General features: G+C 55.4%; 68 protein-coding genes, 2 tRNA genes, 1 pseudogene and 1 riboswitch (2 of these 72 only partly in view). Of the genes and pseudogenes, 44 read left to right on the top strand and 27 right to left on the bottom strand.

Annotated elements, in window-relative coordinates; translation table 11 throughout:
• From M2418_RS09515 to M2418_RS09525, 3 genes are all read right to left on the bottom strand, one after another.
• Nucleotides 1-175, bottom strand: the 5' portion of a protein-coding gene (locus tag M2418_RS09515) for a SurA N-terminal domain-containing protein (RefSeq protein WP_259146154.1). Its footprint begins 1,718 nt before the window's first position; the window shows 175 of its 1,893 coding nt (coding positions 1-175); its start codon is at nt 173-175; its stop codon lies beyond the left edge, outside the window.
• 318 nt (nt 176-493) lie between these two features.
• Nucleotides 494-628, bottom strand: coding sequence for a hypothetical protein (locus M2418_RS09520; protein ID WP_256435727.1), 135 nt, complete (start codon nt 626-628; stop codon nt 494-496).
• Between the two features lie 43 nt (nt 629-671).
• Entirely contained in the window at nt 672-851 is a 180-nt protein-coding gene (locus tag M2418_RS09525) for a hypothetical protein (RefSeq protein ID WP_192490993.1), read from the bottom strand.
• A 365-nt stretch (nt 852-1,216) separates the two neighbouring features.
• Between M2418_RS09525 and M2418_RS09530 the strand changes: the two genes are divergently transcribed.
• The 6 genes from M2418_RS09530 to tgt all read left to right on the top strand — a co-directional run bounded on the left by M2418_RS09530 (nt 1,217) and on the right by tgt (nt 5,888).
• Entirely contained in the window at nt 1,217-1,672 is a 456-nt protein-coding gene (locus M2418_RS09530) for a hypothetical protein (RefSeq protein WP_259146156.1), read from the top strand.
• A 256-nt stretch (nt 1,673-1,928) separates the two neighbouring features.
• Entirely contained in the window at nt 1,929-2,429 is a 501-nt protein-coding gene (gene coaD / locus M2418_RS09535) for a pantetheine-phosphate adenylyltransferase (RefSeq protein WP_259146158.1), read from the top strand.
• A 33-nt stretch (nt 2,430-2,462) separates the two neighbouring features.
• Nucleotides 2,463-3,032, top strand: coding sequence for a peptidylprolyl isomerase (locus tag M2418_RS09540; protein ID WP_259146160.1), 570 nt, complete (start codon nt 2,463-2,465; stop codon nt 3,030-3,032).
• 35 nt (nt 3,033-3,067) lie between these two features.
• Nucleotides 3,068-3,577, top strand: a complete 510-nt coding sequence (locus tag M2418_RS09545; protein WP_192490997.1) for a peptidylprolyl isomerase — start codon at nt 3,068-3,070, stop codon at nt 3,575-3,577.
• A gap of 74 nt (nt 3,578-3,651) precedes the next feature.
• Nucleotides 3,652-4,758 carry a tRNA preQ1(34) S-adenosylmethionine ribosyltransferase-isomerase QueA gene (gene queA, locus M2418_RS09550; protein ID WP_259146162.1) on the top strand — a complete coding sequence of 369 codons (1,107 nt, stop codon included), beginning with the start codon at nt 3,652-3,654 and terminating at the stop codon, nt 4,756-4,758.
• Nucleotides 4,758-5,888: a tRNA guanosine(34) transglycosylase Tgt gene (gene tgt / locus M2418_RS09555; protein WP_192490999.1), complete on the top strand. Its 1,131-nt coding sequence runs from the start codon at nt 4,758-4,760 to the stop codon at nt 5,886-5,888. The genes queA and tgt overlap by 1 nt, the downstream gene beginning before the upstream one ends.
• A 124-nt stretch (nt 5,889-6,012) precedes the next feature.
• On the opposite strand, the gene M2418_RS09560 is transcribed toward tgt, so the two are convergent.
• Nucleotides 6,013-6,213, bottom strand: a complete 201-nt coding sequence (locus M2418_RS09560) for a hypothetical protein (RefSeq protein ID WP_259146692.1) — start codon at nt 6,211-6,213, stop codon at nt 6,013-6,015.
• 88 nt (nt 6,214-6,301) lie between these two features.
• On the opposite strand from M2418_RS09560, the gene M2418_RS09565 reads away from it, so the two are divergent.
• From M2418_RS09565 to M2418_RS09615, 11 genes are all read left to right on the top strand, one after another.
• Nucleotides 6,302-7,147, top strand: a complete 846-nt coding sequence (locus M2418_RS09565) for a septal ring lytic transglycosylase RlpA family protein (protein WP_405049400.1) — start codon at nt 6,302-6,304, stop codon at nt 7,145-7,147.
• A 98-nt stretch (nt 7,148-7,245) separates the two neighbouring features.
• Nucleotides 7,246-8,418, top strand: coding sequence for a D-alanyl-D-alanine carboxypeptidase family protein (locus tag M2418_RS09570; protein ID WP_259146165.1), 1,173 nt, complete (start codon nt 7,246-7,248; stop codon nt 8,416-8,418).
• 91 nt (nt 8,419-8,509) lie between these two features.
• Nucleotides 8,510-9,181 (top strand): dTMP kinase, encoded by a 672-nt coding sequence (gene tmk / locus M2418_RS09575; protein WP_405049401.1) that lies wholly within the window; start codon nt 8,510-8,512, stop codon nt 9,179-9,181.
• Nucleotides 9,178-10,200 carry a DNA polymerase III subunit delta' gene (locus tag M2418_RS09580; protein WP_259146169.1) on the top strand — a complete coding sequence of 341 codons (1,023 nt, stop codon included), beginning with the start codon at nt 9,178-9,180 and terminating at the stop codon, nt 10,198-10,200. Before tmk ends, M2418_RS09580 begins: the two co-directional genes overlap by 4 nt.
• Nucleotides 10,201-10,330: 130 nt before the next feature.
• Nucleotides 10,331-11,881 (top strand): methionine--tRNA ligase, encoded by a 1,551-nt coding sequence (gene metG, locus M2418_RS09585; RefSeq protein WP_192491004.1) that lies wholly within the window; start codon nt 10,331-10,333, stop codon nt 11,879-11,881.
• A 10-nt stretch (nt 11,882-11,891) separates the two neighbouring features.
• Entirely contained in the window at nt 11,892-12,677 is a 786-nt protein-coding gene (locus tag M2418_RS09590) for a TatD family hydrolase (protein WP_259146171.1), read from the top strand.
• The gene (locus M2418_RS09595) at nt 12,674-13,498 is read left to right on the top strand and encodes an MBL fold metallo-hydrolase (RefSeq protein ID WP_259146172.1); all 825 of its coding nucleotides are present in this window, start codon (nt 12,674-12,676) and stop codon (nt 13,496-13,498) included. The genes M2418_RS09590 and M2418_RS09595 overlap by 4 nt, the downstream gene beginning before the upstream one ends.
• 21 nt (nt 13,499-13,519) lie before the next feature.
• Nucleotides 13,520-15,301: a chloride channel protein gene (locus M2418_RS09600; protein WP_405049402.1), complete on the top strand. Its 1,782-nt coding sequence runs from the start codon at nt 13,520-13,522 to the stop codon at nt 15,299-15,301.
• 123 nt (nt 15,302-15,424) lie between these two features.
• Nucleotides 15,425-15,862, top strand: a complete 438-nt coding sequence (locus tag M2418_RS09605; RefSeq protein ID WP_259146173.1) for a YqaA family protein — start codon at nt 15,425-15,427, stop codon at nt 15,860-15,862.
• A gap of 98 nt (nt 15,863-15,960) precedes the next feature.
• On the top strand, nt 15,961-16,284 hold the full coding sequence (locus M2418_RS09610; protein ID WP_250985510.1) for a low molecular weight protein tyrosine phosphatase family protein: 324 nt from the start codon (nt 15,961-15,963) through the stop codon (nt 16,282-16,284).
• A 66-nt stretch (nt 16,285-16,350) separates the two neighbouring features.
• Nucleotides 16,351-16,869, top strand: coding sequence for a GNAT family N-acetyltransferase (locus M2418_RS09615; RefSeq protein ID WP_259146175.1), 519 nt, complete (start codon nt 16,351-16,353; stop codon nt 16,867-16,869).
• Here the strand turns inward: M2418_RS09615 and M2418_RS09620 are convergent.
• Nucleotides 16,866-17,681 carry an AraC family transcriptional regulator gene (locus M2418_RS09620; RefSeq protein WP_259146176.1) on the bottom strand — a complete coding sequence of 272 codons (816 nt, stop codon included), beginning with the start codon at nt 17,679-17,681 and terminating at the stop codon, nt 16,866-16,868. The genes M2418_RS09615 and M2418_RS09620 overlap by 4 nt on opposite strands.
• A gap of 76 nt (nt 17,682-17,757) precedes the next feature.
• Here M2418_RS09620 and M2418_RS09625 point away from each other — a divergent pair, with 76 nt between their 5' ends.
• The gene (locus tag M2418_RS09625; RefSeq protein ID WP_259146178.1) at nt 17,758-18,480 is read left to right on the top strand and encodes a class I SAM-dependent methyltransferase; all 723 of its coding nucleotides are present in this window, start codon (nt 17,758-17,760) and stop codon (nt 18,478-18,480) included.
• Between the two features lie 12 nt (nt 18,481-18,492).
• Here the strand turns inward: M2418_RS09625 and M2418_RS09630 are convergent, their stop codons facing one another.
• Nucleotides 18,493-18,732 (bottom strand): hypothetical protein, encoded by a 240-nt coding sequence (locus tag M2418_RS09630; RefSeq protein WP_259146179.1) that lies wholly within the window; start codon nt 18,730-18,732, stop codon nt 18,493-18,495.
• 50 nt (nt 18,733-18,782) lie between these two features.
• Nucleotides 18,783-19,559, bottom strand: a complete 777-nt coding sequence (locus tag M2418_RS09635) for a phosphatase PAP2 family protein (RefSeq protein WP_259146181.1) — start codon at nt 19,557-19,559, stop codon at nt 18,783-18,785.
• 303 nt (nt 19,560-19,862) lie between these two features.
• On the opposite strand from M2418_RS09635, the gene M2418_RS09640 reads away from it, so the two are divergent.
• The 4 genes from M2418_RS09640 to M2418_RS09655 all read left to right on the top strand — a co-directional run bounded on the left by M2418_RS09640 (nt 19,863) and on the right by M2418_RS09655 (nt 23,701).
• Nucleotides 19,863-20,555 carry a response regulator gene (locus M2418_RS09640; protein WP_250985472.1) on the top strand — a complete coding sequence of 231 codons (693 nt, stop codon included), beginning with the start codon at nt 19,863-19,865 and terminating at the stop codon, nt 20,553-20,555.
• Entirely contained in the window at nt 20,552-21,718 is a 1,167-nt protein-coding gene (locus M2418_RS09645; RefSeq protein WP_259146183.1) for an ATP-binding protein, read from the top strand. The genes M2418_RS09640 and M2418_RS09645 overlap by 4 nt, the downstream gene beginning before the upstream one ends.
• Before the next feature lie 229 nt (nt 21,719-21,947).
• Nucleotides 21,948-22,874 carry an alpha/beta hydrolase gene (locus M2418_RS09650; protein ID WP_259146184.1) on the top strand — a complete coding sequence of 309 codons (927 nt, stop codon included), beginning with the start codon at nt 21,948-21,950 and terminating at the stop codon, nt 22,872-22,874.
• 86 nt (nt 22,875-22,960) lie between these two features.
• Nucleotides 22,961-23,701 (top strand): metallophosphoesterase, encoded by a 741-nt coding sequence (locus M2418_RS09655; RefSeq protein ID WP_259146185.1) that lies wholly within the window; start codon nt 22,961-22,963, stop codon nt 23,699-23,701.
• Between the two features lie 107 nt (nt 23,702-23,808).
• Here M2418_RS09655 and M2418_RS09660 read toward each other — a convergent pair whose 3' ends face one another.
• On the bottom strand, nt 23,809-24,906 hold the full coding sequence (locus M2418_RS09660; protein WP_259146187.1) for an acyltransferase: 1,098 nt from the start codon (nt 24,904-24,906) through the stop codon (nt 23,809-23,811).
• A 223-nt stretch (nt 24,907-25,129) separates the two neighbouring features.
• Here M2418_RS09660 and M2418_RS09665 point away from each other — a divergent pair, with 223 nt between their 5' ends.
• Complete coding sequence (locus tag M2418_RS09665; RefSeq protein ID WP_259146189.1) at nt 25,130-25,543, top strand: MbcA/ParS/Xre antitoxin family protein; 414 nt, start codon at nt 25,130-25,132, stop codon at nt 25,541-25,543.
• The gene (locus M2418_RS09670; protein ID WP_259146190.1) at nt 25,537-26,232 is read left to right on the top strand and encodes an RES family NAD+ phosphorylase; all 696 of its coding nucleotides are present in this window, start codon (nt 25,537-25,539) and stop codon (nt 26,230-26,232) included. Before M2418_RS09665 ends, M2418_RS09670 begins: the two co-directional genes overlap by 7 nt.
• A gap of 72 nt (nt 26,233-26,304) precedes the next feature.
• On the opposite strand, the gene M2418_RS09675 is transcribed toward M2418_RS09670, so the two are convergent.
• The 3 genes from M2418_RS09675 to M2418_RS09685 all read right to left on the bottom strand — a co-directional run bounded on the left by M2418_RS09675 (nt 26,305) and on the right by M2418_RS09685 (nt 27,715).
• Nucleotides 26,305-26,805 carry a hypothetical protein gene (locus tag M2418_RS09675; protein WP_259146191.1) on the bottom strand — a complete coding sequence of 167 codons (501 nt, stop codon included), beginning with the start codon at nt 26,803-26,805 and terminating at the stop codon, nt 26,305-26,307.
• A 113-nt stretch (nt 26,806-26,918) separates the two neighbouring features.
• Entirely contained in the window at nt 26,919-27,281 is a 363-nt protein-coding gene (locus M2418_RS09680) for a hypothetical protein (protein ID WP_259146192.1), read from the bottom strand.
• A 23-nt stretch (nt 27,282-27,304) separates the two neighbouring features.
• A complete protein-coding gene (locus M2418_RS09685) occupies nt 27,305-27,715 on the bottom strand; it encodes a hypothetical protein (protein WP_259146194.1) in 411 nt (136 codons plus the stop codon).
• 454 nt (nt 27,716-28,169) lie between these two features.
• Here M2418_RS09685 and M2418_RS09690 point away from each other — a divergent pair, with 454 nt between their 5' ends.
• The 4 genes and pseudogenes from M2418_RS09690 (at nt 28,170) to M2418_RS09705 (ending at nt 30,065) form a co-directional block, all read left to right on the top strand.
• On the top strand, nt 28,170-28,544 hold the full coding sequence (locus tag M2418_RS09690) for a hypothetical protein (RefSeq protein WP_259146196.1): 375 nt from the start codon (nt 28,170-28,172) through the stop codon (nt 28,542-28,544).
• A 32-nt stretch (nt 28,545-28,576) separates the two neighbouring features.
• Nucleotides 28,577-29,077, top strand: coding sequence for a hypothetical protein (locus tag M2418_RS09695; protein WP_259146198.1), 501 nt, complete (start codon nt 28,577-28,579; stop codon nt 29,075-29,077).
• A 311-nt stretch (nt 29,078-29,388) separates the two neighbouring features.
• The gene (locus tag M2418_RS09700; RefSeq protein ID WP_250985459.1) at nt 29,389-29,673 is read left to right on the top strand and encodes a hypothetical protein; all 285 of its coding nucleotides are present in this window, start codon (nt 29,389-29,391) and stop codon (nt 29,671-29,673) included.
• 53 nt (nt 29,674-29,726) lie between these two features.
• Nucleotides 29,727-30,065 (top strand): annotated as a pseudogene (locus M2418_RS09705) (ribonuclease E inhibitor RraB).
• Nucleotides 30,066-30,368: 303 nt separating this feature from the next.
• Here the strand turns inward: M2418_RS09705 and M2418_RS09710 are convergent.
• Nucleotides 30,369-30,623 (bottom strand): hypothetical protein, encoded by a 255-nt coding sequence (locus tag M2418_RS09710; RefSeq protein ID WP_259146199.1) that lies wholly within the window; start codon nt 30,621-30,623, stop codon nt 30,369-30,371.
• Between the two features lie 643 nt (nt 30,624-31,266).
• Between M2418_RS09710 and M2418_RS09715 the strand changes: the two genes are divergently transcribed.
• Nucleotides 31,267-31,764: an SMI1/KNR4 family protein gene (locus M2418_RS09715; RefSeq protein WP_259146200.1), complete on the top strand. Its 498-nt coding sequence runs from the start codon at nt 31,267-31,269 to the stop codon at nt 31,762-31,764.
• 228 nt (nt 31,765-31,992) lie between these two features.
• On the opposite strand, the gene M2418_RS09720 is transcribed toward M2418_RS09715, so the two are convergent.
• Both M2418_RS09720 and M2418_RS09725 read right to left on the bottom strand, forming a co-directional pair.
• Complete coding sequence (locus M2418_RS09720; protein WP_259146201.1) at nt 31,993-33,234, bottom strand: glycosyltransferase family 4 protein; 1,242 nt, start codon at nt 33,232-33,234, stop codon at nt 31,993-31,995.
• A 228-nt stretch (nt 33,235-33,462) separates the two neighbouring features.
• Entirely contained in the window at nt 33,463-33,897 is a 435-nt protein-coding gene (locus tag M2418_RS09725) for a DUF6678 family protein (RefSeq protein WP_259146203.1), read from the bottom strand.
• 198 nt (nt 33,898-34,095) lie between these two features.
• Here M2418_RS09725 and M2418_RS09730 point away from each other — a divergent pair, with 198 nt between their 5' ends.
• On the top strand, nt 34,096-34,464 hold the full coding sequence (locus M2418_RS09730; protein ID WP_259146205.1) for a hypothetical protein: 369 nt from the start codon (nt 34,096-34,098) through the stop codon (nt 34,462-34,464).
• 39 nt (nt 34,465-34,503) lie between these two features.
• Here the strand turns inward: M2418_RS09730 and M2418_RS09735 are convergent, their stop codons facing one another.
• The gene (locus M2418_RS09735; RefSeq protein WP_259146206.1) at nt 34,504-35,070 is read right to left on the bottom strand and encodes a manganese efflux pump MntP family protein; all 567 of its coding nucleotides are present in this window, start codon (nt 35,068-35,070) and stop codon (nt 34,504-34,506) included.
• Between the two features lie 76 nt (nt 35,071-35,146).
• Nucleotides 35,147-35,245: riboswitch (yybP-ykoY riboswitch) on the bottom strand.
• 658 nt (nt 35,246-35,903) lie between these two features.
• Here M2418_RS09735 and M2418_RS09740 point away from each other — a divergent pair.
• Nucleotides 35,904-36,653: a hypothetical protein gene (locus M2418_RS09740; protein WP_259146207.1), complete on the top strand. Its 750-nt coding sequence runs from the start codon at nt 35,904-35,906 to the stop codon at nt 36,651-36,653.
• Here the strand turns inward: M2418_RS09740 and M2418_RS09745 are convergent, their stop codons facing one another.
• Complete coding sequence (locus tag M2418_RS09745) at nt 36,654-37,277, bottom strand: LysE family translocator (RefSeq protein WP_250985452.1); 624 nt, start codon at nt 37,275-37,277, stop codon at nt 36,654-36,656.
• 103 nt (nt 37,278-37,380) lie between these two features.
• Here M2418_RS09745 and M2418_RS09750 point away from each other — a divergent pair, with 103 nt between their 5' ends.
• Nucleotides 37,381-37,833 (top strand): Lrp/AsnC family transcriptional regulator, encoded by a 453-nt coding sequence (locus tag M2418_RS09750; RefSeq protein ID WP_259146209.1) that lies wholly within the window; start codon nt 37,381-37,383, stop codon nt 37,831-37,833.
• A 246-nt stretch (nt 37,834-38,079) separates the two neighbouring features.
• Here M2418_RS09750 and M2418_RS09755 read toward each other — a convergent pair whose 3' ends face one another.
• On the bottom strand, nt 38,080-38,526 hold the full coding sequence (locus tag M2418_RS09755; protein WP_259146210.1) for a MarR family winged helix-turn-helix transcriptional regulator: 447 nt from the start codon (nt 38,524-38,526) through the stop codon (nt 38,080-38,082).
• A gap of 73 nt (nt 38,527-38,599) precedes the next feature.
• Here M2418_RS09755 and M2418_RS09760 point away from each other — a divergent pair, with 73 nt between their 5' ends.
• A complete protein-coding gene (locus tag M2418_RS09760; RefSeq protein WP_250985450.1) occupies nt 38,600-38,971 on the top strand; it encodes a VOC family protein in 372 nt (123 codons plus the stop codon).
• Between the two features lie 58 nt (nt 38,972-39,029).
• Here M2418_RS09760 and M2418_RS09765 read toward each other — a convergent pair whose 3' ends face one another.
• Nucleotides 39,030-39,656 carry an NAD(P)H-dependent oxidoreductase gene (locus tag M2418_RS09765; protein WP_259146211.1) on the bottom strand — a complete coding sequence of 209 codons (627 nt, stop codon included), beginning with the start codon at nt 39,654-39,656 and terminating at the stop codon, nt 39,030-39,032.
• 86 nt (nt 39,657-39,742) lie between these two features.
• Here M2418_RS09765 and M2418_RS09770 point away from each other — a divergent pair, with 86 nt between their 5' ends.
• Nucleotides 39,743-40,342, top strand: coding sequence for a TetR/AcrR family transcriptional regulator (locus M2418_RS09770; RefSeq protein WP_259146212.1), 600 nt, complete (start codon nt 39,743-39,745; stop codon nt 40,340-40,342).
• A 140-nt stretch (nt 40,343-40,482) separates the two neighbouring features.
• On the top strand, nt 40,483-40,881 hold the full coding sequence (locus tag M2418_RS09775) for a DUF6180 family protein (protein ID WP_259146213.1): 399 nt from the start codon (nt 40,483-40,485) through the stop codon (nt 40,879-40,881).
• A 303-nt stretch (nt 40,882-41,184) separates the two neighbouring features.
• Here M2418_RS09775 and M2418_RS09780 read toward each other — a convergent pair whose 3' ends face one another.
• The 3 genes from M2418_RS09780 to gloA all read right to left on the bottom strand — a co-directional run bounded on the left by M2418_RS09780 (nt 41,185) and on the right by gloA (nt 43,587).
• Nucleotides 41,185-41,577, bottom strand: a complete 393-nt coding sequence (locus tag M2418_RS09780; protein ID WP_250985446.1) for a hypothetical protein — start codon at nt 41,575-41,577, stop codon at nt 41,185-41,187.
• A gap of 14 nt (nt 41,578-41,591) precedes the next feature.
• Nucleotides 41,592-42,923 carry a YcbK family protein gene (locus tag M2418_RS09785; RefSeq protein WP_259146215.1) on the bottom strand — a complete coding sequence of 444 codons (1,332 nt, stop codon included), beginning with the start codon at nt 42,921-42,923 and terminating at the stop codon, nt 41,592-41,594.
• 223 nt (nt 42,924-43,146) lie between these two features.
• Nucleotides 43,147-43,587 carry a lactoylglutathione lyase gene (gene gloA / locus M2418_RS09790; RefSeq protein ID WP_192491033.1) on the bottom strand — a complete coding sequence of 147 codons (441 nt, stop codon included), beginning with the start codon at nt 43,585-43,587 and terminating at the stop codon, nt 43,147-43,149.
• A 191-nt stretch (nt 43,588-43,778) separates the two neighbouring features.
• On the opposite strand from gloA, the gene M2418_RS09795 reads away from it, so the two are divergent.
• The 5 genes from M2418_RS09795 to M2418_RS09815 all read left to right on the top strand — a co-directional run bounded on the left by M2418_RS09795 (nt 43,779) and on the right by M2418_RS09815 (nt 45,572).
• A complete protein-coding gene (locus tag M2418_RS09795) occupies nt 43,779-44,357 on the top strand; it encodes a cold-shock protein (RefSeq protein WP_192491034.1) in 579 nt (192 codons plus the stop codon).
• 4 nt (nt 44,358-44,361) lie between these two features.
• The gene (locus M2418_RS09800) at nt 44,362-44,850 is read left to right on the top strand and encodes a DUF192 domain-containing protein (protein WP_259146651.1); all 489 of its coding nucleotides are present in this window, start codon (nt 44,362-44,364) and stop codon (nt 44,848-44,850) included.
• A 147-nt stretch (nt 44,851-44,997) separates the two neighbouring features.
• Nucleotides 44,998-45,074, top strand: a tRNA-Pro gene (locus tag M2418_RS09805).
• Nucleotides 45,075-45,162: 88 nt separating this feature from the next.
• Nucleotides 45,163-45,468 (top strand): ETC complex I subunit, encoded by a 306-nt coding sequence (locus M2418_RS09810; protein WP_192491035.1) that lies wholly within the window; start codon nt 45,163-45,165, stop codon nt 45,466-45,468.
• Nucleotides 45,469-45,495: 27 nt separating this feature from the next.
• Nucleotides 45,496-45,572 (top strand) — tRNA-Arg (locus M2418_RS09815).
• Between the two features lie 195 nt (nt 45,573-45,767).
• On the opposite strand, the gene M2418_RS09820 is transcribed toward M2418_RS09815, so the two are convergent.
• The 3 genes from M2418_RS09820 to M2418_RS09830 form a co-directional block, all read right to left on the bottom strand.
• Nucleotides 45,768-46,277 (bottom strand): toprim domain-containing protein, encoded by a 510-nt coding sequence (locus M2418_RS09820; RefSeq protein WP_259146216.1) that lies wholly within the window; start codon nt 46,275-46,277, stop codon nt 45,768-45,770.
• Complete coding sequence (locus tag M2418_RS09825; protein WP_259146217.1) at nt 46,274-46,771, bottom strand: HD domain-containing protein; 498 nt, start codon at nt 46,769-46,771, stop codon at nt 46,274-46,276. The genes M2418_RS09820 and M2418_RS09825 overlap by 4 nt, the downstream gene beginning before the upstream one ends.
• 161 nt (nt 46,772-46,932) lie before the next feature.
• Entirely contained in the window at nt 46,933-47,217 is a 285-nt protein-coding gene (locus M2418_RS09830; protein WP_259146218.1) for a hypothetical protein, read from the bottom strand.
• Nucleotides 47,218-47,422: 205 nt separating this feature from the next.
• Between M2418_RS09830 and M2418_RS09835 the strand changes: the two genes are divergently transcribed.
• Together M2418_RS09835 and M2418_RS09840 are read left to right on the top strand one after the other, a co-directional pair.
• Nucleotides 47,423-47,704: a hypothetical protein gene (locus M2418_RS09835; RefSeq protein ID WP_259146219.1), complete on the top strand. Its 282-nt coding sequence runs from the start codon at nt 47,423-47,425 to the stop codon at nt 47,702-47,704.
• 103 nt (nt 47,705-47,807) lie between these two features.
• Nucleotides 47,808-48,449: a hypothetical protein gene (locus tag M2418_RS09840; protein WP_259146220.1), complete on the top strand. Its 642-nt coding sequence runs from the start codon at nt 47,808-47,810 to the stop codon at nt 48,447-48,449.
• Nucleotides 48,450-48,525: 76 nt separating this feature from the next.
• On the opposite strand, the gene M2418_RS09845 is transcribed toward M2418_RS09840, so the two are convergent.
• From M2418_RS09845 to M2418_RS09855, 3 genes are all read right to left on the bottom strand, one after another.
• The gene (locus tag M2418_RS09845) at nt 48,526-49,158 is read right to left on the bottom strand and encodes a LysE family translocator (RefSeq protein WP_259146222.1); all 633 of its coding nucleotides are present in this window, start codon (nt 49,156-49,158) and stop codon (nt 48,526-48,528) included.
• Between the two features lie 123 nt (nt 49,159-49,281).
• The gene (locus M2418_RS09850) at nt 49,282-50,025 is read right to left on the bottom strand and encodes a prephenate dehydrogenase (RefSeq protein ID WP_259146223.1); all 744 of its coding nucleotides are present in this window, start codon (nt 50,023-50,025) and stop codon (nt 49,282-49,284) included.
• 235 nt (nt 50,026-50,260) lie between these two features.
• Nucleotides 50,261-50,905 carry a dual specificity protein phosphatase family protein gene (locus M2418_RS09855; RefSeq protein ID WP_259146653.1) on the bottom strand — a complete coding sequence of 215 codons (645 nt, stop codon included), beginning with the start codon at nt 50,903-50,905 and terminating at the stop codon, nt 50,261-50,263.
• Nucleotides 50,906-51,449: 544 nt separating this feature from the next.
• Here M2418_RS09855 and M2418_RS09860 point away from each other — a divergent pair.
• Nucleotides 51,450-52,601: an efflux RND transporter periplasmic adaptor subunit gene (locus M2418_RS09860; protein ID WP_259146224.1), complete on the top strand. Its 1,152-nt coding sequence runs from the start codon at nt 51,450-51,452 to the stop codon at nt 52,599-52,601.
• A gap of 4 nt (nt 52,602-52,605) precedes the next feature.
• Nucleotides 52,606-53,430 carry the start of an efflux RND transporter permease subunit gene (locus M2418_RS09865; RefSeq protein ID WP_259146225.1) on the top strand. The gene runs 2,301 nt beyond the window's last position, so 825 of the gene's 3,126 nt are visible here — the first part of the coding sequence; the start codon lies at nt 52,606-52,608; its stop codon lies off the right edge, out of view.

Consider the following 53,430-nt stretch of genomic DNA (forward strand, 5'->3'; position numbering starts at 1 on the left):
AGGCAAGGCGGAAATCATTCGGCGAAACCGTCTGATCGCCAACCGTCACCACCGAGTTCGAGGCTGATGTAACCAGCGAGGCCGAAACACCCCACACACCGAAGGAAACCACAAGAAGCAAAAGCAGCAGTTTTGCGGCCATCGTTTTGGAAGCATTTCGCAGGGAATCGAGCATCGTCAGGCAAACCTCGTCTTTTCACTCTGGCATAGCCACGAGTTGATTGTTGCGGGTTCCTTAGAACAATCCTTGAGGAATTTGAAGGCTAAATGCGCGAGAGAATAATGTGAATGAATTCACAATGATCTTATCTTGCTGCTCAGCGGTGATTTCGCATGTGTCAAAGCGGCTTTGGCCATGCTGGCAAGCGCTATTCACCGGGCAATGAAATGCCGCCCATCGCGGTTGGGCGAGGGCGGCGAAAACTTTGCCGTGAGGCCAATGACATCAGCCGATGTTTCATCGTTAAAGCGATCAGATTCGCGTCGATCAAACTTAAAAAGGCTTGTTACGCTCCAGAACGGCGCGAACCTCTTCATGTTCCCGTTTCAGTTCTGTCAGGGCGGTAATAAACGAGGCCATGAACATCAAACTTATCAATGCTGCAAGTGCTGTAAGGATAACGAACATAGCCGGGTACTCCACAAAGGCTTGGCGATGTTCCTCGCCTACCTCAGTAGTAGTTCATATATTGATAACGGGAGGAAACCTGCGGGAATTCAGGACCCTGTTTTTCGATTTGTTGTTCATAAAGGGTAAATGTGGTGGCCAACATGGTAAACACCAGAACCATCCAGGCTGTGCTGATCGCGCCAATCTTCGTCGAAGTTGACTGTTTTCCCTTGATAAACATATGTTTATTCCTTCCTCGAGTGGGTCGTTTTGCCCATCATTGTCGCGTTGTTCGCGCCATCATAAAAATCGATTAGCATCCCGCCTCTGAAGCTTCCTTGAATGGTCCGTTCATCTGGCGTTCATCTTTCTCGGAGACCTGCCTTAAAATCTTTCACCGTAGAGCGCGTATTCAACGGCAAACGAAACGGCAATGGCACCCAAAACCAACACGATAATCACGTTACGTAATCCCTTTACCCCTGATGTCTTTCGACAACGTCTAGCCCGAAGACAGGTGTAGAGGAGCGGCGCTGAAACGGCCCTGAATGATGCATTCATGTGCCGTTCAGCATGGGGTGCTGACAGATAAAACGCGTAATTGTCATGTGGTCACTGCAACAAGTTACAGAACTGGTTTTAGTTCCAAAGCTTTTGAATAAAGGATTGGTAATGATTGACGCGGTCCGCGGAAACGACATCAAAACGTTGCCAAAAGTCTTTGCCTCATGGGTTGATGTTGAATTGGCGGTTCATGAGCTCGTGGCTGCCAAGTCCGACATTCAACGAGACACCTTTGAAAATACATCTGTGCTGATCCGTTTTGCCTCGGATCGATATCCTGTGCCCGATAAGGTCTGTCTTGGGTATTGGCCTACCATTCGTCTTTGCTGGAGTTCGAGCGAATCTACCTGCGAGATCGAGGTGAATGAAAACCAATATGAGTTTTATCGCTTTTCTGACGCGGCGTCCCAGATCACGCATGTGGATGTGACGTGCGGCGATGTCCTCGATGAGGTGCGTGCGCTTATGGACGGCGCATTGTTGCAGGTTGGTGGGTAGGGGGTGTCTGTAGCCATGTTGCCCGGACTTCAGCATGTGTCTGAAAACGGCAACGGGCTATCCTCAGATGTCTGTAGGGCATAGAAATTTTGTCTGCTTTGTCGGGTAAGTGCGGCGTCACAGGTTGCGGCTTTGTGCGGGATGCCCCAAATATGGCGTCGCAACCGCGTGTATGGTTGCAAGAAACGGCAAAACTCTTGCGATGCGCTGCTGTCCATGACAAAAGGCGGCGACATCGTACTGGCTTGAGAGCGAAATGACGGTTGCTTTTTACCCTGGGTCTTTTGACCCGATGACCAATGGACATCTGGATGTGCTCGTCCAGTCGCTGAATATTGCATCCAGCGTCATCGTGGCCGTAGGCATCCATCCCGGCAAAACACCGCTTTTTTCGTTCGATGAACGGGCGGGGCTGATCAAGGATTCGCTTGTTCAGGCGCTGCCTGATGCCGCACACCGTATTTCAGTCGTCTCCTTTGATAATCTGGTGGTGGATGCCGCCCGCAAGCACGGCGCCAGCATTTTGCTGCGCGGTCTGCGCGATGGTACCGACCTGGATTATGAAATGCAGATGGCTGGCATGAACAGGCAGATGGCTCCGGATATACAGACCGTACTCATTCCGGCCGGAAGCGCATCACGACCCATTACCGCCACATTGGTTCGCCAGATCGCTGCCATGGGAGGCAATGTTTCTGCCTTTGTACCGACCGCAGTGCTTAATGCGCTGAGTGGTAAATTCAAACGCCAGAGTTGACCTGGTTCACATTAATGAATTCCGGAGCTTGATATGAAATTGCTTCACCTTGCCCTTGCTGGCGCACTCTTTCTTGGCGCGGCCATCACCAACGCGGTGGCTGCCGACGACGACTTCCTGACCATTCAGCTGAAGGATGGTCCGGTGGTTATCCAGCTTATGCCGGAAGTTGCACCAAAGCACGTTGCGCAGATCAAGGAACTGGCCAAGGCCGGTGAATATGACAATGTTGCATTTCACCGTGTGATCGACGGTTTCATGGCGCAGACTGGCGACGTGGAATTTGGCGACATGGAAAACGGCTTTAACGCCCGTCGCGCTGGCACAGGCGGTTCCAAGCTGCCGGATATTCCTGCAGAATTTTCAAAGACACCGTTTGAGCGTGGCACGGTTGGCATGGCCCGTTCGCAAAACCCGAATTCCGCCAATTCGCAGTTCTTCATCATGTTCGATCAGGGTCCGTTCCTGAACGGCCAGTACACCGTGGTTGGCAAGGTCGTTTCCGGCATGGAAGCGGTTGACAAGATCAAGCGTGGCGAAGGCGGCAACGGCGAAGTTTCCGACCCGGACAGAATGACTAAAGTCACTGTCGGCAAAAACTGAAACAGGGCCAGAAAGCCCGATTGAAGGAGATAAAAATGGCCGAGATCAAAGATCCGCAGAACACCCTGATTATGGAAACCACCAAGGGTAAGGTTGTTATCCAGCTTCTTCCCGAAGTTGCCCCTGGTCACGTTGCCCGCATCAAGGAACTGACTGCGGAAAAGGCATATGACGGCGTTGTTTTCCACCGCGTTATCGAAGACTTCATGGCGCAGACCGGCGACGTGCAGTTCGGCAAGCAGGGTTCTGAAAACTTCAACCCGGCCCGCGCTGGCATGGGCGGTTCCGACAAGCCGGACCTGAAGGCTGAGTTTTCCGCAACCTCGCACATTCGCGGCACCTGCTCGATGGCCCGTTCGCAGAACCCGAACTCCGCCAATTCGCAGTTCTTCATCTGCTTCACCGACGCTCCTTGGCTGAACAAGCAGTACACGGTCTGGGGCCAGGTTATTGAAGGCATGGAAGTTGTCGACAAGATCAAGCGCGGCGAACCTGTTCGCGATCCTGATTCCATCGTTTCGATCCGTCTGGCTTCCGAAGCCTGATTTGCGATTTTAACGGCAGAACCCGCTTCGCAGACATGCGGAGCGGGTTTTGATGTTTTTTTGAGAGTCTTGAAATGCGTGTAGACCTGTTCGATTTCGACCTGCCAGATGAAAATATTGCGCTGCGCCCGGCCAATCCGCGCCATAGCGCACGCCTGCTGGTGGTTGATCCGAACACTGGGGCCTTGGCAACAGAATTGTCTGACCACAGCGTCATTGACCTGCCAACGTTCCTGAAGCCGGGCGATGCGCTGGTGTTTAACGACACGCGCGTTATTCCAGCCCAGCTTGAAGGTGTACGCCTGCGCGAAGGTGCGCCGGAAACGCCGGTTTCTGCGACGCTGCATATGCGGGTTGGTGCATCGCGCTGGAAAGCCTTTGCCAAACCCGGCAAACGAATCAAGGCCGGAGACCGCATCCGTTTCGGTACGGGTGCCAGTGGTGGGCACAGTGAGTCCTGCCTGATTGGCACGCTGGATGCGACCGTCGAGGAAAAGGGCGAGGAGGGTGAAATCACCCTGCTGTTCGATTTTTCCGGTCCGGCTCTCGATGAGGCGATTGCGTCAGTCGGCCATATTCCATTGCCGCCCTATATTGCGGCCAAGCGTCCTGAAGATGAACAGGACCAGACCGATTACCAGACCATTTATGCGCGGGAAAAAGGTGCGGTTGCCGCCCCGACCGCCGGTCTGCATTTTACGCCAGAGCTGTTTGAGGCGCTGGACAAGGCCGGTATCGAGCGCCACTTCGTGACGCTGCATGTCGGCGCCGGCACCTTTCTGCCCGTCAAGGCCGACGATACAAATGACCACCGCATGCACCATGAGGTTGGTTATGTCTCTGAGGAAACGGCTGCCAAGCTCAATGCGGTGAAGGCACGGGGCGGGCGCATCATCTGCGTTGGCACCACGTCGCTTCGCCTGATTGAAAGTGCAGCCGACGACAGCGGCGCCATTCAGCCATGGTCCGGTTCCACCGATATTTTCATCACGCCCGGTTACCGCTTCAAGGCAGTTGATGTGCTGATGACAAACTTCCATTTGCCGCGGTCCACACTGTTCATGCTGGTCTCAGCATTCAGTGGCCTGGAAACGATGAGCCGTGCTTACACGCACGCCATTTCCTCCGGCTACCGTTTTTATTCCTACGGCGATTCCAGCCTGCTTTTCCGGAAAAACTGATGCACGACAAATTTACGTTCACCCTCAAGGCCACCAGCGCTGGCGCCCGTCTTGGCGAAGTGGCCATGCCGCGCGGCGTTATTCGCACGCCAGCCTTCATGCCGGTTGGTACTGTCGGTACCGTCAAGGCCATGTATCTCGATCAGGTCCGTGATCTCGGCGCCGACATCATTCTTGGCAACACCTATCACCTGATGCTGCGTCCAGGCCCGGAGCGCGTGGCACGCCTTGGCGGTCTGCATGAATTGATCCGCTGGAAACACCCGATCCTGACCGACAGTGGCGGTTTCCAGGTGATGTCGCTGTCTGGTCTGCGCAAGCTGGACGAGCAGGGCGTGACCTTCAAGAGCCATATCGATGGCAGCCTGCACCACATGTCGCCGGAACGGTCGATTGAAATTCAGGGGCTTCTGGGTTCCGATATCCAGATGCAGCTGGACGAATGCGTGGCGCTGCCTGCCGAGCGGCGGGAAATCGAGCGCGCCATGGAAATGTCGCTGCGCTGGGCAGAACGTTGCCGTGTGGCGTTTGGCGAACAGCCAGGCAAGGCGATGTTCGGTATCGTGCAGGGCGGTGATGTTCCTGAACTGCGTATCCGTTCGGCCGAAGGCCTGAAGCAGCTTGACCTCAAGGGTTATGCGGTTGGCGGTCTGGCCGTGGGTGAGCCGCAGGAAGTGATGCTGCGCATGCTCGACACCACCTTGCCGGTGCTGCCAAGCGAAAAGCCACGTTACCTGATGGGCGTTGGTACACCTGATGACATCCTCAAGTCTGTAGCACGCGGTATCGACATGTTCGACTGCGTGATGCCAACCCGTTCAGGCCGTCATGGTCTGGCCTTTACCCGCCGTGGCCGCGTCAATATTCGCAACGCCCGCCATGCCGAAGACATGCGCCCGCTGGACGAACAGTCCAACTGCCCGGCGTCGCGTGATTATTCGCGCGCTTACCTGCATCACCTTGCCCGCTCCAACGAGGCACTGGGTGGAATGCTGCTATCCTGGCACAACCTGGCCTATTATCAGGAGCTGATGCAGGGCATCCGCAAGTCCATCGAAGAGGGGCGTTTTGAGGACTTTTATGCGGAAACGCAGGAGATGTGGGCCAAGGGTGATATTGACCCAATCTGACGTAACGGCAGGCCGGTCAAACCGGCCTGCGTTAACCGGTTGCTAACCATAACCAATACAATTTTACCGAAAAAGGCATCAGGACTCGCATTTTCGCCATGTTGTCCACAAGATTAAGCATCTGTTAGACGCTTGGTGGCAGGTCAATACCATCAAGCATCGCGGCCAGTGTGGAAGCTGGCCAGACAGCAGGATGGGGCGTAGTTTTGACTTTTGACGGCAATAAATTCGGATTGAGCGCAAGATTTTTCGCGGTCGCAGCTTTGTGTGTGGCGACGGCATCCTGTTCAACAACATCCGAGCCTAAGAAGAAAACACGGAGCAAGGAATACTTCTCCGAATCCGAGTATGGCGTGAAGGCAAGTCCTCGCGTGGCCACGGGCAAAAACGTTCCCAAAGGGGGCGGGCGCTTCATGGTCGGTGATGCATATACAGTGAAAGGCCGCCGGTATTTTCCGAAGGAAGATCCCGGTTATGACAAGAGTGGTCTGGCCTCGTGGTACGGCTCTGCCTTCCACGGTCGCCTGACAGCGAATGGCGAAGTTTACGATTCTGATCATCTCTCGGGTGCGCACCCGACATTTCCGCTACCCAGCTATGCCCGCGTTACCAATACTGAAAACGGCTCCTCGGTCATTGTTCGCGTCAATGACCGTGGACCGTTCCATGAAGGCCGTATCATCGACGTTTCCAGCAAGACGGCTGAACTTCTCGACATGAAGCGCACCGGCACTGCCAATGTGCGCGTGCAATATGTGGGTCGTGCCCGCATGGACGGCCATGACATGCCGTATCTGATGGCATCCTATATTCCGAAGGGGTCGCGCAGCCCGGCTGTGAACCCTGAAGGGCAGATTGCAACAGGTGTGATGGTGGCGTCCGCCTCACGGGATAATATTCCGGTGCCATCCTTCAATCCAACCTATTCCGGCTCTGCGCAGACATCGCTGGTTGGCAATACGCCAAGCCATACGCTGCAGGCGCCCACACCGTTTGCCAATGCAGCGCCTGCCGCGCGGTCGCAGCAGGGCTACGAGCAATTTATGGTTCTGCCGGAAATTGGCCCCTTCGTGCAGCAGCGTCCGGATAGCAACTATCTGAGACTGCCATCTGCCAAATATGCCTCTGCCTATTCTGCCGACAATGACACGAACTCCAAGACCGAAGCCGTGTTCCTGCAGGTTCTGACAGGTGATCGTGGCGAGTTGACCGAGCAGTCCATTCTCAGCTTCGTGAAAAAGAAGCAGGCCAGACAGTAAAATCTGTTCACGGGTCATTGATCTGGCGGTACGCTTTAACCGGCAGACAGGGTTCAATGCGTATCATCGCAAAAATGAGACGACGATTCGGGCCTTTCATGCGTAAGACCACACTCCATTCCCTTTGCCTTTTGGCCGTTCTGGTAACAGGTACGGTTGTTGAGCCGGTGGTTGCGTATGCCCAGACGGCCGCCTTTACCGTGAAGGCGAAACAGGCCTATGTCATCGATGCCGAAACCGGCACGGTGCTTTTGTCGCAAAATGAGGAGGAGGTGTTTCCGCCTGCCTCGCTTTCTAAGCTGATGACCGTTGATCTGGTGCTGGATGCGGTGGTGGAGGGCGAACTGAGCCCCACGCAGACCTACGCCGTATCGGAATATGCCTGGCGCACCGGTGGCGCGCCATCGCGCACCTCCACCATGTTTGCGGCGCTGAAATCCCAAATCCCCGTCAAGGACCTTCTGACCGGTATCATCGTGCAGAATGCCAATGATGCCTGCATCATTCTGGCCGAAGGCATGACCGGCTCTGACGCCAGTTTTGCCAAACGCATGACCGAGCGCGGCGTTGAGCTGGGGCTGGAACATAGCGCGTTCACCAACTCCACCGGCCTGCCGGACCCCGGCAACAAAACCACCGTCAAGGATATGGTGGTGTTGGCGCAGCACCTGCACCAGACCTATCCGGCATTTTACAGCCTGTTCACCAAGCCGGATTTCGAGTGGAACAAGATCTACCAGCGCAACAAGAACACGGTTCTGGGTGCGGCACCGGGCATTGACGGGTTGGGACTTGGTTTCGATCAGGCCAATGGTTTTGCGGTTGTTGCCTCTGCTGAACGTGATGGCCGCCGCATCTATCTTGGCATGGCCGGTCTGCCCGATGACAAGGTGCGGTTTGAAGAAACCCGCCGTGTGGTGGAATGGGGCCTGACGAGTTTTCAGAAACGCACACTCTACACCAAGGGCGAGACCGTGGGTGCCGTCAGTGTTTACGGTGGTACGCAGTCGTCGATCGATGTTGCGGTGGCAGAGCCGGTCAATATTGTCGTGCCGATCAGCAATCCGGAGCGCCTGACCGGCAATATTGTCTACCACTGGCCGCTCAACGCGCCGGTAGAACCCGGCTTTACGGTCGGTACCTTGCAGATTTTTGCCGGTGACCGCTTGCTTCGCGAGGTTCCGCTGGTCACAACCGCGTCTGTGGAAAAGGGTACTCTTTCGCAAAACGCCGGAGATGCGCTTATGGAGCTTCTGTTCTTCTGGTTATAACAACACCGGTGTTGCGACTGGTCGCCCACCGAATATTCAACTATGCTTGAAAATTGATGATTTGCCGATCAAGCAAACGGGAATGCTGAAATTGTCCGATAAACGTGGATTGTTCATAACCTTTGAAGGTGGCGAGGGCGCCGGAAAATCCACGCAGATTCGCATGCTGGCAGAGCAACTGCGTGAGCGCGACCTCGACGTTATCATTACCCGCGAGCCGGGCGGCTCGACCGGTGCAGAGGCCGTGCGCCATGTGCTGCTGTCTGGTGCTGCGGAATCCTTCGGCGTGCGCATGGAGGCAATTCTGTTTGCTGCTGCGCGCAACGACCATGTGGAAGAGGTTATTCGCCCGGCGCTTGAAAAAGGCACCGTTGTTCTGTGTGACCGTTTTCTGGATTCCTCGCGCGTCTATCAGGGCACCACAGGCAATCTTGAACCGGACTTTATCGAGACATTACAGCGTATTGCGGTCGACGGCTTTATGCCCGACGTGACTCTGATTTTCGATATTCCCGCTGCGGCAGGCCTTGCACGTGCACGTAAACGTGCTGACGACGGTGCGGTGCCTGACCGTTTCGAGAAGGAAGAGATCGAGACGCATGAAAAGCGCCGTGAAGCCTATCTGGATATTGCGCTTGCTGATCCGCGTCGTTGCCGGGTGATCAATGCTGACCAGCCGCTGGAACAGGTGGCGGAAGATGTATGGGCGATGGTTGAGCCATTGCTGAACACACCAGCTGCGCAGAAGCAGGCATCGAAATGAGCGACATTCCCGGCGTTCTCGAAGGTGCCATTCCACCGGCGCAGAACACGAAACTTTTCGGACATGCCGAGGCTGAACAGTTTCTGGCAACTTCCTACCGCTCCGGTAAAGGCCACCATGCCATTCTGGTCGAGGGACCTGAAGGCATTGGCAAGGCAACGCTTGCCTTCCGGTTTGCCAACCACATCCTGTCCTATCCTGATCCGGCCAGCGCGCCTGAGGTGATTGCCGATCCCGTGCCTGATAGTGCCGTCAGCCGTCAGATCATGTCCGGTGCGTCCCATAACCTGCTGCACCTGTCGCGTCCGGTCGATGAAAAGACCGGCCGGGTGAAGTCTGCCATCACCGTCGATGAAGTGCGCCGTGCCGGGCACTTCTTTTCGCAGACCTCGGGCACCGGCAGCTGGCGTATCGTGATCATCGATCCCGCAGATGATCTGAACCGCAACGCCGCTAATGCCATTTTGAAGATATTGGAAGAACCGCCGAAACGGGCGATGTTTCTGGTGCTGTCGCATGCGCCGGGCAAGTTGCTGCCAACCATCCGTTCGCGCTGCCTGCCATTGAAACTCAACCCGCTTGATGACGGTAATCTGGAACGCTCCTTGGCCAATCTTGGCGTTGGTGTGCCTGACGACAAGAAGGCCGAGTTGCTGACGGCGGCGCGTGGCAGCGTGGCGCAAGCGCTGAAGCTGCTGAACTATGGCGGCGCCGACATTATCGAGGCCTTTGGCGTGATCATGAGCAATACTGGCCCTGCGGCCAGAAAATCCATGCACAAGCTGGCCGAGGTGCTGTCACAGAAGGACAGCGACACGGTTTTGAGCTTCTTTATGGATTATGCCAGCGAAGAACTGATTGCCCGCGCCAAGGCTGCAGCGCTGGCCGGTGATCTGCACGCGGCCGACTATCACGCCCGGCTATCATCCTCGATCGGTGAGCGCATTACCATTGCGCAGGCCTATAACCTTGACCGCAAGCAGACGGTGCTTTCCATTCTCGAGGAAATGCAGCGCTGACTGCGCGCTGGTTCACGTCACCTCCCGTCATATAAAAAGCCCCGTCGCGTCCAAGTTGGTGTTTCGCTTGTGCGAACAATAGGCTATGAGCGGTTTACCTAGGAAACATAGTGTAAAGCTGATAGCCGTCATGACAGACAAGACACCTTTTTATATCACCACCGCGATTTCTTACCCCAATGGCAAGCCGCATATCGGCCACGCCTATGAGCTGATCGCAACCGATGCCATGGCGCGTTTCCAGCGTCTGGACGGTCGTGATGTGTTCTTTCTGACCGGAACCGACGAGCATGGCCAGAAGATGCAGCAGACCGCCAAGGCAGAGGGCATTACGCCGGAAGCACTGGCGCAGCGCAATTCCGACCAGTTCCGTGACATGGGCAAGCTGCTGAACGCGTCCAATGATGATTTCATCCGCACCACCGAAGAGCGTCACCACGAGACATCGCGCAATATCTGGAACCTGATGGCCGACAACGGCGACATCTACAAGGACAGCTATGCCGGCTGGTATTCCGTGCGTGACGAAGCCTATTACGGCGAAGACGAAACCGAAGTGCGCGCCGATGGCGTGCGTTACGGTCCGCAGGGCACGCCGGTGGAGTGGGTTCAGGAAGAAAGCTATTTCTTCAAGCTGTCCGAATACCAGGATAAGCTGCTGAAGCTCTACGAAGAAAACCCAGACTTCATCGGTCCGGCCGAGCGTCGCAATGAAGTGATCTCCTTCGTCAAGTCTGGCCTGCGTGACCTCTCGGTGTCGCGCACCACCTTTGACTGGGGCATCAAGGTGCCGAACGATCCCGCACACGTCATGTATGTGTGGGTGGATGCGCTGACCAACTACATTACCGCCACCGGTTACATTGAAGACAAGGATGGCCCACGCGCCAAGTACTGGCCAGCCGACGTGCATATCATCGGCAAGGACATCATTCGTTTCCACGCCGTTTACTGGCCTGCATTCCTGATGAGCGCCGGTCTGCCGCTGCCAAAGCGCGTCTTTGCCCACGGCTTCCTGCTCAACAAGGGCGAGAAGATGTCGAAGTCGCTCGGCAACGTGGTTGATCCGGTCAATCTGGTGAACCATTTCGGCCTTGATCAGGTGCGTTATTTCTTCCTGCGCGAAGTCTCATTTGGCCAGGACGGCAGCTACAGCGAAGAAGGTATCGGCATCCGTATCAATGCCGACCTTGCCAATGGCGTTGGCAACCTTGCCAGCCGTTCGCTGTCGATGATCGTCAAGAACTGCGATGGCAAGATCCCGGCACCGGGCGCTTACACCGATGAAGACAAGGCGATGCTGGCCTCTGCCGATGCGCTGTTGGAAATCTGCCGGGACGAAATGGGCAAGCAGATGATCCACAAGGCACTGGCGGCCATCATTGCTGTTGTGTCTGAAACCGACCGTTACTTTGCCGGTCAGGAGCCATGGGCGCTGAAGAAGACCGACCCGGAACGTATGGGCACTGTGCTTTACGTGACGGCGGAAGTCGTGCGCCAGATTGCGCTTCTGTTGCAGCCATTCATGCCTGACAGCACCGCAAAGCTGCTGGATCTGGTGGCAGCACCGGCCGACAAACGTGATTTTGCAGCACTGGGTGAGGCGGGGCGTCTGGTTCCCGGCACACCGCTTGAGGCGCCGACACCGGTCTTCCCGCGTTATGTGGCGCCGGAAGCGTAAGGTATAACAGATGCTGATCGATACCCATTGCCATCTGGATTTTCCGGATTTCGAAGCGGAGCGCGATGACATCATCGCGCGCGCGCATGCGGCAGGCGTCAAGCAGATGGTGACGATTTCAACCCGTGTCCGGCGTTTGCCTGAGCTGTTGAAAATCACGGAAAAGTACCCGTCAGTGTTCTGCTCGGTGGGTACCCATCCTAACAATGCAGATGAAGAACTCGACATAACTGCCCAGGAACTCATCAAGATCGCCAATAGCCATGACAAGATCGTGGCGATTGGCGAGGCGGGTCTGGACTATTTTTACGACACGCAAAAGCCGGAAGACCAGAAGACCGGATTGCTGCGCCATATCGAGGCCGCACGGGTCACCGGTCTGCCGCTGGTCATTCACAGCCGCAGTGCCGATGATGACATGGCAGCCATTTTGAAAGACGAGAGCGACAAGGGTGCCTTTCCGTTTATCCTGCATTGTTTCTCGGCCGGGCCTGAACTGGCAAAGACCGGTGCGGAGCTTGGTGGTTATGTGTCGTTCTCCGGCATTTTGACTTTCCCGAAGTCGCAGGACATCAGGGACATTGCCGCAACCGTGCCGCTCGATCGCCTTTTGGTGGAAACCGACGCACCTTATCTGGCGCCGAAGCGCTGGCGCGGCAAACGCAACGAGCCGTCCTATGTCATCAACACCGCCGAGGTTCTGGCCGAGGTGCATGACATGAGCTACGCCGAGATGGCGCGCATCACCACCGAAAATGCATTCCGGTGCTTTTCAAAAATGCCGAGGCTGGGATGAGCGTCTATAAAAGACGCTTTACAGTTCTAGGCTGCGCATCGTCCCCCGGTGTGCCGCGCATCAACGGTGACTGGGGCGCCTGCGACCCTGATAATCCGAAAAACCGGCGCAGCCGGGCCGCCTTCATGGTGGAGCAGTTTGCGCCTGATGGCGGCAAGACCACAGTCGTTGTCGATACCGGGCCTGATTTTCGCCATCAAATGATCAGCGCCGGTGTCGACCATATCGACGCCGTTATCTACACCCATGCCCATGCCGACCATCTGCACGGCATTGATGACCTGCGGGTCTACTGGGCGCTGCAGCGACAGCGTATTCACATCTATGCCGACCAGGCGACCCTGGACCGCATTCGCGACGGTTTCGCTTATTGCCTGAAGACACCGGTGGGCAGCAATTACCCCGCGATCATCGAGGCCAATATCATTGACCCGAAGGCCGGTACATTCGTGATTGCGGGCGAGGGTGGGCCAATCGATTTTACGCCGCATCTGCAACACCATGGCGATATTTTTTCGCTTGGTTTCCGCATGGGTGATGTCGCCTATTGCACAGATGTCAGCCGTTTTCCTACGCAAAGCCTTGCGCAGTTGCAGGGGCTTGATGTGCTTGTTATCGATGCGCTGCAATACCAGCCGCACCCCAGCCACCTGTCCTTGTCGCAGGCGCTGGAATGCATCAATACGCTGTTGCCAAAACGTGCAGTGCTGACGCACATGCATACGCCGCTGGATTACGATACCGTGATGCGCGAAACGCCAGATCATGTTGAACCGGCCTACGACCAGATGCGTTTCGAGGTCGAAATCCACGCTCCCTGATACTGCCTGTGAAGGACTACCATGTCGACCAAGCCTTTCCGTGCTCCCAATATGGCAAGCTTTTTCGACAATGTGCGCGCCAGCCGCTTGCGCGCCATGTTCCGGCGTGGCGAACTGGGCTTGGTGGCCTTGGCTGTCATCATCGGCATTGCCGCCGGTCTTCTTGTCTGGCTGATTGGCGCGATGAGCACAGCGTTGCATGTGCTGGTGTTCGGGGTAGAACGGTTAAGCAGCAGCAGTCTTTCGGGCTGGGTTGTTTTTGTCGGGCCCATGGCCGGTGGCGCTGTGCTTGGCCTGATCATTTTTATTTTGTCGAAAACCCGCAAAAAACCGATGATCGACCCCATTGAGGCCAACGCGCTGCATGGCGGGCGTATTTCCCTGACCGACAGTATTCTGGTGTGCCTGCAAAACATCGTGTCCAACGGTTTTGGCGCGTCGGTGGGCCTTGAGGCCGGTTACACGCAGATTGCCAGTGGTGTTGCCTCAAAGCTTGGCACCAAGCTGAAACTGCGGCGCGGCGACATGCGTATTCTCGTCGGCTGCGGGGCCGCCGGTGCCATTGCCGCCGCCTTCAATGCGCCGCTGACCGGGGCGTTTTACGCCATTGAACTGATCATTGGCACCTATACGATTGTCACGCTGGCACCGCTGATCGTCTCGGCGCTGGTTGCGACCATCGTCATCGGTTTTATTGGTGGCCACGGCCTGACAATCGACCTGTTTGATGCCAGCCGCGTGACGGCACCGGATTATGTGCCGGCCATCATTCTTGGCATTATCTGCGCGGCGATCGGTATCGTGCTCATGCAGGCGGTGTCCTTCATCGAGGAAACGGCGCGCAAAAGCGCTATTCCCACCTGGTTGCGCCCGACGCTGGGCGGCGCTGTGGTGGGGGCACTTGCGCTGATTTCACCGCAGGTTCTGTCCAGCGGCCATGGGGCGCTGCATCTCAACATCGATGCCGACCTGCCAATTTACATGCTGGCCGGTCTGTTCCTGCTGAAAGCCGCCGCCAGTGCGATTTCCATCGGCTCCAACTTCCGTGGTGGCCTGTTCTTCGCATCACTGTTCATGGGCGCGCTGCTGGGGAAGATTTTTGCCATTATCGTGCCCTTCATCGGCTACGGCCAGACCGCGCCCATCGTTTACGCCGTTATCGGCATGAGCGCCTTTGCCGCCGCCATTATTGGCGGGCCACTGACCATGACCTTTCTGGCGCTGGAACTGACCGGGGACTTCCAGATTTCCGTGCTGGTGCTGGCAGCCGTTGTCACCACATCGCTGGTGGTGAGAACCACCTTCGGTTACTCCTTCGCCACATGGCGTTTTCACCTGCGCGGTGAAAGCATTCGCAGCGCCCACGATATTGGCTGGATCCGTGACCTGACGGTGGGCCGCATGATGCGTGCCGACATTCGCAAGGCCAATGTCAGCATGGGGCTTTCCGACTTCAAGGAAAAGTTTCCGCTGGGTTCCACGCAGCGGGTGATCATGACCGATGATGACGGCCGTTATGCCGGCATGGTTCTGTTGCCGGAAATCTATGCAGACCCGATGGACCGTGATCCGGAAACCATAAATCTTGGAACCTATCTGCATTACAAGAACGACATTCTGCTGCCGACCATGAATGCGCGCCAGGCGGCAGCGGCCTTTGACGCGGCGGAAAGCGAAGCGCTGGTTGTCGTCAACAACAAGATCGAGAACCGGCCGGTTGGCCTGTTGACTGAAAGCCACACGCTGCGCCGTTACAGTGAAGAGTTGGAACAGCGCCGCCGCGAGGCATCGGGCGAGCTTTGAGCATGGTTGACGATTCCGACGCGATTTACCCGCGCCTTCATTTCGCACAGGGGCGGGCAGGGTCTATCGCCACCGCCATACCTTCATCATCGACAGCCACCACATGGAATGGTCCCACCACTGATGACTGAACTTGCTGCCCTCTCGGGCTTGTTTATGGCCGCCTTTGTGGCCGCCACCATTTTGCCCGCCCAATCGGAAGCGGTGCTGGTGGGGCTGATCTATACCGGGCATTATGCCGTGTGGATATTGGTTGCAGTCGCCAGCGTCGGCAATGTGCTCGGCTCCGTCGTCAACTGGCTGCTGGGGCGCGGCATCGAACGCTTCCGCAACCGGCCATGGTTTCCGGTCAAGCAGGCATCGCTGCAGCGCGCGCAGAACTGGTATCAGCGTTACGGCAAATGGTCACTGCTGCTCAGCTGGGCACCGATTATCGGTGATCCCTTGACCGTGGTTGCCGGCGTGATGCGCGAACCTTTTCCGGTGTTTCTTTTGCTCGTTACCATCGCCAAGGTCGGCCGCTATGTGGTGCTGGCGAGCGTGACGTTGAGTTTGGTGTGAGTGTTTCGAGAGATCGGTCACGCCGAAACCTCAAGTTGCAATTGTGAGAAATTCATTGCTACAAAGTAGCAGTGCTTACTGAATCATCGAGGCCGAAAATCAAACGCGTATTATTCATCTGCAGTCAAAACAAACTGCGCAGCCCCACTGCCGAACAGGTGTTCGCACGATGGGACAATCTTGAGGTTTCGTCTGCCGGAACCAATAATGACGCTTTTAATCCGCTCGATGGTGAACAGATCGAGTGGGCGGATATCATCTTCGTCATGGAAAAGGCGCACCGGAACAAAGTTCAGCAAAAGTACAAAAAGTTCCTGCTCGGCAAACGGCTTATCTGTCTGGACATCCCTGATGATTACGAGTTCATGGACCCTGAACTGGTGAAGATACTTCAAGCGCGAGTTCCGCGTTATCTGCCGTGACAACTGGTGGACCCGGCACCAGCGGGCGCGGCGTGGCAAAACGGAAAATGACCTGTGAATGCGGACATGATGACACTGATTGATTTTGAGCCTGCGCACTTTCCCGTTTTGCGCAGCTGGCTTTCCAGCGAACGAGAGCTTGTGCAGTGGGGCGGGCCGGACCTGACCTTTCCTGTCAGTGATGAGCAACTGGAGCAGATGCGGGCCGAGGCGTCTGGTACGCCGCCCAAACGCCTGTGCTGGATGGCGGTTGATGCTGATCAGGCACTGGCCGGGCATATTCAGTTGGCCATGGATTGGCGGCATGGCGTTGCCCGCATCGGACGGGTGATCATTGCGCCGGATCATCGCGGCAAGGGGCTTGCCGGGCCGTTGCTGCAAGCGGTTCTCGAACGGGCTTTTTCGTACCCTGAAATCGAACGGGTAGAGTTGAACGTCTATACCTGGAATACGCCGGCCATGCGTACCTATGCGAAGGTGGGTTTTGTGCCGGAGGGGGTGCGGCGCTCGTCTGTTCAGGTGGGTGACGAGCGCTGGGACACCGCTATCATGGGCTTGTTGCGAGCCGAATGGGAGGCCATTTAAGCCTGGTGTGTGTTCAGAGTGGCTGGCCCCTTCCGGCCATCTGCGCATTCTATGATGTCTGTTTCAAACCGCGGCGCGTAGCCGTATGAGCGGGAAAATGCCCGTGAAAACGCAGCTGCACTGCCGAAACCAACGTCTGCGGCAACGGATTTGACACTGCGGCCTGAACGCAGTTGCGCGCGTGCCAGCGACAGCCGCCACTGCGTGAGATAAGCGGCCGGTGGTTGGCCGACCACATGTTTGAAGGTTGCGATGAAGGTGCTGCGTTTCATGCCCGCACGTTGCGCCAGTTCACTGATTTGCCAGTCACGTGCCGGGTCTTCATGCATGGCAATCAGGCTGACATGCAGCTCAGCATGCGCAAGTCCGGCCAGCAGCCCGGCATTGACGGTGCCTGCGGCAATGGCCTTGCGGATGGCCAGAACCACGACCACTTCGCACAGCCGGGCAAAGATCGTGCCGCCGCCACAGCGCCGTTCAAGGCTTTCTGTGACGATGAGGTCTGACAGCCCGCGCAAGTGTGGTTCCTGCGAAAGATCAAACGACAATGTGTCGGGCAGGGTGTTGATCAACGGATTGATGATGCCGTTGAAATCAATGACAGCGGCGGTCAGCAGCGTGGTGCCCGGCAGGGGCGCCCCGGCGCTGCGCGGCACGTAAAGCAGGTGGGTTGGCGCGCCTGCGCCATCCGCATCCAGAATGAACAGATTGGCATTGCCAAGCTGTTCGGCGTGATGGGCTTGAAGGCCATAGGTGCGCAGGAAGGCTGCCAGCCGGTCATGCTTTTGGTTCGGATTTGAACGTTCGATCATGCAATTAGCCATAGGCTTGATCGATGTTGAGGTAAACTGATGACAACGCACTCATGCCATAAAATGGACTGCCGTCATGTCAGACACACCCGCAAACTCTGTCACCAAATTTGATCAGTCACGCGCAGAGGAATATGCGCACCAAAGCCGGATTGCGCTTGCCGGTTACGATGCCTGCCATGAACTGTCTGCCTGCATGGTGTCGGCCTCTCTCGCCGATGTCAGTCAGGCCCGCATTCTGGTGGTTGGGGCAGGTGGCACGGCTGGCGAAATCATCGCCCTTGCGGGACTGGAACCTGACTGGTCGTTTGTGGCTATCGATCCGTCCGCACCGATGCTGGACGCGGCGCAGGAAAACATTGCCAATGCCGGGCTGGCGGCGCGGGTTACCTGCATAGCCGGTGACCTTTCGTGTGTGGACGGAGATGCGGTGTTTGATGCCGCCATCATGATTGGGGTTTTGCACCACCTGCCCGGTGATGCCGCCAAGCGTGACATCATGCGCCAGCTGGCAGCCCACCTGAAAGACGGTGCACCGCTTGTGGTGGCCGGAAATTACCGGGCCTACCAGTCTCAGCCACTGTTCATGGCGGCATGGGCGCGACGGTGGAAAATGTCCGGCGCGCAGCCGGACGAGATCAGGGCAAAGATGGACCCGATATTGAAAGGTGCCGAACCACCGGTCTCGCAAGAGGCAGTCGATACGCTGTTTACACAAAACGGGTTTGAACACCCCACGCAGTTTTTTGCCAGCCTGTTCTGGGGCGCATGGATTTCAAGGCGTCGCCTGATGCCCTGATTGCCAAGGCGGTTACTGGCGGCAAATGCGGATGCGCTTTGCCCCCTTCTTTTCCTCAACATCAAGCCATTGTTCGGTGAAAGCGGTTGGCGGGTCGTTCAGAAGGGCGTCGATGTCGAGACCATGGCGCAACATGTCGCGCCGCGCCTTTGACGGCAGAAGTTTCGCCAGCAATTGCAGCGGCGTGACGGGCAACTGCAGTTTTTCCACGCAGATGCCATCGACATATTTTTCGATAAGAAGTGTGCTCACGGGTTTGTCCTTTGACGGTGATGTTGAGTGGAAAGGAAGGTGCTGCGGGGCTATCTGCGCCGGGCTGGTACAACCCGTGCCCGGGTCAGAAACGCATCGATGCGTTGTTGCTGTGGCAACAACCAGCGCCAGATCAAGACCATGGCAAACAAAGTCAGCAGCCAGCCAAGCATGACATCAGACAGGAAATGGGCGCCAAACAGCACGCGATTAAGCGCAATCACCGCAAGGAAAGGCGTGAGAACGAGGGCGGCGATGCTGCGCAATTTCTCAGGGATGAATACGAGAAGTGAAAGAGCGGCTGCAGCGCCCGATGCCTCGCCTGAGGGGAAGGAGCAGTTGCGTGCGCAGGTGGCGGCAAACTGCCAGACCGGCGTAAAATCTGCACTGCCGCCAAATTCCAGAAGGTGGCGGGGCCGGGCGCGACCAATCAGGGCCTTTAATGTTTCGACAATGATGACCGGCCCCGCGGCAAAGCTGAGCAGTACAAACAGAGGTTTGTGCAACTGGCAGAACCGGTATTTGCGCGGCAAAGCCAGGTTGAGGCCAAGGAGCAGCAGCATGGCCCCGATGATGTAATAGACGCTGCCACGGCTGACGTTTCGCACCGCTTTCAGGAAGGGTTGCTCTGCCAGAACAAACACCGAGCCGTGCGCAAACCAGCGTGATGCCGCAAGGTCCACCATGGGAAAGACCACGAAGAAAAAGCTGGTCAACACAATGGCTGTGCCAAGCAGGCTGATTGCCCTTTCCGTACCTGTCTGTGTGGTCGGCTGGTGTTTTTGAAGGGACGCGCTGGACAGAAAGTCCGATGCGGTTTTTGACATGCTGGTCATTCCTGGGGCCACGGCACAGACCGGAAAATGCTGCAAGATTTTCCACCGGCCTGATGCGTAAGTTCAACGAGATGGAGCAGCCTTGCGCCGTTGAGTGACGCCAGGTGCCCGTGTGTGGCCGGAATTTGAAATTCAATTGTCAAGAAACGGCCAAGACACGATCAAGGGCCTGTTCAGATTGGGTTTTCCGACGATCAAGAGACTGTTTGGAATTGCGTGAGGGCGGTTTATTTCCCATAGTCGCGGCGGCTTTGACGGCCAAATGTAAGACCTAAATGATAGCCAGGGACAAAAGTGGACAATAATCTTGTTCTCATCGTTGAGGATGAGCCGGCAATTGCAATGATCCTTGAAGGATATCTGCAGCGTGACGGCTTTCGCACCGTGCATGCCGCCGATGGTGAAACCGCCCTGCAGCACCATGCCATTCTAAAGCCGGACCTTGTGCTTCTGGATGTACGCATTCCCAAGCTGGATGGTCTGGGTGTGCTGGCGCGCCTTCGCCAGACCAGTTCGACACCTGTCATCATGGTCACTGCACTGGCCGATGATCTGGACCGGTTGAGCGGCCTGCATCTGGGCGCCGATGACTATGTGGTAAAGCCGTTCAACCCGCAGGAGGTTGTGGCGCGGGTGAGGGCGGTGTTGCGCCGGACACTGGGGGAGCGAAAGGACACAATACGACGGTTTCGGGCGATTGAAGTGGATTTCGGCAGTTATTCGGTTTTCGTCAACAAGGATGGGCAACGTATTGCCCTGACATTGACGCTGAGTGAATTTCGCATTCTGGCGCATATGATCCGCCACCCGACGCAGGCATTTGGCCGCGCCGACATTCTTGATGCCTGCCTGCCGGAAAGTGACGCGCTGGTGCGCACCGTCGATACGCATATTTCCAACCTTCGCCGCAAGCTGGAAGAGTTGGGGCAAACCGGTTTCTTTTCCGCCGTGCGTGGCATCGGCTACCGGTTTTCTGATCCGCTATGAGGTTGCCGAGATTTAAAAACCTGTCGCTTGCAACGCTGACAGCCATTGTCATCGCAACCATGTTATTGCTCAGCGTTGGCATGGCCTATGTCGGGGTAAACCGGTATTCGGCTTATCTGGATGACACTATCAACAGCAACCTGCCGCCAGAGGCCGCAGCGGCCTATAAGGCATTGACCGAAGGCGATGTGCCCGATGGTGCTGGGGTCAAAATCCTTGTTGAACATCTGAACGCCCAGGATGCGCAGACCGATTTGCAAATTCAGCTTGCCGCCCTTGTGTGTGGACTGCTGTCCGCGCTGGTTTGCGCCATTATCGGCATCTATCTGGCGCGGCGCATCGCCCGGCCGCTGGAAGATCTGACCGTAGCGGCAGAGGCGCTGAAATCGGGCGACTTTTCAGCACGGGTTGCGGTTTCCACCAGCAATACGCAGGAAGTTTCAAGCCTTGTCGAGACATTCAATGCGCTGGCCACCAGCCTTGATACGATGGAAAAGCGTCTGCGTTTCAACAATATGGCCATTGCCCATGAGTTGCGCACGCCGCTGACCATTCTGCAGGGCGCGCTGCAGGGCATGATCGACGGCGTGTTTCCGATGGAGCGGAAGATTATCTCCGACCTTCTGCTGCAGGTGGAGGGGCTGGGGCGAATTGTCGAGGATTTGCGCACCCTGTCGCTGGCGATTGGCCATAAGCTGGTGATGCAACGCCAGCCGCTTGATGTGGCGCAGGTGGTGGAGGCGGTTGTTGCAGCGGCCCGGCCGATGCTCGAGGAACGCGCGTTCGAGATTGAAATTGCACTGAAACCGGCAATGATCTTAGCCGACCCATCACGGGTGCGCCAGGCGGTGCTGGCCCTCCTCAACAATGCCTGTCGTTATGCCGAAAGCGGTCGCTGGCTGCGCTGTGAGACGGAAAGTCTGCCCGACGACAGCGTGGTTATCCGTGTTCTCGATCGCGGCCCCGGTTTTCCTGAAGATATGGACGCGGTGGCCGTCAATCCCTTCTGGCGCGGTGATCCATCACGATCGCGGGCAACCGGCGGCACCGGGCTTGGATTGTCTGTCGTGCAGGCCATCGCAACCGCACATGGCGGCCATCTTGAATTCAGCAATCGCCCGGAGGGCGGCGCGATGGTGGTCATTCATCTGCGCCCGGAGTGATGAAGGCCAAGGCTGACCATATGGCAGCCTCCCGTATCTCCAGCCCGGTGCGGCGGTGAACTACACCGTTCGCTTGGCTTATCAGCGGCTTAATATATGTTACCGTCATCAACCCCAGGTTTTGTTTTTGTTAAGCACATATCCATTTGCCAGACTTCTGGTCTTATTGCCGCGCATATCCGTCCGTAGAGGCTGACAGCATCGACATTCTTTGGGCGGAGACTTGCGCGTGCAACATAATATTCAAAAGATCATGCTGGCAGCACTGATGGCTGGCGTCAGCGTTACCGGTACCGCAACGCAAACTTATGCGCAGTCAGCACCAAAGGCGCAGGCGGGTGAGGGGCGGGCCTATGAGATAATCGGTAGTGAGGTCTGGGATGTGCCTGATCCGGTTTCAGGGCGCGGCTACCAGGTCTTTGTTGCTTTGCCGCCGTCCTATGCCACCCAGCCAAACCGGCGCTATCCCGTGCTTTATGTCACGGATGCTGACTACGCTTTCCCTGTTATTCGGCAGATCGGCCGTCGCCTGAACGTCGAGGGGCCGCAGATCAAGGAATTCATCCTTGTTGGCCTGTCCTATGCCAAGGGTGAGGATGGAAAAGTCAGTCGTCAGCGTGATTATACCCCGACCCCAAGAGGTCCGAGCACGGCAACAGCAGGCGCAGTGCATGGTGAAGGAAAAGCCTATCAGCACTATCTGGCCGATCAGGTCAAACCGTTCATCGCCACCCGTTACCGGACCGACCCGGCTGCATCGTTTTTCCTTGGACACTCCTACGGGTCTTTGCTCGGCGCGCAGATTTTGTTGACGCAGCCTGACCTGTTTAACGGCTATGTGCTCGGTAGCCCGTCGCTGTGGTATGACAAACGCCATGCTTTGAAGCTGGAAGAGATGTACGCGAAAAACAACAAGGACTTGAGCGCCAAGGTCTATCTTTATGTCGGCGCTTACGAAGCCTTGCGCAAAGGCGACAGACGCTACAACCAGTCGGTGGATATGGTGGCGGATAACAAGGCTTTCGAAGCGGCTTTGAAAAGCCGTCACTATCCGAACCTGCAATTGAAATCAGTTGTGCTTGAGGACGAAGATCACCTGACTGTTGCGCCACGCGGTTTCACTCAAGGCCTGAAATACCTTCTGTCCGTGCGTTGAGCACATTGCAGCGAAACGGCCTAGGCGCTCTTGCCACTCCGGTCGGCATGTCGTCTAAAGACGTTGATTTTCAAGCGAGGTTTTAAATGCGTATAGCGGTGTTGTCAGATGTTCATGGAAATCGTGTCGCACTTGAAGCCGTTGTAGAACATTTGCGCCGAGCTAACCCTGATGTCGTCGTGAACCTCGGTGACCTTGTGTCTGGGCCATTTGACCCTGCCGGTTGTGCGGATCTGCTTATGAGCTTGGGTTACGAAACCATTGCGGGAAACCACGAGCGACAATTGCTTGAAACCGGAACAGGCGCTTCCGACGCTTTCGCACGGCCGCGCCTGACCGAAGCACATTTCAAATGGATTGCTGGATTGCCTGCGACCCTGACGCTTGCCGATGGAGAGGTTTTTGCATGCCATGGAAGCCCCGCTGGCGGCGATCTTGAATACATGCTTGAAGACGTTCGCTCTGGAAGGGCTACTCTTGCCCCGGAGGATGCTATTATTGGCAAGCTCACGGGTATAGGAGACGCCCGTGTGGTCTTATGTGGACACACCCATATTCCTCGTGTTGCTTATGTTCGCGATGTTCTGATCGTAAACCCCGGTAGCGTGGGAATGCCCGCATACAGTGACGATATGCCTGTGGCTCATGTGATTGAATCCGGCGCGCCTCACGCACGGTATGCTCTGCTTGAAAAGCTCTCTTCCGGCTGGTCCGTGGATTTGCGCGCTGTTCCCTATGATTTTGGGGTTGCAGCACGCCAGGCAGAACAGGCAGGCCGCTATGAAGTCGCATATTCTTTGCGCACCGGGCGCATGCCTGCGGAATAGTGCGCTGTGAGGCACCGCAGTTCTGATGTGTTGCGGCGGTCAGTCTTTCAATTGGCCAGATGGGCCAGTCTGCTTTATGCTCCAGTTGCTATATCCGCGTCGTTATCTCAAGGCGTCTGGTGGCTTTGACTGGTGAGGCTGATCTTCTGTTTGCGGGCTTTGACTGCGCGGTTGATGGCGCGTTGGAACGGGCCTTCCAGCAGAATGGCGAAGACCAGGGTGACGAGAGCGGTCACCGGAATGGTCAGCCAGGGCGAGAGTTCAAGGCTTTCACGCATGTCCGCCATGATTGGGAAATGCAGCACGTAAACGGCGTAAGAGACCGGGGCCAGCAAGGCAAAGGGCGCAAATAGCGGCCGGAACCATTTCCAGCCGTTGAGCGACCAGACAAACATGGTAAGCGCAATGACCAAGGCACCCGCAAAGTGGCGAAGTTCCAGAAACGGAAACAGCACACTTGAACCGATATCAATCTCGACATCGCTGTTGGACGCCAAAAGAGCAAGGCAGAGTGCCACAAAAGCAACCGGCAGCAGCGCCAGGAAAAACTCCTTTGCCTGCGCGCGGCCAATATAGATTTCACTCATGACTGCACCCAGCCACCAGATGCAGAAATAGGCCAGAAAGCGGCTAAGCTGATTGGGGTAGGCCAGCATGACCAGGAAAAACACCACAGAGGTGATGCCTACAACGACGGTTCGGTGTGCCGGCGGCGTAAAGCGCACCAGCACATAATAAAACAGGTAAAAGGCCACTTCGTAGGACAACGACCACAGCGCCTGATTGCCCATGTAGGGTTCAACAATGGTACCGAGGCGAGGGCGGTCCTGCAGCATCAGCGCATTGCCGATAAAGGTGCCGAGGTCGATGTCAATCCATTCACGGGCTGCCAGTGCGGTAAAGAGATAGGTGGCAAGCAGTGCGACCAGAAAGATCGGCATGATGCGGACCAGCCGGTCACGGGCAAAAATGCGGAAAGTCTTTTCTGGCCGTTGCGACCAGGAATAGTTGATTGAAAAACCTGACAACAAGAAAAACAGGATGACCGCCTCCTGCCCGAAGCGGAAGGGAATGGACAGGATGTAGGAATATTCCTGAACCTCTGGCCGCAACACGTGGAAAAAAACCACATAAAGAGCTGCAAAGCCGCGCAAGCATTCAATCTCGAAGAGGCGATTTGTCTTCGGGTCTTTACTGAAAATCAATTGCGGCTCACCGTAGGGTCACGTCATCGCTGCTTGGCGGAAGAGGGGTGTTTTCATGCTGTTTCGTTTTCTGCAACGCCCAGATTAAAGGTCAATTGTTAATTAGCAGGAACATGCCGCTTGTAAAAAGGCCGCTCAGGCTGCCGCGACACGATGGTGTATCGTCAACGTCCTTGCCAAATGGCACAACTATGGTATTTATACGCCAGAATGTGAGGTTGCCATGTTGTTACAGCCAATTGTGCCCACGCTGGCCGATGCCAGTTCAACGGACATCAGCGATGCGGAATCCGGAGCTTTGGCACGCACCACGGTAAACCTGTTTAATGCCTGGAAGCTGACGGATGCGCAGGCCTGCACGTTGTTGGGCGGGCTTTCCGCCCGCACCTGGGCACGCTGGAAAGAGGGCAGCCCCGGCCGCATAGACCGTGATCTGCGAATGCGGATGGCGCATTTGATGGGCATCCACAAGGGGGTGCGTTATCTGTTCAAGGATGTGGCGCGCGGTTACGAGTGGATCAAGGCGCCCAACGCCGCCTTTGCTGGCAAGTCGGCACTCGACATCATGCTGCAGGGCGAGTTGTCGGATCTGGCCGTGATGCGCGAATGGCTCGATGCCGAGAGAAGCGCATGGTAGGGCACCTGTCCGTTCGCGCCCATGTGCGTTCGCAGACCTACCGTATCATTCGGTCTATCTTTCCCCCCATCCACCTGTTTGAAGACATTGCCGATCCGCGTGACTGGGAAGCGCTGGTGGCCGTGGAGGAAAAGACCAATCCACGGGTGCGTTACGAGGTGGGTGATCTGGGCAAGGTGCCGGCCGACCGGCGTGTGTCGGGTCCGGGGTCCAGCCTTGTTATGGCACCCTTCGTGCATTGTTCCACCGACCGGCCGGGTCGGTTCAGCGATGGCAGCTATGGCATTTATTATGCCGGCGGCACGGAAGATGTGGCGGTGGCAGAAACCGTGCATCACCACCAGAATTTTATGCGCGCCACCCAGCAGGCACCCGGCTGGACATCCGATTTCCGGGTGCTGGTGGGCCGTATCGATAGGACATTGGATGATGTGAACGCTGTGCCTGGCGTGCTGCATCCCACGGATTACAGTGCATCGCATGTCGAGGGAAAGCGGCTGCGGACCGCCGGCAGTGACGGGCTGTTATGGGACAGCGTACGCATGCCGGGTGGACGTTGCATCGGCGTGTTCTGGCCTGACGTGATCAGCATTCCCGATCAGGGGCGACATTATTGTTATCACTGGAACGGCAAACGTGTGGACTATGTGCGCCAATACGACACCGGCGCGGTGCTGAAGGTGGATTGAACAGGGCGGGTGCGTTGAGGCAAACTCTGTTTCGTATTTCATGCTGACAGATGCCATGTGTTGGGACGTTTATTACTTTCCTTCGAGCCCGGCGTAACAGGTCTGCAGCGCGGACACCGCTTTGTCTGATTGATCCGACCTGAAAGTATAGGGGCCGACGCTGATGGTTCTGGTTTTGGCGACCTCATTGAACCAGTCGACATGCCCCTCCAGTTCCACAAGGAAAACGCCAGCCTTTGGCTGGGCTCCCGCCGCAATCGGTTTGTCGTTGATGATGACGGGAAAGTATTCGACGTCATCGGGAAATTCCTGTGTCACGGAGACAATGACAGACAAACGCGGTGCCTTCTGGTCGGCGGTTGCCTTGACCACAAGCATGTCAAAACTGCTGTCACTGGAACCGGGCAGAGACAGCATGCAGGAACATTTTGCGTGAAACAGCGTCCATGCGCCGAAAGATTGTTGCGACAAGGCGTTATCGCCATTTTCAGCGATGCATTCTTTCGCGGCGTCTGGTGGCAGGGCCGTCACCGACGCGGCCAACAGGACTAAGCTGTAGAAAAATACAGGCATCTTTCACCAAAGGCTATTGTGAGGCCGCAAACGGGATCGCGCCTTCAAAAAGAAAGTCCCGGCTGGTGAGAGCCGAGACCTTCGAGGTTAACCCAGTTACGTCTCAGATTGGGTTATTGCTTCGTCAGTGCTTCAAACGAAGCGCAACGGTCGGCAACCGTCATTCCGGTTCCCTGTGCAATATCTTCCATCGACACGCCGGAACTGCCGTCAAAGCTGTTTCCCTTTGCGCCTTCCGCTTCATACGCGTCACCTTCCGTGGTGCTGGCAGGGGTAGGCAGAACGCCTACGATATTCTGGTAGGCCTTTACTGTATCGTCGCTCAGGTGGCCTTGCTCAACGCAATATTTGATCAGGCCGAGCTGGTTTCGCGAGTTGTTGTACAATTGCTGCGTTTCATCCGCAGATGCAGCCGATGCCAGCATCATAAGCGGTACAGTTGCTGCCGAGAGAAGTGCCAGGTAACGGTTTTTCATCGAGTATCCTCTTCCTGTATCGATTATTTGCCGGCTTTGTTTTTCGCCATCATGCGTCCAAGGGTGATTTGGCCCCGGTACTGGCCGCAGACCTCATCGACGCTAACGCCATTTGCTGCAGCCAGATCTGTTAGTGACTGTTCGTCGCCCTGAAGATAGGAAATTCCCTCGCGGCCCTTCTGCTCATGCAGCTCGGCTTCGGGCGTGTTTTCGACTTCGCCAAAAATCTCATCCGTGCCAACCTTGAAAAACTGCTCCGCATCTGGGTCCAGCAAACCCTTGCCACTGCAATATACAACTATACCGTGATCGTTTCGCCGCTCCAAATAGGCGGAATCCGCTGTTCCTTGCGCGGCAGCGCCGGATAACGAAGCCACAATCGACAGTAAAACAGACAGGGCAAAGATTGGCGTTTGAAAAGTATTTTCGGTCATATGTCGACACCTATGTCTAGGCTTCGTCAAGCGAGATCGACGTTGCCTCTTCCGCATTCATCACTGTGCTTTTCACCGTGTGGCCGTCTGTTTTTGCAAACGAAAGATCAGTCGTAACAGCTTTTTTGCACTATTGGCGGCTTATGGATTAAAATTTGGGCAATTGCAATACTTTTGGTACGTGGTTTCGTTTTTGATTAACGTCATGGTTGCGTATCAATTTTCGTGCTGATGTAGCGGAAAACATGGCCAAAACCATTGCTGTTGATGCCTGGCCGCCAAGGCGAAATCTTGAGAGGCACGTCTTGATGGCGGGGTCTTCATGCCGGAAATTCTGACATCAAGGCGAGTAAAGAGCCGTCCGCGACAGTTGTGCTTTTTGTGAGCGTTCGGTATGGGTAGCAATGTATACATCTACTTTAACGTGTTTTATGCGTAGCTGGGAATGGGTGTCATGCCTGGAATGCGGGTGATTTTGTACGTCTTTGGTTTTTGCGCCGCGAGTTCATGCTGGGCGCCGGGCCATGCGGCTGGTGAGGCTTATACGCCGACAGGTGAGGGATTGGCCGCGTTGCGTGCCGAGGCGAAATCTCATTACGAGAAAGGCGACAAACGTCAGCTTCTCAGGCTTTCCGGCGTATTGGACCCGATGGGGAAAGACAAACGCCTCGATATCAGCTGCCGACTTGCCGCAACGGGCATCGCACGCGAGGTGAAGGGGTATATCGGCGGGCTTGATGCGCGTGATGCGGATGCGAGGAAAATCGCTGAATCACGGGTCCGCATCGCTGCAATCTCGGTCAAGCGCGACCTCGCAAACTGCGAATAACTACAAGCAATATATCATCGAAAGGATAGATCATGTCGAATTTTCGCTCTGCACTGATGGCTGGCGTGCTGCTCCTACTTGTGCCGGGTGCATCTCATGCACAGGAAGCGGGCTTGGCGGAGCGCCGTGCCATTGCGGCCTACGCCAAGGAGACATGGCCGTCTTTGGAGAAGGCAATCCAGACTGCGGCAGGGTTTGCGGTGCCCGTCACTCTTGATCAGAAAAGCCTGGCGCTGCCAGGCTTGGCGGAATCATATACTAGCGATGACTATCTCCGTAAAACCATCATCGATCCTCTGATCCAGTCTCTTACGGACATTGCTTCGAGCGACATCGGCAAGGACGCGCTGCAGGAAAAACTGAAATCGATCGTCATCCACTATGACGAGGCGTCAGCGCCGGCTTCGAACTACGCGGATGGCGTTTCATTCGATGACGGTGTGTTGACCGTGAACTGGAGGCCGTTCACGAATGTTGATGACATCCAGCCGCGCACAAAGGCGCTGACGACAAAGCTCGAACAGAAGCTGTAACCGTCGTCTCATGCGCTCGCCGTTCAAGAACGGTTGGCCACTCACCATTCTGCGCCGCAAAGATTGGTCCTTGCGGCGCAGACTTTAATACAGGTCCTGTGACTTTTGGGGCAGGGATTTGGCGGATACCATGTAGCTGCCCGTTCATGCACCCCAGGCCCCAACGGGCAAGAAAAAATTCATATTCACTGTAGGATGTGGTCGCAATTCATTGAAAATGAATATTTTTTACGCCGAGGTGTTGAGTGGATACTGTAACGTTGTGGAGGCCTGTGGGTCCCGTTGAACTGGATCTGATCAGGCAGAGCGGCATGACGGCGTTTCCGCCACGCTTGCCTGATCAGCCAATTTTTTATCCTGTGCTGACAGAGGATTATGCCATTCGTATTGCACGGGATTGGAATGTCGGTCGAGATGGCGCGGGCTATGTCACGCGTTTTGACGTTCAGGCTGCATTTCTTTCCGCCTATGCTCCGCAAGAGGCTGGCGGCCAGGCGTTGAAGGAATACTGGATACCGGCGGAAGATCTCGAAAAATTCAATGCTGCGATTGTCGGCGAAATCGTCGTGACCAAAAGCTTTGAACGGAACCAGTGATATTGAAAGCATGGCGCGTGAATTCGGGGTGATTTCCAGGGCAAGGATTTACCATGCAACATGACATTCCAGACGAAGTTAACGGCGATGTCGTGCGCAGATTGGTGGCAGACGGAGATAATCTGTCCGTGCCACGGACGATTGATTTCCAGGTCATATTTCCAGATGAAAAATCAGCGACACGATTTGCAGAGGTCGTCAATTCGAAATTTGACAGTGTCAAAATAGAGCTTTTTTAGGAAGGCACGCCTGGACTTGCCTGGGATGTCACTACCAGTCGAATGATGCTTCCAGACCATAAAGAGATCACGGAAGTGGAAATGTTTCTGGAAGACACGGCAGCTCTGTTCGGCGGTGAGAATGACGGTTGGGGATGTTTTTCAATTGACTGAACGTTGAACGTTTCGATGTTGCGTTCGACTGTGCCGTTCTTTCGGATGATTATTCGCGAGGGAGGCGCTTCACTCTTGAGCCCGCCCAAGCCCACACATAAATCGCATAAGATATATTATGGAACTTATTCGTATGGGTAATAGCCCAGAATGCCTGAAAACCTGGTCTTGGACGCTTTGGATGTTGCCTGTCTTACGCTGTGGGTTTGCTGACTGCCATATGCATTGCTGAGTGTCGCCGTCCTGCTGTGTCATCCTCCGCAACGCGCTACGACGCGCTGCGCTGTGTTGAGCCGCCTTTGGTCACTGTACAAAGTACGGCGCGAAGATGTGCATATGTGGCACCACCGCCAATGGGCTTACCATGCCAACGAGAACAATTGAGCTGATCGACGCCAAAGCCCAGATGATCCAGAACGCACGAAACCGACGTGTCAGAAATCCGATCAGACAAATCAGCAATACGAGCGTCAGGAATGTAAATGCGGTCATGAGGCTCTGGTGACCGACGCTGAGAAAAAGCACACGCGGAACCAAACCAACCAGCAGCACCAGCACAATCAATTGCGGTGCCTATTTCGCATCGACCAAGCGTCTCGCATTCAACACGATATCATTGCTCTCTGTGACGTCGCATGGCCATATCAGCTGTCTGTCTGCACGCTATACGGACGGTCTTTAGATGGTGTTGTCTGCGTGTGCCACAGTACAGTATGCAAGTTCAAGTTCAGTCGATGAGCATGGTAATTCTGCGTGCCGATGCATGTTCAGTCCGTTAGCAGGACGCGATGAAATGGTCACTTGTCTGGATACACTGACAGCGCATTTCACTTCAAAATGGCTCTCGAAGAAACGAAGCAGTCGGTTTTTCACATCCTGAAATTGGTGTGGTCGAGAAGACCTGAATAACTGAAATACTCAGTTTTCAGGAGTAGGGCGCTCCCCTACCCTTTGGCTCTTATCGTACCTGTGGATGTCAGACATGAATTTTCTATCATTCCTGTTTAGCAGTGTTGGTTAGTTAATTGAAATAATGTAGAAAAATGTATTCTGATTTTGTTGGTTTCTGGTGTTGGTGGCGAGTTTGACCGTTTTCGCATAATGTGGATTAATATAAAGAAATACTGAACTGATTTTGCTTGTTAAATGACATTTCCAGTTCTGAATTTTTCATCGCTGTCTTTATAAGGGGTATGGTGCTGTGGATGTCAAGGAATATGCCGAGATATGGGGATGGTATCAGCAGTTTTCGCATAAGCCCGGTACAGCCTACGACCATGAGGCTGGCAATTTTTTCATACGTGTGGAGCCAGAAGACATCGCAGACTTCAAGGATGAGTTCGGTGATATCCTTCCGCCGATATATGAAAAGTTCCTGTTGGAAATAGGGGCTGGATGTTTGTCCAGAGATGTCAATTCGAATGTTTCAATTGCTTCTTACAATGAGTTTCCAGATCTCGGCCAGATAGCTGCCATCTTGCGAGAAGAAACGTCCGATTGGGTGGTTTATCCTGATTTTATTGCCAAGGATGAAGTGCCGATTTTTATGGCCTATGCACATGCAGTATTTGTACTGCGGCCTCGGCAAGAAGCGGTTTTCTGTCCGCATTCGGATAGGAAATTTGCCTCTTCATTTTGCGACTTCTTGCGCAGGCTGATGATGGATACGTCGTTCCATGAAAAGGATCAGCTACACTGATTTTGCTGTTGCGGCAGGCCGCAGACGCGTCTAGCCGTTCCACAATTGCGGGTAGGGTTTCCCCTGCCCGATTTGTCTGCCTTTAGCTGCGAGAGTTTGTGCTACGGGTATCAGACGTCTTGCCGGAACTTGCAGGCAATGCCCACAACTCGTTTTCCGTCGCTGCTGGAACTTCAGACGGATGGTGGAGCAGGCCTGAGCAATCCTCGATGTTAGCGGTGCAATTCCTCACGCGTTACTCTTGGCCGAAAGTGTCTGTTCGAAGGTTTGCAGACATTGGCGCGCTTTCGTTTGCCAGTCGTAACTCACCAGCACGCGTGCTCGTCCAGCCTCGCCCATCACACGTATGCGAGCGGGATCGTCCATGAGTTGCTGTATGGCATCCGCGAAGCCAGCAATGAAACTTGCCCGGTCGATGGGGTCTACCAGAATGCCGTCGACGCCATCCTGCACGACATCCTCAGCCCCACCCCAGCGCGTTGCGATGACAGGCACACCGGCCGCTAAGGCCTCCAGACAGACATTGCCGCCAGCCTCGCGCATGGAGGGCAACAGAAGTGCGGCTGCGTCCTGATAAATTTCGACGATTTCCTCGTGGCCCTTGAAGCCAACAAAGGAGATGGAGCCCTTGCCGCTTGCCGCGAGCTTTTCGAGGCGTGGTCTCTCCGGCCCCTCACCGACGATGGTCAGGCGTGCCCGCCCTTCCAGCCGATGGATTGCCTCGATGGCGAGGTCTACCACCTTCCAGTCAATCAGGCGGCCGACATAAACGAAATGGGTCGGATCAATCGCACCGCTACGATCCACGTTCTGCCAATTGGCAGCGTCGATCGTGGCGTCGAAAGAGCGAAATCGAGGCACGTTCTTCGTGGCCACGGGAAGGTTCATGAGTGTGCGGTCGTTTGCGTAGAACAGGCCTGCTGCGTTGCGTTTTGCCGGAAAGATGTAGTGCAACGGCTCCGCAATGTACCGCCCCGCTGCGATCAGATATTTTCCGGCTTCGCTGGTCTTGTCGCGCATGCCAGGCGGATAGTCCATTACGCCGTTCAGCGGACCGAAAAAGACGGGAACGCCGATATCCGTGATCAAGCTGATCGCCTTGGGAGGGATAGGTATCGGCACGAATACGCAATCGATATCACGAGCCTTCGCGCGTTGCCGAAGCTCCTTGCGCTGTCTCGCCTCTGTGGCGAGGCGGATGATCTGGTCGGTATAGGCTTCGCGCACGCGGCCCGGCAGGTAAAGGCCAAGACGGTAGACAATCTTTTGAAGCTTGAGGTCGGAGAAAAGCGTGACATCGTTTAGCTCGTCGGCTGTCAGCGACGCATGAAGATCCGGCTCCACTCTGGCATGCGACAAAAGCTGAGGTTTCAGGCCGAGTTGGCGAAACGCGCGGAAGAAACGCAGTGGAATGGCGGCCTCTCCGCCCTTGGTGAAAGATGCGTTGTCGCAGACTATCGCTATTTTCAATGCACTCCCCCGAAACACCAAGACATGAAGATCGAATATTAGGTTGTATTATTGATTAAATAGTATGCATATGAATTGTTTGATGTTTGCTGAAGTCAATATACCGTCATTACGCGATTTTTGTTTAAGGCAATAATTGACGATGGCCCCATTCACGCCCGTCTACACCTTTTTGGTGGAGCGTAAGGCTACCCGCAGTGCGTGAAGGCCCTTTCCTTTGCTGAGGCCTTAAGCGGTCGCCTTGATGTGGCGGGGCAGTTCCACGCCGGCACTATGGCCATAAATAACGAACAGGTCGTCTTCCTCAGTGAATGGAATGTTCAGGCGAATGAGGATGTCGCGGAACTGGTCCGAGTGATCTTCGATAAGAGGCTCGATCAATTGCCCTCGATGCGTGACCTTTTTGGCGTAAACCTTGATCCACTCGATATGAAGTCCCAACGCGCATTCAGGAATGCGTGCCCAGTTGCCTAGATAAGGTTGAGGCTCTTTCGATAGGAGATACTTTTCTTCGTAGCCTGGTACAAAGGCCATTTCCTCGATGACGGCCTTACATAACTTGTACCACTTGGTATCGTTCATATGGGATGTCAGGCCACGCTCGGTCAGTGCGTTGTGTATCTCTGTGCGCAGATCGTCATTGATGCCGCCGATGTAAAACATGGTCTGTATCCGGGCGTTCGTTTGTACTGTTGTGACGCATCATACGAAAACGCGCGAGAGTTGCAATCGGCGAGATTTTTGATCCTTATAGCAACTGCTTTTCCCCTCACCCCTACCCCCTAACCTCGGTTTTATCCTGGTGTCAGCACTGCGGGCGCGCGAAACAAAGCGGTCGAAGTCGGTGCTGCTGCGAGCGATATGCCTCATCTGACCCTGCTATCTGCCGGGTTGTTTGAAGTCCGATTGATCTCAAATTTCGCTATTGCAACTCATTCGCAGAAGTGTCAAGCTGCATGTCGCAACGCCATGTTGCGTGTGAGTGTGGTTATGAAACGTGATTTATACTCTCAACCAGATGACATCTGTCCCGCCGGCCATTGCGCCAAGGACGGTCGACAGAGGTCACTTTTGCCATTCAAGGCGACCCTGCCCTCATCGCGCAGTGTCTCGGTTCTGTCGCGTGGCGTGATTGCTGCGACGCTGCTGATTGCTTTTGTCGATGGAAGAATTCATATTGCAACACAAGATGTTGCGGAAAGTTCTTCAAGCATTTATTCAGCCGATTGATAGCTGAAAACCACCCTCAAAGCAGTGCTGGATAGCGGTTTAAGCCGCCATCAGATGTTCGTAGAGGATAGACGAACCAAGGCCAATCAGCACGATGCCGGCAATGCCTTCGGCATAACGGCCGAACCGTTCACCCAGCAAACGACCGACCATGATACCGCCTGAGGCGAAGATGAAGGTCGCAAGGCCAATGCCGAGGGCGATGACGGCAATGTTCACATCAAGGAAGGCCAGCGACACGCCGACGGCCATGGCATCGAGGCTGGTTCCGATGGCGGTTGCCACCAGCACCAGGAAGGATGCATTGACGCTGGACTGTTCGTCCTGCTCGTCCCCCTTCAGTGCGGAATAGATCATGTTGAGGCCAACCGCACCCAGCAGCACGAAGGCCACCCAGTGGTCGATGGTGGAGATATAGGCGGCAGCGGCAACGCCGGCTGCCCAGCCGATCAACGGCGTGATGGCTTCCACCACACCAAACACGATGCCGGTGCGCAACGCTTCCCTGAATGGCGGGCGACCGAGTGCCGCGCCACGCCCCACGGACACGGCAAAGGCGTCCATGGACATGCTGATGGATAGCAGGATGATTGCCATGATAGACATAACAAGACCTCGCGGACATAGACCCCGGGCGTCATCTGCCCGTCCGATATGGCAGATCTCAGCCACGGTCTCGTTGAGCCGAATTAATCGACTGAGTACGCCACGTGCTGCTGCACGAGTATGTTGACGCACTCCCGCTGAACCTCAGCGGTGACTACTCCCCGATGCGCCGGTGTTTAAAAAACTGCCCTTGATCTGTCAATATGAACTCTGTGAAAAATACGTGAAATATCTCTAGATAACAATGACTTGCAACTGCAATCAGAAGTGTTTTGTGCAGTTCGGAAGCATTCTCAATTGTGGGTGGGGAACATGGGTTGGGGCGGTGGTTGGTTCGATGTCTTATCGTTATGCGCGCCCGGCACTCCAACCGCCCTCATTCTCGCACTCGTTGCGGGAATCTAGTCGTCACGCGTCTGCGTGACGGAAGATGTCTTTCCAGCCCCAGTACTGGGGCTGGCTGGATGCCTGTGGCCTCCCCGTGGGTCAAGCCCGAGGAGAGGCATGAGGGCCGGTTAGATGGCTGTTTGGGCCAGACAATGAGCGTGGTGCAAGCACATAACCCCTCACCTGAAAAATCTATGACTTAGCGTTGCTAAGGCCATGATTTTTCTTCCTCTCCCACAAGGGTAGAGATAAGGGCGCAAGTCGCGCTGCCTCACCTCATCAAAAACGTTTGAGATGTGCCTTAGGGTGCTGAGTTGTTGAATGGGTTCGATGGTGTTTGCTGGCTGCAAAAAAAAGTCTCAAATACAAATTTAGGAAACCGCAGTTCAGTTTTTTAATACTCCATCGCTATCTGCAATTTTGGCGAGTAATTGCGGAGTGTGCAGATGGATGTCACTGGTTTTCAATTCGGGCGCGGTTTTCTGGTGCGCTTGGGTATATTTGTACTCATTACGTTGGCATTTCCTTTTTTTGTCGCCAGCGTTATTGAGCTTTCAGGCGCACGCAATGTTGGCGGTGCGTCTGGCGCTGTTGCTCTTGTATTGGGAGCTTATTTAAAGCCGCTTATTTATCTCTTGTTTGTTTGTTCGATGTTTCGGATATCGCGCAACCGTGCGCGAAGCATGGGCATTTCTGGATGGATCGGAATTTGCATTCCACTGCTCATTTTAGGTGATATCTCGTTCGGAATGACCTTTGGAAGTTTCTGGGCGGTCGGTTTTTCCCTTGGCGTGATGTCAGTTTCAGTACCTGGTTCACTGCTGGCCGCATTGATTGCATGTGCGACGTTGAGTTTCTTGCCAGAGTTTGAGGAGCCAATGGAGGCACGTACGGAAAATCTTTACGTCTTATGGAAAGGTTTTTTATTCGTACTTCTCGGATTTGCACTGGTTTCGATTTTGCCCAGTCTCTGGCTGTTGGTATTTGGCCTTAGCGGCCGTGGCGTCATCAGTCTGTTGATGAAGGCGGTCATGTATCTCAAAATGGTGGTGCTTTATCCGTTCTTGCCACTCATTGGATTTGCCATTGTTTCGGCCCTTCTCGTAAGAGAAAGCAAGCGACCCCGAACCGGCGGAACGATCGGACGGCCTGAGACAATTAACAGGCCAATGTTTGGCAAACACGCGCCAAAGTGATCACGCAGTGAACTGAATGACCTGTTCCATGATCAGCAGCAGCGCGATGGTGATCATTGCCGCACCCGATGTTTTGCTGACCAGCCGGGCAACACGCGGGCGGGTGCGCAAAACGGCGCGGGAACTGGCGGACACTGCCGTATAGATAACGGCGCAATTGACGATATGGGCAAGGCCGAGCGCTGCGATCTGGCCGGAGATGGGCCAGGTGGCGGTCTGGCTGGTAAATTGCGGCAGGATGGCCAGAAACAGCAGCAGTGCCTTGGGGTTCACGCCGCTGACACCAAAGCCACGAATGAGCCAGTTGGACCATGAGGCAATGTCAGACTCTGTGGCTTGCGGCACTGGCGGGTTGAGAAAAACACCCACGCCGAGATAAAGCAGATAGGCGGAGCCTAACAGCGTCAGGGCTGTCAGCATCAACGGCACACTGGCGACAATGGTGCCAACACCGGCTGCCACCACGGCGGTAATGGCGACATAACCCAGCACCATGCCACTGACGGCAGGTGCAATGGCGCGGTTGCGCATGCCCGCCGAAATCGCATAGGCCCAGTCTGCACCCGGTGTCAGAACCAGCGACAATGACAAGGCCCAGAAAGCACCAAGCAGACCAATTTCCATTTCATCTCTTCTCCGTTGCGGCGAGCGAGATGTATGAGATTTGTTTGAGAAGGTGCTCCCTATTTCTTGCCAAACCCTGCCCTGTTGAGGCAGAATATCCCCCATGGATGCTACTGACCGCAAGATAATCGCAATATTGCAAAAAGAGGGACGCATTTCTGCTACGGAACTGGCAGATCGCGTTGGCCTTAGCCTATCTCCCTGCCACCGGCGGCTACGGACGCTGGAAGAAACGGGCGTGATAACTGACTACCGGGCAACGGTGGATCCCTTGAAGCTCGGTATCGGATTTTCAGCCATCGTTTACGCAACGCTGCGCGAGGCCAGCAAAGACAGCGTATCGGCCTTTGAGGCGGCGCTGCTGAAGGTGCCAGAGATCGTGCAGGCGCAGCGGCTGTTTGGCGAGCCTGACTATATGCTGCATGTGGTTGCCAAGGACCTTGCGGCGTTCCAGCGGCTTTACGATAAAAGCCTGCTCGGCCTGCCGCATGTCATGCGGCTCAACTCCACGCTGGTAATGAAAAATGTCATCCCCAGCCGGCCATTTCCGATTTGATCGTTGTGCGGTGAGGTCAACGGAACCCCTTCCCGTACTTGTCGCGGGAAACCATTCACGTCGCGATTTTGGTGGATGGCTTGGATCCTCGCCACAGGCAAGAGGATGACGTGGATAGGTTGGTTTTCCAGTCGCTACCGGCTTTCGGATAGTGACGCTTCAACCTTATAAAATGCATGAGGCAGAGAGTGCGCACTGCCATCCACTCCGAATTCCCGTCCTTCCCCGTCTAATCAACGAAAACAATCAGCGCATAGCATCGGCAATGCGCAGCAGTGCGGCATAGATAACATCAGGGTCGTCAGGTGCCACGGCGTTGCGCACATCCGTTTCGGCATTGGCGGCAATTTCATGGGCTGCCCGCACGGCCTGTCGGCCGTCATCTGTCAATTCTGTGGTCAGGATCCTGCCATTGTCCGGATGTGCGACCCGTTTGATGAGACCGGCCTTTTCCAGCGTGACGATGATGGCCTGCATGGTTTGCGGTGTCACGAAGGCGCGGCGCGCCAGGTCGGCATTGGACAGGCCGCTGCTTTTTTCCAGTCCGGCCAGAACAGAATATTGCGGTGTCGTCAGCCCAATGTCGCGCAGCGCCGTATCAAGTCGGCCGCGCAACGCCTGCTGGGCGCGCTTCAAGGCATAACCAAGTGAACGATAGGTATCGTCGACAGGCGGGTTTATCAGGCTGGACATATCAGGGCCCTTACATTATCTAGATATCAGCACCCTGATACTATCGGGTGATATTGAAAAAGGAAAGATAGAGATGCCGAAACTGATTGGCCCCGACTTCATTGGCATCCAGACGAAGGATCTGGATGGCGCCCTCACCTTTTATCGTGATGTGGTTGGCCTGACGCCTTCGCCCAAGGCGCCGCCGGGCGCGGTGGTGTTTGACACAAAACCCATTGCCTTTGCGGTGCGTACGCCAATCGAAGCGTTTGATGATGGCGAAAAACTCGGTGTTGGCATCGCTATCTGGTTCGGTTGCGATGATGCCGATGCACTGCATGCGCATTTGCAGGCCAAGGGTGTGGAGATTGCCTTTGCCCCGAAGGATGGGCCGTTCGGGCGCTACTTCGCCTTTGTCGACCCGTTTGGCTACACGATCACCGCCCATACGGTTTTGCCGATTTGAACTGAACGCTAACGCAGGGCCCATCTGCGTAGATGGGCGCTGCGATTTCCTCGCCTAGTTATGCCTCGGCGCGGACTTCTGTCGCAATGGATTGCTGGTGGGCGCTGGTAATGTTGCTGCCAATCTGCAATGCCCTGACAAGGCCCGCTTGCGACGAGGCTGTGTCCAGCGGCAGTATCAGTTCCGTGCCGATTACCCGGGCACCGATGTAGCCGAAAATACCCTGATCGATCTGGGTTTTCATGGCCTGCGAATATCCGCGGTGCTGATAGGTGCGCTCTGTTGCGCCGCCAATCGCAATGGTCTGCACGGACAAGCGGTTGAGCAGACGGATGGTGTCCTTGCCGCTTTCGTCGAAATAGGCCCAGCCTTGCGTAAACACCCGGTCGATCCAGCCTTTCATCACGGCTGGCATGGTCCACCAGAACACCGGGTAGATCAGGATCAGCGCATCAGCGCGATCGATCCGCGCCTGTTCTGCCAAGACATCATCCGGCGGCGTGGCATTTTCGCGAAACACAGCATAGTCGGCGGTGTTGAACGTTGCGTCAAAGCCGCTTGTTGCGAGATCAAGCAGTTCATATGTGTGATCAGGTGTGGCCTTGATACCGGATATTACTTCGCGGGCAACAGCGTGGGTATAGGCATTCGGTTCCGGTTGAGCCGTGACAATGAGGGAGTGCATGAGATAACCTTGTTGCATGAGTTGAATCGAGTGGGAGCTCGCTATATACTCATAGTAGGTTACTATTGGTAGGTTGATTGTCAAGTATGCAGGAAACAGCGTCACCCCGGCGAAGATTGTCACGCGATGAGCGGCACACGCAGCTTATTGAAACGGCACGGCATCTGGTGTTGCAGTCCGGAACCGACAGTCTGACACTTGGCCGTCTGGCGGAAGAAGCCGGCGTGTCGAAGCCTGTGGTCTATGATCACTTCGAGACGCGCAATGCGCTGCTTGCTGCGCTGTACAGGGATTATGATATTCGCCAATCGGAGTTGATGGACAGCGGCCTGTCCTCCTGCCCGGCCACCTTGGCCGACCGCGCCAGTGTCATTGCCAATGCCTATGTAGACTGTGTGTTGACGCAGGGTCAGGAAATTCCAGGCGTTGCCGCAGCGCTTGTCGGTTCGCCGGAAATGGAGGCGGTGATACGCAGTTATCAAACCCGCTTCATAACCAAGTGCCGTGAGGCATTGGCACCCTTCAGCGAAGACGGTTCCATTCCCCTTGCTGCCCTGTGGGGCATGATGGGGGCGGCTGACGCCCTGTCGACCGCAACGGCCTATGGCGAAATTTCCAAACAGCAGGCGCTTGATGAGTTGCGTCACACGATCATGAGCATGATCCGGCGTGAGCCTGCGCCTTAAGGATAATAACGACAACTGACTGCTGTACGACGCGGCGATTTTTTCCGCGTGGTTGCAACCATTCCCTGAGCAAATGAATTGCCACCTTGCCGTGCCCGTCAAAAAGCGCGGCGAAGTTTAATGTTCATGGAGACTATCCTGTGCGTCCATCGTCCACGTTATTTTCGGCAGCTGTGTTGTCCTCAGCCGCCAGCCTGCTTTTCATGACGGCTCCTGCCCATGCGCAGAATGATGATTTTCATCTGGCCTATCATGTCGAACGCACGCCCTCTGAAAAACTCAGCATTGAGACCTGCGGGTCGGTGGTGACGGCTGCGGCACAGAAGGTTGGGTTGAATGTCGGTTCGCAAAACTTCCCCGGCCAGCTGGTTCTCGTCAGTGGTGGGCTCAAGGGCAAGGGTGCCTTTGTCGTGCAGTGCATTTCTGTAGAGGATATTACCGTCAGCGTGGTGCAGGGTATTGATTACAGCCAGCAAAAAGGCGCGCTCGGCAATTTTGCCGACAATGTGCATGAGGAGTTGAAGGCGGCCACCAATTAGGGTGGTCCCATAGTTCCGTCGCGCAACACAGCGCGACGGGGTGGTGGTTGTTCGAGCCTGCGCCTGCTCATGAGTCGGTAAATCCGCCACCGTGAAAATGATTGAGGTGCCAGGACTTGGACACTGTTATCAGCCCCACCCGCCCCTTACCCTGTCCTCGGGTCACGCCCGAGGACGAGGATGAGGGGCGCGTGGGATTCGGATGTGCCGGAATTGATTAGCCGCGGCTGCAGTTGGCTAAACGCGAAAATGAACGAGGCGTGAGAGAGTGGACACTGCCATCAACTTCGAACTGCCTCGTCCTTATTTTTCTGTCTGTATCTGGATATCTGTCGGGCTTGAAGGCCGGAATTTCATGATCAGTTTTGGGCCGTCGTAGAGATCGATCTCCGTACAGGGCTCTTCAAATTGCACAAGCCTGCTAAAGTGCAAATGAGCTGGTTGGGGTGTCTTTGTGATGACGCCATCGGGGACTTGCAGGACCACTTCGCACATGGTGCAACCACCAACGACCGAAGCCGAGGGCCGCAGATTGTTGTGATAGTCCCATGGCGTTTCTTCAAGCCGGAACACGTTGCCGGATATTTTCATCGCAACAAGATGCATGAACCCCTCATCAACACTTTTAAGCCCGACTGTAACAAACCACACCAAAACAAAAGAGCGGGTAAACCCCGCTCTTTCAAGCTTTTGCAATCGTTGAAACCCGATCAGCCCTTTTTTGCCGTGGCTGTCGTTCTGCGGCAGCGCCAGTTCCAGTCACGTGCTTCGCCAATGTCCATGTGCACGGATTCGGTGTGGCAGTAGGTGCCAACGCCGCCACGGTTTGGCAGCGAACGCAGGTAGTTGGCCAGTTCCCACTTGGAAACGCCCTTGATCTGGATATCGGCGGCTTCACAGGTGTGGTGTTTGGAACCCTGGCGCACGCCACCCTTGGGCGGGCGGTAACCTGAGGTGACGATGGCCTTTTCTTTATAGTGGTTTTCCACCGCGTTGATCATCTGCACCAGTTCCGGCTTGAAGCAGCCGACATTGACCTTTTCGGTCTGCAGAACCAGTCCATTGGGGGCAACACGCGTCAGGCCGGACAGCGAAGCCAGCTTCATCAGGCCGGCCGGTGCGTCATCTTCTTCCAGATGTTCGTCATCAAATTCGTCACCCATGGTGGCGCGGCCCTGCAAGGCAATGCCCATCTGGGATATATCAGTGGTGGTGTTGGTTGGCAGTTGCGCCACTTCCACACCGGTTGCCTTTTCTCCGGACTGTTCGACATCTGCGGCTTTGCCAGTGCGCTTTTTGGCAGCGCCGGCAAAAAAGGCCGCAAGCGTCATGCCGGATTTGCCTGTCGGTGTTTCATCACTTTTTGCCGTTGTGCTGGCCGCGACCGGCGGCGTTGGCGCGGTCAATGTGGCCTGTGGTGCTGTAGCCTGTGCTGCGGCCTGCGCAGGGGCTGCATTGGCGGCTGCTGCAGCATTCATTGCTGCGGCCTGCGCCTCCAGCGTCTGTGGCTGCACTTCGGCAATCGGTGGTTTGACCGGTGCCGGTGCCGAATAAACGCTTGAAAGTGACGGGTTTACGCCCGGTACCGGCACGTAAGCGGTGTCAGGCGCGCTGACGCCTGTCTCGCCTGCCACGGGCATGTCCTGCACAGGTGCCGCGTTGTTGGCGAAAATGCTGGTATTGCCGGCGGAAATGGATGTGGACTGGTGAACGGCGCTGGCAAGATCCGGCCGCGCTTCGTTCATCTGCTGGCCTTCTGCCATTTGCGGTGCGCCCGCCTGCTGTGCGCCACCGGACGCAACCAGCGCCGGGTCAACATAACCGCCATTGGCGGCAACAGCGTTGCCCGTGGCAGCATTATTATTGGCAGTTGTATTGGTGTCGCCCTTGTTCAGTGCCGTTGCGGCATTGACGGAGGGTGAAAGTGACGCCGTATCGCCGTCTTCGGTGACCGCAGAAACGCAGCCAGACAACGCCAGAAGCGAGACGGCGACCAGCAATTTATGCCGCCAGACGGTCGTCAAGTTCCTTGCTTCAATCATGGATATTGAGACCTCCGCTCAGTTCGTTTTTTCTGCCGGATAACACTTTAAAGGTGTATCCGGCATAGCTAACTATCTGCCTGAAAAGGCCTTTTCGATTCGGCGGCACTATGCCCCATGACGCGCATGGAACGCAAGACAGGCTTTGTTTACCATTTTTATCCCCGATATCGCAGTAGCATTTGACGTCTAGGATTTCCTGGGAGGCCTGCCTTAGCTGGTGTTACCAGGCGCCGGTGTTCTGCATAGATATCCATGGCTCGGCTGGTGCCAGGCTTGCGCCTTTTTGCAATATCTCAATGGAAATGCCGTCTGGCGAACGCACAAAGGCCATGTGGCCATCACGCGGCGGGCGGTTGATGGTCACGCCGGCGTCATGCAATTTCTGGCAGGTCTCATAGATATTGTCGACTTCATAGGCCAGATGACCGAAATTGCGGCCGCCCTGGTAATCTTCGGTATCCCAGTTATAGGTCAACTCAAGGCATGGCGCTTTTGCGTCCTTGGCCACAGTCACGTCATCGCGCGCTGCAAGAAACACCAAGGTAAAACGGCCCTTTTCGTTTTCAATTCTGCGTATCTCCTCAAGACCAAAGATATTGCTGTAGAAATTCAGAGACTGATCCAAATCTCGTACACGCACCATGGTGTGCAAATATCGCATTTTGTTTTCCTCCTTTGTTGGGGTACCTTGCAAGACATGCGTCGAAAGTCAGCTTTGGGCAAGCCCGGGCCTGTAGAAACCTATGGGTAATTTCCAAACTGGGCTTGCGTTAAACCGTTACCAAGATGTTAATCTAGTCCGCAGGAATCAGTTAACCGTAGTATGGCGCGTAATCGAGGGGTTGGCAGGATATGACGAACAGGGTTTCATCGAATAACGTACTAGATTTCGAAGACCTTTCGGGCGATCCGGTTGAACTGACCGAGATCACCGGCGTTGTGAAATGGTTTGATGTTGCCAAAGGGTTTGGTTTTATTGTGCCAGACAACGGCATGCAGGATGTGTTGCTTCATGTGTCCTGCCTGCGCCGCGACGGTTACCAGACTATTCTTGAAGGCACCCGCATTGTTGCGCTGATCCAGCGCGGCGGCCGTGGCTTCCAGGCGTTCCGCATCCTGTCCATGGATCAGTCGACCGCCGTTCATCCTTCGCAGCTCCCGCCCGTGCGCACCCATGTTCAGGTGACGGCATCGAGTGGACTGGAGCGCGCCATCGTCAAGTGGTTCAACCGCACCAAGGGCTTTGGTTTTCTGACGCGCGGCGAAGGCACTGAAGACATTTTTGTTCATATGGAAACGCTGCGCCGCTACGGCCTGGCAGAACTTCGCCCCGGTCAGGTGGTGCTGGTTCGCTTTGGTGACGGCGACAAGGGCCTGATGGCCGCCGAAATCCACCCGGACAATCCAAGCCCCATCAACATGGCGCACTGAGATGATGATGAGAATTGGTCTTATGATGAGAAGCGTCTTTGTGGCGCTTCTTTTTTTGTTTTCAGGCCTGGCCTCTTTGGCCAGCGCGCAAGGCTCTGAGACATTTGATCAGGAGCCGCTGATCATCATGAACTCCAAGGGCAGCCAGCACCGTTTTACGGTTGAGCTTGCGCTTGATAATGGCCAGCGCCAGCAAGGGCTGATGTATCGCAAGACGATGGCTGCCGATGCTGGCATGTTGTTCGACTTCGGCACGGACCGTGATGTGACCATGTGGATGCGCAACACCGTGCTGCCGCTCGACATGCTGTTCATCAATGCCGATGGCAGCATCCACCATATTCACCACGATGCCGTGCCCTACTCCGAATCCATCATCAGTTCGCGCGGGCCCATCCGTTTTGTGCTGGAATTGAACGCGGGAACGGCGGCAAAACTCGGAATCAACCCGGGAGATCGTGTCACCAGCCGGAGAATTTCTTCAACAAAATGAAGCGGTAAGGCGTTTTTCCTGCCATTTTGCTGCGTTTGCGAAATTGCGCACAGGTTTTTTGAAAAATAATCAGAATTCTTGCGAAAAATGTCATTTTGGGTGTTGCGGAAACAGAATGAACGATGTATCTCCGCATCAACACAGCGACGGAGTGTAGCGCAGTCTGGTAGCGCATCTGGTTTGGGACCAGAGGGTCGGGAGTTCGAATCTCTCCACTCCGACCACTTTCTCTAAAAAGAAAGAATGTTGTTGTGTCGACGCGGATAACTTTTTACCATCCCGTTCTTGCCTTTTGCATGGAGCAGTTTTCAAATGTCTGCCAAGATTTATCGCCCCGCAAAAACAGCAATGCAGTCCGGGAAAGCTAAAACTCACCTCTGGGTTCTCGAGTTTGATGCTGAAGCACCGCGCAAGATCGACCCTATCATGGGCTACACTTCCACGACTGATATGAACCAGCAGGTCAAGCTGACGTTTGATACTCTTGAGCAGGCCGAAGGTTATGCGCAGAGAAACGGCATCGAATACCGCGTTATTCAGCCACAGGAAGCCACACGCAAGACTGTCTCCTATACCGACAACTTCCGGTTCTCGCGCACCCAGCCTTGGACCCACTGATCTAAGCGCATTTTATTTTGCCATTTTGGCCCCTTAGCTCAACTGGATAGAGCAACTGCCTTCTAAGCAGTAGGTCGCAGGTTCGAGTCCTGCAGGGGTCGCCACTTCTATAGCTCTGATTTCCCTATATAAAATGCCGAATTTTATACTGTGCTGAACATCGCGCAGTTTGCCGGATTGTGTGCCAGTTTGCCAAATCCGTTGCCGCTGTGTTCCGTCAGAACCTGTGCGCGGCTTAGCGGCTGGGAGTTTTGAAGAAGACTAACGGGCGTCTGTGGTGAAAGACGGGGTTTAGCGTTTTAGAATGCGGTGAGTATCTTTGCGACCTCGTTATTGCTCATTGATCCAAGATCTCCGTCACTACAGGTGACATAGCGGTGGGCAAAGTTGGCCAATTTCGCGCCGCCTTCCCCGCTGTCGCAAATCGCATAGATTGGCCGGTTGATGGTCCAAAGCCATTCCGCGAGTTGTTTAGGGTCGTTGGATAATGTTGCGATCGCCGCGCATCCATGATTATGCAGCCTCACACAATCAAAGATGCCTTCAACGACATACAGTGGACCAGACCAGTTCCAGGTCTCCAGACCGAAAACCGCATGGCGACCGGTCGATTTGTATGTGAAGTATCGGCCATCATTCTGATCATTCTTTCTGACCTTATCGGCAGCCGGCCGATACTGTTGATACCCGGACACTGCGCCGCTGAGATCAAAAAGAAGGAATGTCGCCACACCTTCGTTTTCGTCAATCATGACGCTGTATCGGCTTACATCGGTGTGGCGATCCAGAAGATGCTGCGCGATGGTCATTCGCACTGCGCCGCAGCTTGCTCCCACAGGACAGGATCGCCGTCCTTTAGCACCGCAAGCAGGTTTTTCTTTTCAACCTTGTAGACCTGCCAAAAGCCGGGATCGAGGGTCGATATTGTTTTCGTGTTGTCGATAAGGTCTGCGAGCTTGATGGTTTTAGCTTCTGACGGCGCAAGTGCTGTGTGCTGCAGGTCCAGAGCCTTTCGTGCAACTCTGTTGCCATGATAAGGCGTCGAGATGTCACTGAGATACGCTACCAATGTTGCGACCTTGCGTCCAAAACGTTCATTGATTTCAGCCAGGGTTATGCCGCAATCCTCGACTGTGTCGTGCAGATAGGCAGCGGCTATCATTTCGGGCGTATGATCGACGGTGGCTACAATAGCCGCCACAGCAATCGGATGGTTGATGTAGGGTTCGCCAGTATATTTGCGCAGTTGACCCTCGTGCGCTTTCGTTGCGAACCTTAGTGCATGTTTTTCCAGATCATTCATGCCGCGATATCCACCTTACCGGACTGCGCCTTGTCAAGGGATTGGCGTGACGACACAGCTCAAACCCTGCAAGGTTGTTATTACCAGCGTGGTTTGTAGCCACCGTTGGACGAAATGCCGTACGAGTTGTTGTATCCATTATTGTTGCTGTTGTTGTACGTCTAATTGTTATTCGAACTTCCGCCATACGGATTGCTGTTGTAGGTGCGGGTTTCGTTGTTTGCGTTTCTTTCCGTCCACGAGCCGCTCAAGTTCTGAGACGTTGAACCGTAAGGGTTTCCGTTGCGCTCGGTGTTATAGCCACCACCAAGATTTTTCTCAGTGCGATACGTGCCGCCGGAACCGGTGGAACAACGTGTGGATGATGAAAGCTCGCAACCAGCATGTGCAGGCACCGTAAGTGTCGCCAGCGATAATGCCGATACGGACAGTAGCAGAATCTTCATAAAATCTCCTTTTAGTTGAGGAGGCACAAAGCAAACTGCACCTGGTTTGTCGAGCGGTTGGCCGATCACTACCTTTATTCGTTGGGCGGAGTTTGATGCAAAATAAAATGAATGCGCCTCTGCCTGGGCTTGCAGAACGCATTTCCATGCGAAAACTAACGCATGACGACGCGTGAAATGACATTGCTATATCCTGGGGGTAAACATGCAGGATGACGTGGAGGCTCTGGTCGAAAGGCTTTTTCAAGAGAGAGCATCGTGGCCGGAGTTGATCAAGGCAATTAGGGCTGCGGCGGAGGTCGGTATAGAGCCTGCGCAGAGGATTGCGCTTTCGCATGATGGCTGGCGAAGACTTTGCAACGTCAGGATCAACCAAGAGGCGCAATGCAGAAAACAAGCCCTGTCGCACTTGAAGACCTACGGCGCTGATTCCCTTGTTATCAGGGATGGCGACAGCCTCATCATTTCAGAACCAAAGAGCAGGTAAAGGGCAGCATGGGTCCATTGCGGCGCGTGGTTGTATCTCGCATCGCATGACTTCCCAAAATCAAAGCCGTCTTTTATGGTGCTGCAACTTGTGGGGGAAAGTAATGAAGCGTCTAATTGCGTTAGCTATCTCATTGTTAATACCAACTGTTTCTCAAGCCGAAACCACAGGTTCTTCCGGCGACACTATTGTGGGAACGATTAGCGTATCTGCGGAACCCAGCATGGTTAAAGGTAACCTGGCCGGCTGTGAGTTTGTGTTTAATGCGATTGCTAGAGATTGGATTTACAGGAACGGCGATCCGATCAAAGCCACCGGTTCGATCGGGATTATTTCAATCTCTGGAGAAATTAACGCGGTCGTGAAGGTCGCGGTCTATGAGATGCAGATTTCTGATGCGCTCAAGGTCGAATTTGTCCCGTCAGCGTCGGATCGTGTGTATCTGATGAATCGGCAACTCGAGACCAATCAAAAGTCGCTTGTCACGTCGTTTTCCTCAGACACAGGTGGGTTTGTTTCCATATTTGAAATTTCACCCACATTCGGCATGTTGATGGAGGCAATGAAAACGGGGGAAATTACGCTCGCGTTTAACAAGGCGGACGGCGCAATGGATATCAAAGTGCCGATCAATCTCAGGGTTGTGGATACAGACCACACGGGTAAGAGAACGGAATCCGACGAAACGATCCGTGATTTTGCCCTCTGTACTCAACGGTTGTTGGATACTCTGACTGAGGAATGATTTGCAGTTTCCGGATCTCAGAGGATTCGCTTTGCGGGGCGTCCACGATTTCAAGCCGCAGTCGCCCCTACTCCTGTCAGTTTCTGGAACCCAGCGCCAGACGGCAGGCGAGACCGGCAAACACCGTGGCCAGCAGATATTGCGGCAGTTTATTGAAACGGTTGCGGCCTGCAAAACGGCTGCGGATATGGCCGCTGAGCAGAATGACCGTGCCGTTGACGACAAGGCCTGTTACATTCAGCACCGTGGCGAGAACTAGCATTTGCAGGGGCAGTGAGCCGGTTTGCGGGGCCACAAATTGCGGGAACAGCGCCAGCACGAACAGGGCCATTTTGGGGTTGAGCAGATTGGTCAACAGCCCCTCGCCCAGAATACGCTGCATGGAAAAGTGCTTCAGCCCCGTGGTGGGTGAAAAGGGTGTCGCGTCCGAACGAATGGTTTTGACGGCGAGATAAACAAGATAGGCGGAGCCGGCCCAGCGAATGGCGTCATAGGCCATGGGAACGGCAATAAACAGTTGCGAGAGACCGAATGAGGCGGCAAGTGCGTGGCAGTAAGTGCCAAGGGCAATTCCGGCATAGGTGAGAAAACCGGCGGCGCGGCCCTGGCTGATACTGCGCGAGGCAATCAGCAACATGTCAGGTCCGGGCGTTGCAGTCAGAACAACGCAGGCGGCGGCAAAAAGCATAAGGGTGGAAAAATCCGGCATATCGTTTCCTTCGAGTTGGCCGGAATTCCGGTCTATCAAAAGCAGCCGGAATGGCAAGCGGCAACGCGGCCGATTTCACAATAAAACCTGTGGGGCTGGTGCCGGTCATGTCGTCGGTTTCCGTCATGCCGGGTCTTCAAGTGCTGAGGTCAGCGACTTGAACCGTTTGATGATATCGCCGGCATGCGGATTTACCCTGAGGATGGCCTGCAGCACATCCGGTGCATCATGGCGCACCATATCAACCGCCGACATCAGCGCCTGAAAGCTTCGCGTGGTCATGCGCGTTTCTCTGATATCCATTTTTACCAGCAGGTTGGCGACAAGATGGGTCAGTCCCTGCACCTGTGCAATCTCGCGGTCATGGTCCTCTGGCGTGGTCATGATGACCTCAAGTCCAGCCTTGCGGCAGAAGGCGGCGGCGCGAAAACGCGCCCCCCGGATGGGACATATGGCGATTTGCAGACCATGCAGGCCGTTACCGGCGCTTTTGGGGCCAAACAGCGGATGGGTGGCAACAATGTCGACGGTTGGTGGCAGCAGTTGCGCCATGATGGCGGCTGGTTCAACTTTCACGCTGCCGACGTCCAGCACCAGTGTGCCGACTTTAAGAAGCGGCGCCAGTGCCGTTGCCACGCTGCGCATGGCGCTGACGGGCACGGCGATAATGACCACCGGACATTTGGCCACGGTTTCAAAGGGCGCAACGGCAACATCAAGGGTTTTGGCCGTGGCAAGATCAGGCGCGATATCGCTCACAAGCACCTGAAAATGGGCGCGCAAATGCTGGGCAACCAACTGGCCAAAGGCACCAAAACCAATGATGCCGACCGGTCCGTTAAAGGATTTGGGAAGAGACTTAGACATGACATCCTCACAGGCCACACGGCCAGAGGCATCCGTCAATATCAACCGCTGGCCATGCAGCGGTTAAACAATATGATTTGCCCGCCGCTATTTCAGCAGCGCATAATACAGACCGGAAATGGTTGCAGCGGTAATCATGTCGCCCGGATAGCAACGCAACCGGGCCCTGTCAATTGCCGCCGAGACTGGTGCTGCCGAGACTGGTTCAGATCCAGGTTTGGTTCAGGCGGAGATATCAGCTACTGGGCGTATCGATTGTCTGCGTCAGCAGGTTGGTATTGTCTTCACTTGCAATGCCAACGATGTCCTGCGTGACGGCTGTTTTGTCGAGCGACAGATGCTCCAGCTTTTCCCAGCTTTCATCCATTGGCCAGGCGGTGAAGACATAGGGCAGACCAACATGACCGTAATAGAAGGACAGTTGGCCCTCGGCAAAATGTTCGCTCTTCTGCGCCACCCAGTGGCTATAAAGCGCAGAGGCCAGGCCGGAACGGTCGGCACCGGCCTGGCAATGGATGAGAATGGGTTTGGGCGCGGATTTCATCACGGCAACCAGTTCGGCTGCGCGTTCAGGGTCCAGTTCCTGCGATGCACTCATGCGGAAATCAATGTGTTTGATGCCCAGTTTTTCCGAAGTCGCGATTTCTTGTCTGTACCAGTCTGCGGTGTTTTCACCGCGCAGGTTGATGACTGTTTCAATGCCGTGGTCGCGGACATACCGTTCCAGCTGCGCCGAGGTCGGTTGTGCCGAGCGATAAAGTTGACCCGCAATGACCGTGTGGAAGTTACCCGAAATCTGCAAGGCACCCGCATAGGCTGCCAGACTGCCAAGCACCAAAGCAATCGCTGTTGCCGCAACACGGGTCTTTGAACGTTTCATCATTGGGTCTCCGATCAACTATCGTAGAGCCCAAATGCCCACCATTCCTGACAGGTAGCTGAATGTCAGTGGATGACGTTGTTTCTTACATTTTGCCGGGCTAAGGCCAGCTGAAACAACGCGCCTGTACGCGATGGCAGGGCCAATACATTGCCGCCATGCAGTGCAGGTTCGATGGACAGATTGTCTGCTGTTGCCAGCTGACGGTGTTGGTAAGAGCAGGACTGCACTGACAAGGACAACAGTCTAAGCGTCAGGAACGAAAAGAAATTTCGTCGCGTTAAGGCGTGGACGCAAAAATGAGCGGTAATATTCGCCACCTGCAATGTTGTTGCAATGTGCAGCAATCAGTGTGGTGGTCCGGTTTATGACTGTGCGCCGTTCACCGGCACGCGGGGGTCCTCCAGTCTCCCTGGCGGTGGATGGTGCATGTGCCATTCCGTTGTCGTTTCATTGTTGTCCTGATGTCGTTCAGGCGTCGTTCATGGGCGCAACGGCAAATGTCGAAGCGACCGCCACCCTTCTGCCCGTAATGGAGCCTTGCATGAAACCCACCCGAACAGCCCTTCTCGCGGCATTGCTGATCCCTTCGCTCGCCGTGGCCGGTCCGGCAGTGTCACAAACGCCAGAGGCGCCCGCCGATACACCAGCAAGTACACCAGCAAGTACGCCAGCAGGCACGGCGTCGGGTGCTGCCGCTGGCAAGGTGGAGCTGGCCGGTGTTGACGTGACAACCGTTGCCGCCCGTAACCTGGGCAGTGAAGTGCGTGTGTCCGGTTCACTTACTCCTATCCGGCGCACCAGCCTGACGGCGCGGGTTGCCGGCACCATTACCGAACTGCCGGTGCAGATTGGCGATGTGGTGAAAAAGGGTGACCTTCTGGTGCGCATCGACACCGAGGGTCTGGCGTCGGCGCTGACGGCCCGTAACGCCGAGGTGGAAGCGGTTGAGGCGCAGCTTGAGCTTGCTGAAAATGTGCTCGCCCGCAATGTCAGCCTGCGCGACACCGGCGCGACATCAGAGGCGGTGCGTCTGGAGGCCAATGCCAATGTGCTGAACCTGAAGGCGCAGTTGCGTGCCAAACAGGCCGCTGTTGCCGATGCAGAGAGAGCCTTGAGCGACGCGCAGGTGCATGCCGCGTTCGATGGCGTGGTATCGGCGCGGCCAGTGGAACAGGGCCAGACGGTGCCTGTGAATGGTGAGCTTTTGACCATTGTCGATCTGCGCCGCATGGAGGTGGATGCCGGTGTGCCGACCAGCCGCATTCCCCGCGTCCGTATTGGCCAGCCGGTGGAACTGACGGTTGAAGGTTTCTCGGACCGCAAATTTACCGGTGAAGTCACTCGCATTGCGCCCACGGCGGTCGCAGGTTCCCGTGCCGTGCGCGTGTTCATTGCCATAGACAATGACGACATGCTGCTGAAGGGCGGCATGTTTACCACGGGTGTTCTCAGCATCGACCAGCAGGACAATGTCATTGCCGTGCCGATTGCTGCCGTGCGCCACGATGCCACCGGCACTTTCGTGCTGAAGGTGGAGGACGGTTATCTGCGCCGCCAGGATGTGAAGCTTGGCACCACATGGAATGATCAGAACCTGGTCGAGATCAATGGGCTGAGCTCGGGCGAAGTGGTGGTGTCTGCGCCGTTGCCGCAGCTGGTGGCCGATACGCCCGTGACCGTGGTGGGGAAATAAGCCGATGTTCCTTACCCGCGTCAGCGTCAAACATCCGGTTTTTGCCACCATGATGATGGTGACGGTGCTCGTCATCGGGCTGTTTTCCTACAGCCGCCTTGGTGTCGACCAGTTTCCGGAAACCGATCTTCCCATCGTTGTGGTAACCGCCGCTTATACCGGCGCGTCGCCGGAAACGGTGGAAAGCGAAATTGCCCGCCCTATTGAATCCGCGCTGAACACCATTGGCGGTATCGATACGATTACCTCGGAATCCTATGAGGGCCGCGCCGTTGTGGTGGTGCAGTTCCAGCTGGATGTGGATTCGCAGGCCGCAGCGCAAGAGGTGCGTGACCGTGTTGCCCGCCTGCAGGCCGGTTTCCCTGACGCGGTTGATACACCGCAGGTCACCCGCTTCAACCCGGAGGATGCGCCAATCCTGTCTTTGGCGGTTTCCTCTTCCACACGCACGCTGTCGGAAATCACCACGCTTGCCGACCGGGTGATTACCAGCCGCCTCAACATCATTGCCGGTGTTGGCCAGATTACCCTTGTTGGCGGCAGTGAGCGGCAGATGCTTGTCGTGGTCGATCCTGACCGGCTGGAAGCCTATGGTGTCGGCGTCGCCTCTGTGATGGACGCCATCCGCCGGGAAAATCAGGACCGTGCCGCCGGTACGCTGATTTCCGGCATCAACCAGCGCATTGTCACCGTTGAGGGACGTATTGAAGATACCGCCGGGTTCAATAGCATCATTGTTGCGCAAAGCGGCGGTTACCCGGTCTATCTGTCTGACGTGGCAACGGTGCTGGATACCGGTGCCGAAGTCACCAGCCGCGCCACCTATCAG

The sequence above is a fragment of the Rhizobium sp. BIGb0125 genome (assembly GCF_024810055.1).
Lineage (GTDB): Bacteria > Pseudomonadota > Alphaproteobacteria > Rhizobiales > Rhizobiaceae > Agrobacterium.

Excerpts from the sequence above, each read along its gene's own strand:
- M2418_RS09565 (WP_405049400.1), top strand. The coding sequence starts at position 6,302 with ATGGTCGGTGATGCATATACAGTGAAAGGCCGCCGGTATTTTCCGAAG.
- M2418_RS09700 (WP_250985459.1), top strand. The coding sequence starts at position 29,389 with ATGACGGCGTTTCCGCCACGCTTGCCTGATCAGCCAATTTTTTATCCT.
- M2418_RS09760 (WP_250985450.1), top strand. The coding sequence starts at position 38,600 with ATGCCGAAACTGATTGGCCCCGACTTCATTGGCATCCAGACGAAGGAT.
- M2418_RS09845 (WP_259146222.1), bottom strand. The coding sequence starts at position 49,158 with ATGCCGGATTTTTCCACCCTTATGCTTTTTGCCGCCGCCTGCGTTGTT.
- M2418_RS09855 (WP_259146653.1), bottom strand. The coding sequence starts at position 50,905 with ATGAAACGTTCAAAGACCCGTGTTGCGGCAACAGCGATTGCTTTGGTG.
- M2418_RS09605 (WP_259146173.1), top strand. The coding sequence starts at position 15,425 with ATGACTGAACTTGCTGCCCTCTCGGGCTTGTTTATGGCCGCCTTTGTG.
- gloA (WP_192491033.1), bottom strand. The coding sequence starts at position 43,587 with ATGCGATATTTGCACACCATGGTGCGTGTACGAGATTTGGATCAGTCT.
- M2418_RS09795 (WP_192491034.1), top strand. The coding sequence starts at position 43,779 with ATGACGAACAGGGTTTCATCGAATAACGTACTAGATTTCGAAGACCTT.
- M2418_RS09825 (WP_259146217.1), bottom strand. The coding sequence starts at position 46,771 with ATGAATGATCTGGAAAAACATGCACTAAGGTTCGCAACGAAAGCGCAC.
- M2418_RS09740 (WP_259146207.1), top strand. The coding sequence starts at position 35,904 with ATGGATGTCACTGGTTTTCAATTCGGGCGCGGTTTTCTGGTGCGCTTG.
- M2418_RS09530 (WP_259146156.1), top strand. The coding sequence starts at position 1,217 with ATGTGGTCACTGCAACAAGTTACAGAACTGGTTTTAGTTCCAAAGCTT.
- M2418_RS09830 (WP_259146218.1), bottom strand. The coding sequence starts at position 47,217 with ATGAAGATTCTGCTACTGTCCGTATCGGCATTATCGCTGGCGACACTT.
- M2418_RS09595 (WP_259146172.1), top strand. The coding sequence starts at position 12,674 with ATGAGCGTCTATAAAAGACGCTTTACAGTTCTAGGCTGCGCATCGTCC.
- M2418_RS09690 (WP_259146196.1), top strand. The coding sequence starts at position 28,170 with ATGCCTGGAATGCGGGTGATTTTGTACGTCTTTGGTTTTTGCGCCGCG.
- M2418_RS09745 (WP_250985452.1), bottom strand. The coding sequence starts at position 37,277 with ATGGAAATTGGTCTGCTTGGTGCTTTCTGGGCCTTGTCATTGTCGCTG.
- M2418_RS09520 (WP_256435727.1), bottom strand. The coding sequence starts at position 628 with ATGTTCGTTATCCTTACAGCACTTGCAGCATTGATAAGTTTGATGTTC.
- M2418_RS09770 (WP_259146212.1), top strand. The coding sequence starts at position 39,743 with ATGCAGGAAACAGCGTCACCCCGGCGAAGATTGTCACGCGATGAGCGG.
- M2418_RS09725 (WP_259146203.1), bottom strand. The coding sequence starts at position 33,897 with ATGTTTTACATCGGCGGCATCAATGACGATCTGCGCACAGAGATACAC.
- M2418_RS09590 (WP_259146171.1), top strand. The coding sequence starts at position 11,892 with ATGCTGATCGATACCCATTGCCATCTGGATTTTCCGGATTTCGAAGCG.
- M2418_RS09670 (WP_259146190.1), top strand. The coding sequence starts at position 25,537 with ATGGTAGGGCACCTGTCCGTTCGCGCCCATGTGCGTTCGCAGACCTAC.
- M2418_RS09840 (WP_259146220.1), top strand. The coding sequence starts at position 47,808 with ATGAAGCGTCTAATTGCGTTAGCTATCTCATTGTTAATACCAACTGTT.
- M2418_RS09735 (WP_259146206.1), bottom strand. The coding sequence starts at position 35,070 with ATGTCTATCATGGCAATCATCCTGCTATCCATCAGCATGTCCATGGAC.
- M2418_RS09620 (WP_259146176.1), bottom strand. The coding sequence starts at position 17,681 with ATGATCGAACGTTCAAATCCGAACCAAAAGCATGACCGGCTGGCAGCC.
- M2418_RS09525 (WP_192490993.1), bottom strand. The coding sequence starts at position 851 with ATGTTTATCAAGGGAAAACAGTCAACTTCGACGAAGATTGGCGCGATC.
- M2418_RS09685 (WP_259146194.1), bottom strand. The coding sequence starts at position 27,715 with ATGACCGAAAATACTTTTCAAACGCCAATCTTTGCCCTGTCTGTTTTA.
- M2418_RS09820 (WP_259146216.1), bottom strand. The coding sequence starts at position 46,277 with ATGACCATCGCGCAGCATCTTCTGGATCGCCACACCGATGTAAGCCGA.
- M2418_RS09570 (WP_259146165.1), top strand. The coding sequence starts at position 7,246 with ATGCGTAAGACCACACTCCATTCCCTTTGCCTTTTGGCCGTTCTGGTA.
- M2418_RS09860 (WP_259146224.1), top strand. The coding sequence starts at position 51,450 with ATGAAACCCACCCGAACAGCCCTTCTCGCGGCATTGCTGATCCCTTCG.
- M2418_RS09730 (WP_259146205.1), top strand. The coding sequence starts at position 34,096 with ATGCCTCATCTGACCCTGCTATCTGCCGGGTTGTTTGAAGTCCGATTG.
- M2418_RS09800 (WP_259146651.1), top strand. The coding sequence starts at position 44,362 with ATGATGAGAATTGGTCTTATGATGAGAAGCGTCTTTGTGGCGCTTCTT.
- M2418_RS09750 (WP_259146209.1), top strand. The coding sequence starts at position 37,381 with ATGGATGCTACTGACCGCAAGATAATCGCAATATTGCAAAAAGAGGGA.
- M2418_RS09600 (WP_405049402.1), top strand. The coding sequence starts at position 13,520 with ATGTCGACCAAGCCTTTCCGTGCTCCCAATATGGCAAGCTTTTTCGAC.
- M2418_RS09680 (WP_259146192.1), bottom strand. The coding sequence starts at position 27,281 with ATGAAAAACCGTTACCTGGCACTTCTCTCGGCAGCAACTGTACCGCTT.
- M2418_RS09635 (WP_259146181.1), bottom strand. The coding sequence starts at position 19,559 with ATGTCAAAAACCGCATCGGACTTTCTGTCCAGCGCGTCCCTTCAAAAA.
- tgt (WP_192490999.1), top strand. The coding sequence starts at position 4,758 with ATGCACGACAAATTTACGTTCACCCTCAAGGCCACCAGCGCTGGCGCC.
- M2418_RS09850 (WP_259146223.1), bottom strand. The coding sequence starts at position 50,025 with ATGTCTAAGTCTCTTCCCAAATCCTTTAACGGACCGGTCGGCATCATT.
- M2418_RS09580 (WP_259146169.1), top strand. The coding sequence starts at position 9,178 with ATGAGCGACATTCCCGGCGTTCTCGAAGGTGCCATTCCACCGGCGCAG.
- M2418_RS09665 (WP_259146189.1), top strand. The coding sequence starts at position 25,130 with ATGTTGTTACAGCCAATTGTGCCCACGCTGGCCGATGCCAGTTCAACG.
- M2418_RS09615 (WP_259146175.1), top strand. The coding sequence starts at position 16,351 with ATGATGACACTGATTGATTTTGAGCCTGCGCACTTTCCCGTTTTGCGC.
- M2418_RS09655 (WP_259146185.1), top strand. The coding sequence starts at position 22,961 with ATGCGTATAGCGGTGTTGTCAGATGTTCATGGAAATCGTGTCGCACTT.
- M2418_RS09625 (WP_259146178.1), top strand. The coding sequence starts at position 17,758 with ATGTCAGACACACCCGCAAACTCTGTCACCAAATTTGATCAGTCACGC.
- metG (WP_192491004.1), top strand. The coding sequence starts at position 10,331 with ATGACAGACAAGACACCTTTTTATATCACCACCGCGATTTCTTACCCC.
- M2418_RS09645 (WP_259146183.1), top strand. The coding sequence starts at position 20,552 with ATGAGGTTGCCGAGATTTAAAAACCTGTCGCTTGCAACGCTGACAGCC.
- M2418_RS09695 (WP_259146198.1), top strand. The coding sequence starts at position 28,577 with ATGTCGAATTTTCGCTCTGCACTGATGGCTGGCGTGCTGCTCCTACTT.
- M2418_RS09545 (WP_192490997.1), top strand. The coding sequence starts at position 3,068 with ATGGCCGAGATCAAAGATCCGCAGAACACCCTGATTATGGAAACCACC.
- M2418_RS09755 (WP_259146210.1), bottom strand. The coding sequence starts at position 38,526 with ATGTCCAGCCTGATAAACCCGCCTGTCGACGATACCTATCGTTCACTT.
- M2418_RS09785 (WP_259146215.1), bottom strand. The coding sequence starts at position 42,923 with ATGATTGAAGCAAGGAACTTGACGACCGTCTGGCGGCATAAATTGCTG.
- coaD (WP_259146158.1), top strand. The coding sequence starts at position 1,929 with ATGACGGTTGCTTTTTACCCTGGGTCTTTTGACCCGATGACCAATGGA.
- M2418_RS09810 (WP_192491035.1), top strand. The coding sequence starts at position 45,163 with ATGTCTGCCAAGATTTATCGCCCCGCAAAAACAGCAATGCAGTCCGGG.
- M2418_RS09765 (WP_259146211.1), bottom strand. The coding sequence starts at position 39,656 with ATGCACTCCCTCATTGTCACGGCTCAACCGGAACCGAATGCCTATACC.
- queA (WP_259146162.1), top strand. The coding sequence starts at position 3,652 with ATGCGTGTAGACCTGTTCGATTTCGACCTGCCAGATGAAAATATTGCG.
- M2418_RS09675 (WP_259146191.1), bottom strand. The coding sequence starts at position 26,805 with ATGCCTGTATTTTTCTACAGCTTAGTCCTGTTGGCCGCGTCGGTGACG.
- M2418_RS09540 (WP_259146160.1), top strand. The coding sequence starts at position 2,463 with ATGAAATTGCTTCACCTTGCCCTTGCTGGCGCACTCTTTCTTGGCGCG.
- M2418_RS09835 (WP_259146219.1), top strand. The coding sequence starts at position 47,423 with ATGCAGGATGACGTGGAGGCTCTGGTCGAAAGGCTTTTTCAAGAGAGA.